This window comes from Methylobacterium brachiatum (assembly GCF_020523825.1).
GTDB classification, from domain to species: Bacteria; Pseudomonadota; Alphaproteobacteria; order Rhizobiales; family Beijerinckiaceae; genus Methylobacterium; species Methylobacterium brachiatum.
Genome location: NZ_JAJALK010000025.1, coordinates 1 through 57671, shown reverse-complemented (window position 1 = coordinate 57671; position 57671 = coordinate 1). Strand labels below are relative to the sequence as shown.

Here is a 57671-nt window from a genome sequence, read left to right as displayed (position 1 = left end):
GGCAGCGGCGGCAGGGCCTTGGCCTTCTCCAGATCGATACCGGCACCCTCGGCAACGCGGCGGCCGTAATCCTCGTCGGCGTGCCAGAAGTGCCAGACCATCCGCAGCTGGATCGGCTCCGGGCACTGCTTCATGTCGCCGACTAAGTTGGCGATCAGGTCCTCGCGCTCCCAATCCTCGAAGGACCGGTAACGCACGCCCGCCTGGGTGTAATCGTCCTCGGTGCGCGAGGTCTGATACCGGCCGAGATTGCCCTGGACCGGCTGATGGTAGTCCTTGGCGGGCTTGGGCGCCTCGCGCAGGCCCTCGGCCAGCGTCGACGGCTCGTAGTTGATGTGCTTGTTCGGACCGGTGCCGTCGACCCCGTAGGTCATCTGGCCGTCCCGTTGGTTGGAATAGACCTTCACGCCGGGCTGCGGCGCGTTGATCGGCAGCTGCAGGTAGTTGGCGCCGACGCGGTAGCGCTGCGTGTCCGAGTAGGACAGCGTCCGGCCCTGCAGCATCTTGTCGTCCGAGAAGTCGATGCCGTCGACAAGCACGCCGGTGCCGAAGGCCGACTGCTCGACCTCAGCGAAGAAGTTGTCCGGCACGCGGTCGAGGACCATCCGGCCGCAGGGCAGCAGCGGGAACTGGTCCACCGGCCACAGCTTCGTGTCGTCGAGCGGATCGAACGACAGGTGATCGTTCGGGCCGTCCGGCATGATTTGCACGGCAAATTCCCACTCGGGGAAATTGCCGGCCTTGATGTTGTCGTACAGATCGCGGGTCGCGTGGCCAACATCCTTGGCCTGGATCTCCGACGCCTGCTGCGAGGTCAGGTTCCGGACGCCCTGCTTGGGGATCCAGTGGAACTTGCAGAGCACCGCCTCGCCCTGGTCGTTGACCAGCTTGTAGGTGTTGACGCCCGAGCCTTCCATCTCGCGGTAATTGGCCGGGATGCCCCAGGGCGACTTGAGGTGCGTCACCATGTGGATGGCTTCGGGGTGCTGGGCCACGAAGTCGAAGAAGCGCCACGCCTCCTGACGGTTCGTCACCGGATCCGGCTTGAACGCGTGGATCATGTCGGGGAACTTGATCGCGTCGCGGATGAAGAAGACCTTGAGGTTGTTGCCCACGAGGTCCCAATTGCCGTCGACGGTCTTGAACTTGACCGCGAAGCCGCGCGGGTCGCGCTCCGTCTCCGGACTCTCCTTGGCGCCGGCGACGGTCGAGAAGCGCACGAACATCGGCGTCTTCACGCCGGTCTCGTTCAGCACGCGGGCGCGGGTGTACTTGGAGGCCGGCTCGTTGCCGATCTTGCCGTAGGCCTCGAAGTAGCCGTGGGCGCCGGCGCCGCGGGCGTGGACGACGCGCTCCGGGATCCGCTCGCGATCGAAATGCGTGATCTTCTCGATGAACTGGTAGTTCTCGAGCGTCGCCGGGCCCCGCTCGCCGACCGTGCGGGTGCTCTGGTTGTCGCGGACCGGATGGCCCTGGCGGGTGGTCAGATAAGGCTGGTCGGGCATAACCTGTGAACTCCAGATCCGGTCGATCGGCTTCAATTTCGCTGAGTAAGACCAGCCTGCATGCTGGCCTTTTTCGTCATCCTAGCGGAATCAAGTGCTTATCGCCTTGGTTATAAAAATTCTACAGTACAGTCAAAACATTAAGCCATCGCGAGTCAATGCAAGGAATGTAGCAAAATAGGACTTTGTAGACTCCGTGTTCACTGCAAATCCGGCAGCGTGCTCGTAAATGGCTTGCTTTCCGCAATGAAGCGCGCGGCGAGCACGAGCACGCCCATGGAAAATTCTTTCCCGTGGGCAGCGATCATGCGTTCGGAGAGCTCGGCGATCTCCCGGAAGAACGCGTCTTTGCTGTCGTTCTCAGGCTGGTTCGTCTGGGCTTGGGACATGATGGTCTCCTCTTGGCCGCTGCGCTTATTTGAACAGCTGCGGCGGGAAGGTGATGATGCTGGCCTCGCCCGCCGCTGTGCCGAGGACGAGCGACTGCCCATCGCGGGACCAGGTCACCGCCGTGACGGGATCGCCACCCGGCGTACGGACGACGAGTTCGTCCCGCTCCCCGATCGGCGCCACAACCACCATCCCGCTCTCGTAGGCGGCGGCGATGAGCGCGCGCTGCGGATGGACGGCGACGGCTTCGACCGTCGCCAGCCCGGATCGCCCGGTCGGCAGGCTTCGCGGTTCCGTCGCGTCGGTCTCGAACTGTTCGACGGGCCAGACGATGATGCGGTAGGCGCCGCTGGTTGCGAGCAGGCGTGACGTCGAATCCCAGCTGAGGGCATGGACCGGGGCGGGGTAGTTCGGGAGATCGATGGTTCGCAGGACACGACCGTTCTCGAAACGCAGCAGCGCGATCCCGCCGCCAGCGAGCGAAGCCGCGAGCCAGCGCCCGTCCGGACTCCAGGTCATACGCAGTGGGATGAGCGCGGTCAGGACGTCGACGCCACGGCGCGTGTCGGTAGCGTGGCGAAGCGTCAGGCCAGCGCCTCCATGTGCCAGCCAGTCTCCGTCGGGTGCGACCGCCACGGGCGGAGATACCTTATCGCTCTGCAGCAGGGGATGGATGCCCGCGTCCCCGGGAACGGCGGTCATCAGCGCCTGACTGAGTGCGACCAAGACCCTGCCATCGTTCATCTGCACGAGTGCCTGGAGCGGTTGCTCGATGCTCGCCAGACGCGTGGTGCTTCCATTCGGGGCGACGATGTCGAGCGCGCCCGCGACCCCTCCGGCGAGGAAGCCGGCCGCACCGAACGCGGCGATTTGGCGATAGCCCGCCTCCCCTGCCACAACGATGATCGGCGCCGTACCGCTGCGGCGGGGCGTGATCGTCGCTCGCCCGGTATCGCCCGCGACATGGTAGCGATCGGCAGCTGAATCAGGATCCGCGACAGGGGCGAGCGCGAGACGACCGTCGGCGAGAGCAAAAGCAGCCGTCGTCTCGGTCGCATCGAGGGCGATCGCAGTGACAGCCGACCCCAACGTCCAACGCCGTCCGAGCAGATCAATCAGGTTTGTACCGGTCATAGCGAGACTGGCTCTGTTCGCGCACCGTCGGTCAGGCCGTTCTCTCGGCGGCGATCTGCTGGTCGACGTCTGCGAGTTCGCGTTCCAGTTCGCCGATCTCGGCCTCCAGCGCGGCGATCATCGCCTGCATCGCTTCCTCGCGTTCGCGCGCCGTGGCGTCTTCGCCGGTCTGTGACGGGAAACGCCGCTCGGCGAGGGCTGCGATCTGGTTCCCGAACGTCAACTGTTGACAGGTCACCATCCGAGCCTGCGCAGCCGAGATCCGACCGCAGAGTTCGAAGCGGGTTCGCAGGAGATCCTTCAGCGTTGGGCGCGGTTCGGCCATCGCGTGTGATCCTCTCTTGGAACGTCGCCGGGACGGCGCCTGGGCATAAGCGGTCGGAGAGTGGCTGAGACGGGTGATAGCAAGTCTGATCCCGTCGCTCCGGCCGCGGAACTGTCACACAGGCCTCACGCATCGGCGTCGTCCTTCCGGCGGCTCTCCTGGAATGCCGTGACCTCAGCGAGGATGGCCGGCAGCCCCTGGGGCGAAGCGGCAAAATGCGCCTCGGCCTGCTCAATGAGCGAGCGCAGGTCGTCCCAGAGATCCACGCGCCGAAGATCGGGGGGCATAATGTTGGCCGCCTCGCAGTCGCGGAGCCCAAACCGGTGTCGAAGAGCGATCCCGTTGTGAACGAACTCGGCCAGTTCACGCGCATGCGTGTCCACGAACGGCCGAAGGAGAGGATGATCACCGTAGCCGATCCCGCACGCGTTCAAAGATTCCTCAATAAAGCTCTGAAAGTGCTCGACGAGAGTCTGTTGGCTCTCACCGACGACTCTGAGGATGAACGTCACGTCGCGATCCGCGACGGCGAGAATGCGCGTGGCGGTGTCCGCAGCTGAGGCGACCGGCGATTGAGGCGGCGTAGTCATGGACGGCGCCTGCCCTTGAGATGGTGAATTTGGCGATAGATCGTGCTGCGTGCGACGCCGAGCCGGCTGGCTGCGACAGAGACATTTCCGTTCGCGTCGGCGATGGCTTGCTCGATCGCGCGCCGTTTGGCGTCCTCAAGGCGATCGATCGGGAGCGCGGCGTCCGCATGCTGCGGCGGTCTTGGTGGGAGAAGATCACCCTCAGCTGGCGTGTCGGCGATCATCTCTTCGGGCAGATCCGCGAAGCCTACCGGTTCGCCGCTCGACAGAAGCACCAAACCCTCGATGAGGTTGCGCAACTCCCGCACGTTCCCCGGCCAGTCGTAGCGCTGAAGAAAGGCGAAGACATCTGGCTCGAAGCGGAGCGGCGGGCACGCGTGCCGGATCGAGAGCTCCCTGTTGTAGTGTTCGATCAGTGCCGCGATGTCACCCGTGCGCTGGCGCAGCGGCGGGATCGTGATCCGCACGACGCTGATCCGGTAAAAGAGATCCCGTCGAAAGCGGCCTTGCTCGACCTCCTGCTTGAGATTGCGGTTGGTCGAGGCCACGAGTCTTACGTCGACGGGGCGCGGCTTGCTCTCGCCAAGCCGGGTGACGGCGCGCTCTTCCAGAGCACGCAGGAGATAGGGTTGCAGGTCCAGCGGCATCTCGCCGATCTCGTCGAGGCTCAGCGTGCCACCGTGAGCCTGTTCGAACCGGCCGGCCCGCCCCTCGCGCGTCGCACCCGTGAACGCTCCGGGCGCATGGCCGAACAGTTCGCCGCCGAGCAGATCCTTTGAGACCGCACCGCAATTGAGGGCGACGAAAGGTTCGTTGCCCGTGGTCGAACCGACAGCGTGGGCGAGCTGGGCGAAGAGCTCTTTGCCGACGCCGGTCTCGCCTTCCAGGAGGATCGCGGTGCGTCCCCGAGCGGCGCGGACGACGCGATCAACAGCCTGCAGAAGCGGCTCGCTGCTGCCGATGATCCGTGCTTTGGCGGCGGTCAGGAGCGGCGTCTCCTGGATGCGCGCCGCAACGCTCGGCCGCGGCTTGCCGCCGAGGACCAACATCGCGCCTCGCACCGCGCCGCCGCGCACCAGCGGCTCCAAGCTGTGACCCGTCAACGGCTCCGCTAGCCGCAAGCCGAGTTCGCTCGCCGCGCCGGACTCGGATCTGGCGAGCCGCTCCCCGATTTTAAGGTTCGCGCCGGTGCCGAGGGTCGGCCAACGCCTGCGGGCCACGTCGTCGAAGTGCAGAACACGCCCGAACTGGTCGAGCAGAACCATGCCGTCCGACGATCCGATGTGCCGGACTCGGTCGAGGGACGCTTCCAGGAGAGAGATCCGTTCGACGTTCGCACGCTCGACCAGCATCTGCTGAATCTGCCCGGCCGAGAGCATCACCAACGCCAGGTTGTAGCGGTGAAACACCCCCTGTGGCCCGGACAGGTCGATGAGACCGATCACGCTCCCGTCGAGCGGGTCGCGGATCGGAACGCCGACGCAGGCCCAGGCCTTCACGCCCTCGCAAAAATGCTCCGCCGCGTGGACGTGGACCGGGCGGCCCGTCGACAAGGCCGTACCGATACCATTCGTGCCGGCGACCGACTCGGCCCAAGCGGCCCCAACTTCCAACCGGATGTCATGCGCACGCTCGATGGTGCGGCGATTTCCGCCCACGTCGAGAATGACGCCCTGTGCGTCGGTGACCACGGCCATGGCCCCGGTCTCGCCGATGATCTCCGTGATCCGGCGGAAGGCGGTGCGGGCCGAGACCAAGAGATCCTCGTTGTCGCGGCGAAGCCGCTCCAACGCGTCGTCAGAGGTCGACTGCGCACTACCGCGCCCGTGCGCGTTGACGCCCAGGGTGGCGCTGCGCTCCCAGGAATGCCGGATCGCGGGCCGGATCAGTCCGGGCTCGCCCTCGAGCCGACCCGAAACCACGAAGTGCTCCCAAGCCCGCATGATCCGCTTCTCATCGTAGTCGCGGTCGCGGAGCATCTCCGTGTCGGCAGCCCAAACACGCTCTGACGCCAGCTCCTGGCCGGCTGGTCGCTGCGCATCGGGACCGAGATCGGTCGAAGGTTTGAACGGAAGCTTGGTCATATGGACGTCGCTGTCACGCCAAGCAGCTGCAGCAGCTCGGAGGATGTCCGAGCCGGATGAGCGCCCATCTCGCCCAGGCTTGTGTGGCGTGCCGGGACCCAGACATCTTACCCCTCGATACCGAGCCTCGCGGCGATCTCTCGCTTGAGACGGTCTTCCGCGTCCCCTTCCGCGACGACGGTGCCGTCCAACGCAGCCAGTCGCTCGGAGATTGCCGTGTCGAGCGGTGCGAAATAGCCGTTCTCCTTCGTTGCGAGAACGAAGCGCGGGGCCTGCCGAGGGCCGCGTAGATCGCCTACATGGTGCAGTTGCCGCCCAGATTCGAAATCGGCGACAACCACGCGTCCATTCGGGCTTAGACGGATGTAGGGCGCGACGCTCTTCTCCGGCGCTGCCCGACGTGTCCCGTAGGTGCGGGTGACCTCCGGGGATGGAGCTTCGATGATGCGCGCTAAGGCGCCCCCGCCCGTGATGGCGTGCTTGATCTGATCGATCGTTCCGCGGTTCTCGCGAAGGATCCGCTTCATCATAGCGTCCTCCTTCCGCGGGCCATCCTGCTTGGAAAGAATATGTACCATAGTCTCCTCCCGACGCACCGACAGCACCGCCCTGATCCTCGGCCCGTTGTTCGTTTCGATTACAGAACATTGGTTGAATACGACAAGCCATCACATGTATTGGCCAGCTATACCGGACGATCGTTGTAACAGGCGTTCGCCCGGTATGTTCGACCGAGCGAGGTCACGCCCGGCCCAGGTTCTCCGCGCCACCTCCAAGAGCGGGGCCAGCAGTCGGGTCGACGTGTTCAGGGAGGTCGGCCACGAGCGTGTGGGTTGTCAGGACTAAGGTCGCGACGGAGGCCGCGTTGCGGAGCGCGGTGTAGGTGACGCGCACCGGATCGACGATGGCGGACTCGACCATGTCCGTGAACATACCGGTCGCGGCATCAAAGCCGGTACCACGCCGCGCCGTCGTGAGATTCGGGATGACGCGCCCGGGGTCGTGTCCGGCGTTGCGCGCGATGAACGCCGCCGGCCGCGTTAAGACCTCTTTGACCAAGCCGATGCCGCGCCCGACGTCACCGTCGACGTTGCCGAGCGCACGTTCCAGCACGGGCGCGCACTGCGCCAAAGCCGTACCGCCGCCGGGGACGATCCCTTCCTCGGCGGCCGCGCGGGTAGCGTTGACGGCGTCGTCGATCAACTGCATCGTCCGCTTTTGCTCGACCGGCGTCGCGCCGCCGACCATCAGCACAGCCGAGCCGCCGGAGAGCTTGGCCACCCGCTCCTTGAGCTTGTCTTGCTCGATGTTGGGCGGCGCCAGTTCGTACTGCTTGGTGACCTGAGCGAGCCGCGCGGCGATCGATGCCGGGTCGCCCCTACCGCGCACGATCGTGGTCTCACGAGCGCTCGACCGGACGCGGTCCGCCGAACCGAGATCGGATAGGCTCATCTCTTCCAGGCGACCGCCGAGATCGCGCGCCACGACCTTGCCGCCCGTCAGGATCGCGAGATCGTCCATCATGGCCTTGCGCCAGTGGCCGTAATCCGGCGGATGGACGACGAGGACCTTGCCACGATTTCCGTCTCCGAGGAGCGTGACTAAAACCTCCGGAGAGACTTCCTCAGCCACGATGACCAGCGGCCGTCCAGTGCCGGTCACTGCCTCGCGGATACCGGCGAGTTCCTCCGGGCTCCTGATCTTCAGATCGGTCAGCAGGATGAACGGGTCGTTGAGGACGACCTCCATCCGTTCGACGTCTGTCACCATGTGATGAGAGATATAGCCGCGGTCGAACGAGAGCCCCTCGGTCACCTCCAGCGTCGTCTCCGTGGTGAGACCGTACTCCGAGGTCACGATCCCCGTGCTGCCGACGCGCTCGATCGCCTCCGCCACGAGCCCGCCGAGTCTCGGATCAGTCGCGGCGATCGTCGCGACCGCCCGCAGCATCTTACCGTCTCGAGCCGGGACCGCGGACCGGCGCAATTCTTCGACAATCACTTCCACGGCACGGTGGATCCCCTTGCAGAGGTCGACCGCTCCGGCACCCCGCTCCAGCGCCCCGACGCCACCCTGGATCAGGCCATTCGCCAGGACCATCGCCGTCGTCGTTCCGTCGCCGGCGACCTCGTTGGTCTGCATCGAGACTTCCCGTACGACCTGAGCACCCATGTTCTCAAAACGGTCCGGCAACTCGATCTCCGACGCGATCGTGACGCCGTCGCGCGACACGATCGGCGTCCCGATCGGCCGGTCGATCATCGCGTTCATTCCCTTCGGGCCGAGCGTCGACTCGACGGCGACGGCGAGCTTCCCCACGCCGCGGGCCAGCGCCCGACGCGCCTCGATGTCGTGAAGGAGGACTTTGGGCATTTGTGTTTCTTCCCCGGTGGTGTCGTTGATTCAGAAGGGGGCGGCCGAACCGCGGTTCGAGATCCCCAACCGGTCCCGCGGGCGTCCGACGTTTCGGGCGGGAGGAGCCGACCGCCGGTGGGTGGCCGGCTGAGTTGTTGAGTGGAACCGCTTACTCGATGTACTGCAGAGCAGCTTCCATATCGCCGAACAACGTCACCGTATTGTCGTCAACGCGGATCATCCTGCCGTAGTGCGTCGAGGTATTGACCTCGAAGATCTCCGCGGTCATCTCCTTGCCGAGGATCTCGCTGATCTCGTCCATCTTGAAGACGAGTTCACCGTTTCCATCGATGCGGATCAGAGCGGGCTGGTGGGTGATGGTGACGCCCGGCTTCTGGCCCATAAATTCCGCGATCGCGCGCGCCTCGACGCTATCGTTCATGGTGACGCCGCATTGGTGGGAGATCGTCTGATCTAAGGAGAGATCTCCCATTTTCTGGAAAATGTTCTGATTGGACGCATTGCGTGCATTCACAGACATGCCAATTACTCCTGAGGAAGATCGAGGCCTAGCTCGCCGAGGATCTTGGTGACACGTTCGGTGGACGCCGCTTTCGCGTCTGCGAACTGGGCCGGCTTCGAGTGGGGCTGCGACCAGATTGGCTGGAGATCGGCCGCTGCCTTGCGAGCCAAAGCGACGTGCCGTTCGACCCAGCTCCGGAACAGGGTCCGGTTGTGCTCGGCATGTACGGCGTCGGTGGCGAGCACGTGGAACAGATCGATCGCGTTGGCCAGGTTGCGCTCGTAGTCCGCTTCGGCTGCGGAGATCACCGGCGGCGTGATGAAGTCGCCGTTTGAGGAGGCGACCTGCATCAAGAAGCCGCTGCGAAACAGTTCGCCCACCAGCGGCTCGAAGACGATGTTGGTCGCGAAATACTGCTCGAGGTAGTCGGTCGAGCCCATGATGGCTTCCACCGCCTCCCGGGTTCCCTGCCAGGTTCCGTCCTCGAGCCAGTGCCGCTTGCCCGCCGCGTCGTCGAACCCTGCGATGTCCATCCCGATCTCAGCGAGGTAGAGCGTGATGTCCTGGGCAAGGCGCAGCTTGTAGGACGAGTTCGTCAGGGTCGCGTTGTTGATCATCTGGGTGTAGCCGTAGCGCTGCGCCTGCATGAGCGCGGTGCCCAGCCCGAACTCCGCATGCTTCCATGCGCCGAGATGGTTCTGGAGGATTTTCACCCAGGCCTTGTCAAAGGCGGCCGGAGCGCCAGCCTTGCGACCGTTCGCGATCACGGATTGCACCATCGCCTCGATTTTCGACTGGCGCTGATAGTGCGTGCGTTCCCATTCCTGATCTGGCGCGCGGAAAGCGTGCCAATTGGAACTCAGCGCCGCCGTATTCTCTTTCGAGTATGCGCCCTTCCCGTCCGCGAACGAGATGATCCAGTTCTGGAGTAGGTACCGCTCGGGGTCCGGCTGTACGTCGACAGTCACGTCCTCATAATGGGTCGCGCGTTTGCCTTTAGGTTCGAAATACCGATATTTGCGGCTGTCCGAGTCCGCGAATATCGCCGAGCCGGCTGCGCCCGACTTCCTTGCAGCAGCTTCCAACGTCATCATAGTCCTCCCGGTAGTAATTTGCCGCTGATAGCGACTTCGTTCGGCCCGGTTACGCCCGTGCCGGTGTGAATTTGTCGAAGAAGATCCGGTCCGAAGACACGTCGTTCATCTGCAGCACTGGGGTGAGTGCCTCGATCATAGGTTCCGGACCGCAGGCATACACGTCGAGATCCTCGCCGTAAGCGAAACGGCGCAGATGGTCGTCGACGACTTCGTGAACGAATCCTCGTTCGCCCTGCCACGCGGCGTCGTCAGGAGCGTGGGAAAGAACCGGTATGAAGGTGAAGCGCGGATTGGACCGAGCTACCTCGGCGAACAGATCCAGATAGAACAGATCGGTTTGCGTGCGCGCGCCATAGAAGAAATGGACTGGACGTTCTTCTCCGCTTGCGATGTGGTCGTGGAGGATGGACCACAGCGGTGACATCCCCGAGCCACCCCCAACGAGGATTAGGGCTCCTCCTCTGTTTTCGCGGCGGAAACAGGTTCCGTAGGGTCCTTTGACGCCGACGGTGGATCCGACATCGAGCTCTCCGTCGAGGCGAGAGGAGAATCGTCCGCCGGGATACTTTTTGATGATGAATGAGAGTTTTTGCGTTTCGCTCGGCGGATTTGCCATGGAAAACGAGCGCGTAATCTCCTCTGCTCCCGGAAGCGTGATGTCGACATACTGCCCAGCCCAGAACTTCAGAGGTTGATCAAGTTCGATTTCCAGCAAACGGATGTCAGGTGTCAGGCTCGACACGCGGCTGACACGCGCTTGGAAGTTTCGGACGGGAATCGATTTCGAGAGGAGCTCCTCGTCGTAATTGAGGAGGTCGACCTCGATGTCGCTTGAGACAATGCTTCGACAGAGAAGAACATGGTTTTGGTCACGCTCCATTTCGTTGAGCGCGAAGGTCGAATAGGACAGCATCTCGACTTCGCCGTCGGTAACGATGCACTTGCAAGCTGCGCAACGCCCCTCTTTACAGCCGTGCGGAAGCGCGATGCCCTGTCGGAAGGCCGCGTCGAGGACGGTCTCGTCTTCCTCGACCTCGAACTCGACACCTACCGGGTTGAGTTTGACGGTGTATACCTCGCTCATGGGAGCCAGTTCCTCCTGTGTCGGTATGTTCTTTTCTGACCGGCTGGCCGGGATGTCCCGGCCAGCCGTCCGACATCAGTTGCAGGGATTGATCGTGAAGCCGGCGCGATACTCGGCGAGATGCGCCTCGCGCGCCTCCGGCGACATCTCGCGCAAGGTGATCAGCGGGCTCTTCAGCGTGTGTCCACGCACGTCGTCGAGCGTCCACATATCCTTGTTGTCGAAGCGAAGATGCGGCTGAGGAACGAGAGTCTTGCCGTCCGTGCGGACGAAGCCGAGATCCTTAATGGCATCCGCCAGATCCCAGTTGTGATACACACTTTCCCATTCACGACGGCCGCTGAACCGACCCATTGCCGGTGTAGGACGTCCCTCGTATTCGTTGGCGAATGCTTCGACCGCGGTCCAACGATCGATCTCGTGCGCAAAGGTGTGCAGCTGGCCATCGATCTCGCCGGTGACGAGATCCTCGCGCACGACGCACGGCACCAGCGAACTCCAGCAGCGGTGCGGATATACGTAACCGACATCCTCGTTGAAGGTGACGATCTTCTGGCCGGGCCTGCTCAGCTTTCCGTACCACTTCCAGTACTCGCCGAACTGGGCGTACCAACCCGGATATTTGTGCTCAAACCACTCAAAATCTTTCTCGGTTTGAGCCTCGATCCGCCAGAAATTCACCGGCCAGCCGACGGAGAAGAATTGCGCGATCTTGTGAACGTAATGTTTCTCAGTGATGCGCTTCCAGGCCGTCTGAACGTCGTCGTGGTGGATCTTGATACCGTACTTCTCCAGCGGGAGCATGTAGGTGCGATAGTAGTCCTCGAAGATCCAGCGGTGCCACATCTCCGCGTAGGACTCCTTGTCCTTGTCACGGTTCGTGGTGCCATACTCGATGAACGTGCCAATCGCGGCATCGACGATGGCGTGGTTCTGCCAGAAGGCGTAGCGCAGGTCGCGCTCGAGCAGGAGATGGTTTTCCGGCTCCTTCAGGATCGACATCAGCATCGAGTGACCGTTGCCGACATGCCGGCTTTCGTCGGACTGTACCGATAGGAATACGGTCGGCAGCGCATAGTCGCCGTTGCGGGCGGCCTCGGACGGCATGGCCACGAACAGCGTGTTGGTGAACGCGGTTTCGGCGACCACGGTCAGGTAGATGTTGGCCGAGGTGATCGCGTCCCCGGTGATGAAGCCCTCGCCGAACTGACGACCGATTGTCGTCGCGTAGCACTTGCCGAACGCCTCTTCGGTGATGTCAAACCCGGCCGGGTCGATATAGTTCTCCATATACCATTTCTTGAGGTTCATCTGGATAGTCGAGTGGCGGAACTCGTCGACCATCTGCATGGTGAAACCGGTACGCAGCTCCTCGCCGGGCGCCAGCCGACCGACCATTGCCATCGAGCGAGCGGCCGATATCTCGGGAAACGGAATGATGGCCAGGAAGAGCTTCATCCACTCGACCCACCGCGGCTCGACGTTCCGAAACATGTCGCCGCGCAACGCCGCATCGAGCGCCCCGTAGACCCGATTGTCCTTCTCCTCCTGCATCGGGAAATAGGACCGCAGAACCTGCTTCATCGGGTCTTTGGGAGCCTTGGTGATCTTGTAGTCTGTCGGGAAGGTCATAGCCTCCTGAACGTAAGAGGGGTTCCAGCCGAGATCGGCGATCTTCTTGGCCGCCTCTCCGACAGAAATCCCTTTCTGAGCCGTTATTTTGTTGAGTGTCAGGGTTCCAGACATCGCTGCATCCTTGGTTTGGCGATAGTCGACATGGAAGACCAGGCAGCTCCCGGCATGCCGGGCCGCCAGACGCGGAGATGCGTCGAGCGCGTACGCGCCCGGTCTCAGCTATCGGCAAAGGTCTCGGATGACTGCTGGAGCGTTTTGCGTGCCCCCGATCCCGACCGCACAAGACCGAAGTCTTGCATCAGGCCGCTGAGCGTGGCGTCCAGATCAGTATCCTCCCTCGTTCTTGTCGTGACGGCCACCTCGGGCTTGTCATCATTGTTCTAGATCGAACTTACGCATGGGCTGTGCCAGGTCAACCGGAAAAGAGATTTCAGCAAGAAAATGCAGGTTTTTTGCGGGTGCTTCACAAGCATCTAGAGCTACGGCGCCCGAATTTGCTGCACTTCAACTGTTGCAAAATGCGCCACTGTCGCATCGTGCAACAGTATGGGGAATATTCTTTTCTCCAGGACGGATCGCAGACGGACGTAGATGTGAGTGGTTGGCCAAATGATTCGTATGATCCCCTTGCGTCGTAGCGAAAGGACATGCGGTCGCCATCGCGATAATAGCCGATTCTTTGCCGATCACCGCTTTAAAGTATGACGGCCAAGAGATACGCAGAACGCCATGACGACACTGTATCAGCCCGGCACCGAGGCGGAGGCCGGGGAGATCGTGCGGGCGGCGGCCGGACGCGGCGAGCGCCTGCGGCTGGCCGGTGGCGGCACCGCCGCGGGTCTCGGCCGGCCCGCGCAGGACAGCGCGTCGCTCTCGGCGAAGGCGCTCACCGGCGTCACGCTCTACGAGCCCGCCGAGATGGTGGTGGCCGCCCGGGCCGGGACGCCGCTCGCCGAGGTCGAGGCCTTGCTCGCCTCCCGGGGCCAGATGCTGCCCTTCGAGCCGATGGACCTGCGCAGCCTCTACGGCACCACCGGCGAACCGACCTTCGGGGCCGTGGCGGCGATCAACAATGCCGGCCCGCGGCGGATCAATGCCGGGGCGGCCCGCGACAGCCTGATCGGCGTGCGCTTCGTCAACGGGCGGGGCGAGGCGATCAAGTCGGGCGGCCGGGTGATGAAGAACGTCACCGGCCTCGACCTGGTGAAGCTGATGGCCGGCGCCCACGGCACGCTCGGGCTCCTCACCGAGGTGACCTTCAAGGTGCTGCCGTCCTGCGAGCGCGTCGCCACGCTGATCTTCCCGGGTCTCGACGACGCGCGCGGGATCGCGGCCCTGTCGGAGGCCCTGGGCTCGCCGTTCGAGCTGACCGGCGCGGCCCACCTGCCGGCGGGGATCGGCGCCCCGCAGGCGCGGACCCTGATGCGCCTCGAAGGCTTTTCGGACTCGATCGACTACCGGACGGGCGAGTTGCGCCGCCTGCTCAAGCGCTACGGGTCGGCGGAGATCCTGGACGGCGAGGCCGGCGCCGCCCTCTGGCGGTCGGTGCGCGATGCCGCGCCGCTGGCCGAGCCGCGCGAGGCCGCGCTCTGGCGGATCTCCACCGCGCCGACCCACGGGCCGGCCCTGGCGGCGGCGGTCGCGGCGGAGCGCGACGCCCGCTGGTTCTTCGACTGGGGCGGCGGCCTGATCTGGCTCGCCACCGGCTCCGAAGGCGATGCCGGCGCCGCGACGGTGCGCCGGGCCGTGCAGGCCCAGGGCGGCCACGCCACGCTGGTCCGCGCCCCCGACGCCGTGCGCGCCGCCGTCCCGGTGTTCCAGCCGCTGGCTGAGCCGCTGATGCGGCTCACCGCCGGCATCAAGGCGGCGCACGATCCCGCCGGATTGCTCAACCCCGGCCGGATGTACGCCGGACTGTAAGCTTCAGATTCCGCCCCTCCCCGGTCGCGGGGAGGCGAGGCGCCGAGGATGTGACCCGTGCAGACCAACTTCGCCCCCGCCCAGCTCGCCGACCCCGCCATGGCGGCCTCGGAGAAAATCCTGAGAACCTGCGTGCATTGCGGCTTCTGCACGGCGACCTGCCCGACCTACCTGCTGCTCGGCGACGAGCTCGATTCCCCGCGCGGGCGGATCTACCTGATCAAAGACATGCTGGAGGGCGGCAAGCCGGCCTCGCAGGAGGTGGTCAAGCATGTCGACCGCTGCCTCTCCTGCCTGTCCTGCATGACCACCTGCCCGTCGGGGGTGCATTACATGCACCTCGTCGACCATGCGCGGGCGCATATCGAGAAGACCTACGCGCGGCCAACGGGCGACCGCTTCCTCCGCGCCCTGCTCGCCCAGGTCCTGCCCTACCCGAACCGCTTCCGCCTCGCGCTGGTCGCCGCCAAGCTCGGCGCGCCGTTCCGCGGGCTGGTCGGCCGCCTGCCGCGCGTGGGCAACCGCCTCGCCGCGATGCTCGACCTCGCCCCGGCCGGGATGCCGCCCCGTGAGCCGACGAACCGGCCGGGCCGGTTCGCGCCGGCGAACGGACAGGCCGCCAAGCGCGTCGCGCTGCTGCGCGGCTGCGCCCAGAGCGTGCTGCGGCCAGACTTCAACGCGGCGGCGATCCGGCTGCTCAACCGCCACGGGATCGAGGTGGTGCACGCCAACGAGGGCTGCTGCGGGGCGCTCACCCACCACATGGGCAAGGAGCACTCGGCCCACGCCCACGCCAAGCAGACGATCGACGCCTGGGATGCCGAGATCGCCAAAGGCCTCGACGCGATCCTGGTGACGGCGTCCGGCTGCGGCACGACGATCAAGGATTACGGCTTCATGTTCCGCGACGACCCGGCCTATGCCGAGAAGGCGCAGCGGGTCTCAGCCTTGGCCAAGGACGTGACCGAGTACGTGGCGCAGCTCGACCTGAAGACGACCACGGACGCGAGCGACCTCGTGGTGGCGTACCACTCGGCCTGCTCGATGCAGCACGGCCAGGGCATCCGGACGGAGCCGAAGGCCCTGCTCAAGCGGGTCGGCTTCACCGTGAAGGACGTGCCCGAGGGCCATATCTGCTGCGGCTCGGCGGGGACCTACAACATCCTCCAGCCCGAGCTGGCCCTGAAGCTGCGCGCCCGGAAGGTCGCCAATATCGAGCGCGTGCGCCCCGACGTGATCGCCACCGGCAACATCGGCTGCGCGACGCAGATCGGGAAGGGCACGGGCATCCCGATCGTCCACACGGTCGAGCTGCTCGATTGGGCGACCGGCGGCCCGAAGCCGGGAGTTCTGGCGCGTGGCGATCTTTGAGGAAACCGTTCTTCTGTGCCCCCGGCGTTCCGGGGCGCACAGGAGAGGCGACTGCACAGCGCCTGCGCTACCCGGGGATGCACCTTCACGCGCGTCCAAGCCTCCTCAGGCTGCTTTGACGGAACGCAGAAATTCCGAGATCGATGTGCCCAGTTGGTTAGAGCGCTCCAGCACGTCTCGGGAGGCGTTCAGGACGTCCTCCGCCGCCCGTTCCGTCTCATTGGCTCCGTGTCGCACATCGAAGATATTCTGCGACACCGTCTTCGAGCCGTCGGCCGCCTCGCAGACACTGCGCGCGATCTCGCCTGTCGCCGCTCCCTGTTCCTGCATCGCGCGCCTGATGCTCAAGGCCATATCGCTGAGGGTCGTGATCGACTCCCCAATCTCGGCGATCCCACCTACGGTCGAATGGGTCGCTTGGCGGATCTCATCGACTTGTATCGCGATCTCCTCGGTAGCCCGCGTGGTCTGAGCCGCGAGGCCCTTCACCTCTGCAGCCACGATCGCAAAGCCCCGGCCGGCTTCCCCGGCGCGTGCCGCCTCGATGGTAGCATTCAGGGCCAGGAGATTGGTTTGGGCCGCCAGAGCGTTGATCATCCCGACCACGGCCCCGATCTTGTCCGCGGCCTTCGAGAGCGTTTGGACCCGAGCATCGGTTTGCGTGGCCTTCTCCGATGCCTCGCGCGCCAGTTCCTCGGATCGCGCGGCCCGGGCAGACAATTCCGCCACGCTCGCGCTCAGCTCCTCCGTCGCGGCAGCGACGGTCTCGACGTTGCCGGAGGTTTGCTCGGCTGCACCGGCGACCTCGATGGCCCGGCGGTTCGTCCGGTCGGCGACCACCGCCATAGCTCGCGCGATAGCATCCATTGTTGTCGCTGCAGCGGACAGGCCGGCGAGGACGCCTGAGGCGTCTCGGTCGAACGCGGCAAGCAATTGATCGATGTGTTGCGCTCGGGACCGGCTCGACGCGGCGGCTTCGATGGCGACGTGGATATCGACCAGAGACCCGCACGCGCGGACGGCCTTGCCGGATGCGTCGTGCACGACACCGCCGGTGGCGCGGAACCAGCGGTAATCGCCGCTGCATAGCTTCAGCCGGTAGTTGATGTCGTACGCGCCTTTGTCCTCGATGTTGGTCAGCGCCGCGCCGAACGCCGCAAAAACTCTTGCCGTGTCGTCCGGGTGCAACCGATCGGACCATGAATGAACAACGTCGGGAAAATCAGTTTTCGCGGTAAATCCGACGAGACGACGGAATTCTTCAGACCAAGTCCAGCGGCTCTTGGGATGCATAGGATCGCCGTCGTGAAGAACGGCATCCCAAAGGCCTATGCCCGCGTGGCGGCCAAGCACTTCCAACAACTCATCACTGGTCGAGCGTCTTCTAAACATGTTAATTTCCTCAGGAAGTATCGCCTAATAGTTGGCCAAATTGCTTAATAAACATACACGCCGTTTGCGAGGCGTCGGAAATACGTCGCTTTGATCTGTTTTTTAAGCCCCACGTTCCCGTCATAGAAGCTAGATCTAAGAAGCGAGCAGTGTGGGACATCTTTGTCGTCATGCCGCGGTGCAGAACCCCGAGGCTGCTTCTGCCGCAAATGGCGTGTGGCTCTGAATGAAGTTCCACGCCGAGGCCGCTGAAAGTGGCTGACCGTACAGAAAGCCCTGGACCTCGGTGCAGCCTTCCTGCCGCACGCGGACGAGTTGTTCCTCGGTCTCCACGCCTTCGGCCGTGATGGAGATGCCCAACTGCCCTCCGATGCTCACGATTGCCCGAACGATCGTCGCGGTGTCTGGGTCAGCGATCTCCTTGATGAAGGAGCGGTCGATCTTGATTTTATCGAATGGGAATCGACGCAGATAGCTCAGGGACGAGTAGCCGGTTCCGAAATCGTCCAGGGCTATCTGGACACCGAGTGCTCGCAGACGATGAAGGCGGACCACCGCGACCTCGACATCTTGCATCAGTACGCTTTCTGTGATTTCCAGCTCCAGCCGCTGTGCAGCGAGGCCGGACACCGTGAGGGCTTCGACGACGGCTTCCTCGAGCCCCGGACGCTGAAACTGTACGGCCGATACGTTCACAGCGACGCGTAACCCGTTCGGCCATCCAGCCGCTCGGCGGCAGGCTTCCTGAAGCGCCCAGGCGCCCAGGTCGACGATCAAGCCCGTCTCCTCGGCGACAGGGATGAATTCGGCCGGAGAGATCGTGCCGCGCGTCGGGTGTTACCAGCGTAACAGCGCCTCGAAGCCGCCGACCTCGCCACTCGCGAGATTCAGGATCGGTTGGTAATGCAGCACGAACTCGCCGCCGCGAGCGGCGTCGCGCAGGTCGCGTTCCAGCTGAATACGCGTGGCCACAACCGCGTCCATTCCGGGCTCGTAGAAGCTGTACGAGTTTCGCCCGGCGGCCTTCGCACGGTAGAGTGCGATATCAGCGTTCTTGAACAGGGTGTCGGCGTCCGAGCCGTCCTGTGGACCTATGGCGAGGCCGATGCTCACGCCAACGCTCGCGACCGTCCCGTCAAGATCGACCGGCTGTCCGACAGCCTCGATAACGCGCTGGGCTGCGAGACTGGCCGCCTGCGGGTCGGTTGAACGCCCGAGGATGATCGCGAACTCGTCACCTCCGAGCCGTGCGACGGTTTCGCCGTCGCGTACGATCGCGCGTAAGCGATCCGCGATCGTACGGAGCAGCGCGTCACCGGCTGGATGTCCCAACGTGTCATTGACAGCCTTGAAGCGGTCGAGATCGCACGCGAGCACGGCAAAGCTGCCGCCGTGACGCTTCGCGTTGGCGAGTTCGCAACGCAACCGATCGCGGAACAGCGCACGGTTGGGCAAATTTGTGAGCGCGTCGTGCGCGGCGATGTGTGCGACCTGCTGCTCGATTTCTTTGCGGCGCGTGATATCGATATGCGTGCCGACCATCCGCAGGGGGCGCCCGTTACCATCGTGCTCGACGACCTTTCCGCGCGCCAGCGTCCAGAGGTAGCCGCGCGCCTTGGTTCTCAAGCGGTACTCGCACTCGAAATGCGGCGTCTGTCCCTCCATATGTCGCGTGAGACAGCGCAGGGCGCCTTTGGTATCTTCGGGGTGGATCAATCGTTCCCAGGTGCGGATATGGGATTCGAACTCGCCTTCGGCGTAGCCAAGCATGCCAAACCAGTTCTGGGAAAAGGTGACACGCCCACTACGGACACACCAATCCCAAAGGCCATCATTGCCGCTGTCGAGCGCGAGCGCGAGCCTTTGCTCGCTGAGGCGTAGCGCCTCCTCCGTCGCTCGTCTGCTGCTGACGTCTCGCAATACGGCAACCCAGCCGCTTGCACGGCCACCGTTGTCGCGCACGACGTTGAACGAGACTTCCATCCACATCCACGCTCCGTCAAATCGCCGGTATCGCCAGCAGGTCACACACTGTTCGACCCGGAGATTTCTGAGATCATCCAGCACCCTCTCGTAGGAGACGGCATCCTCCGGATGGATGCGCACGAGCGGATGTTCACCGACCAGTTCTTCGGGTTCGCACCCGAACATCGCTCGCGTTGCTGGAGATACGTAGCGGCGCGCTCCCGCGAGGTCGCCGAGAATGAGGACATCGGTCGTGTTCTCGGCAAGCAAACGGTACCGCTGTTCGCTCTCCTGATTCGCCAACACGGCCAGCCACTGCTCCGTGACGTCGGTGAACGTTTTCACTGCGCCGCCGTCGGCGAGCGGCACTGAGCGAACCTCGAGAAAGACTTGGTCCGGCTCTGCCGCGTGGCGCTGAAGCGGGCGCCATTCCGAGTCACGCCGCACAATCCGACGCCGCGGTAGGGCGATCGGCGGGCCAGAGGCGCGCGGTTGAAATTGCAGCCAGCGAAGCTCGTCAAACGGCTGCCCGTCCCGTAGCTCGTCCGGGGAAAGACCCAGCAGCTCGCGGGCGCGGCGGTTCTGTAAAAGTACCCGATTGTTCGGGCACAGCATCAGTATGCCGTGGTCCACGTTCTCCAGAGCCGCATGCACGAATGCGGTACTCCCGTGGACCGGCGGCCGGTCCATCGGCGCGGGACCGGCTATGTCACTGCCTTCTCCGAGAGGCGCGAGAGTTCTTCCTGAAGCTTCGCGCTCACACAGCTCGGCCCTGAACCGGCCATATGGCGTCCTCGATGCCGGGTGCGCGTTGACAGACCCTAACTCCGACCCGGCGTCTTGAGTGAGGAGTGCACCGCCGCTGCAATCCGGAAGTTTGTGACCCGCGGCCGACCGGCGGCGTCGCAATATGACTTCAGGGCCGTGGGCGATCACCGCGGAGCCGAAGCGACCGCCACCAATCAGCCGCATGCCCAGGACCAGCGCATGGACGAGTTCAGCCGCGAAGTGGTGGAGGTAAGTGAAACGCGCGCCGGATCCACCGGCATCCCGTTCGTGGGGGATCGCGCTACGACAGACTACGTCCTTGCCAAGGCAAGCCACTGCGGCTTTCTCCCGTGTGCGTATCATAACGCATCGCGTAGCCCTTCTCGAACGTAGGGCTCCTCAGTCCTCTGACGGCTTCACGCTTACACGAGAAGATTACAAAATCATTATGTTTCTGCCGGTGCTCGGCGTCTTTATCGAGGATCGTCAGCCTTCATCGCGGCATAAGTGGTTTCAAACAAGACATTGATGGCCGCGGAAGCCGTCACTTACAGTGGTGAGAGCGCAGGCTTCCGAGATAGATCTTCACCCGAGGTCGCAGAACGGCGCTCAACGACGGGTTGAACGAGGTGCTCAACCATTCTTCTACACGACGGATCTGTGAAGCTGCACAATGCCGGCTCACCGGCGCGGCGCCTTTGATCATTCGCGTCGTGCGCAAGATCAAAAACCCCGAGGGATCGCTCAGCGCGCGCTTGCGACCTAGTCTCTCACCGCGCTAGGCTATGGCACGGGTCGAGCGGAGGTGTCTTTCAGATTCTCGGCACCATTTTCCAGAAGTAGACTCTTTCGACGCCACCTCGCAGGGGTGGCGCTTCGGACCACCGGTCTGCCTAGGACGATTGCGGACCGGCGCCGGTACAGGCGTCACAATTCTGCTACATGCGCCGCCTCAACCTGATCAGCGAGCCTTGAATAGATCCCAATCCGGAAAGAACCGCCAAAAATTGAAAGCCGAGATCACGGGGTCCGTGTAGAACCTGAGCCATACGTCGGTGGCGTAGGTGCCGACGTTCGCGACCTGTCCATCAAGCGACAGGCGGATCCTAGAGCGGAACGCCGCACGTGAGACATCTCGATTCTCGTTGTAGCCGGTACGCCCAGTGCGGCTCGCTCGCGATCCCGCGGCCTGGAGCCGGCGCGTCAGGAACAGCACTGCCGGCGTTGCATCACCTTATGCAGGACGGAGCGGCCTCATGGTCAGGCCATCGTGCTCCTCAGGCTCCTCCATAATACGCAGCCATTCGGCTTGCGAACACGAACGGTGATGGGATCGGCAGCGCGCCGGCCGCATCAGCTCCGCGTTACATGCGCCCGTCGACGGGCAACCCCCCAAACCGCTTTTGAGCCACGCATATCAAAGGTTGCAGGCTCCCGCGCCACCTCGCTTACTCCCTTGTAACCTCTGATTGTGTACGCCCTCCAGCCGACGCCGTCTGCCGTGCCGGCGAAGGACGCTCTCAACCCCAACGGACAACGCTCATGGCGCGGACCGTCCCTAAACTCCCTGCCTACGCCGCGCGGCTGGACGGCCGATCGTGCGCCGCGCCACTGCGCATATCGAGACCGCCGACCCGGCGCCATCCAGCCCAGCCCTTCGAGCACTTCGCAACGAGGGCGGTCGGTTGTGGCATTTAGGGTCGCCGCGCGGACGATACTCGAACTCGGCGCCGAGCTGATCAGCTCGGACGCGACAGCGCTCTATGAACTCATCAAGAACGCGTACGACGCCCGCTCAAAGCGCGCGACGATCGCGATCACGACGGTGTTCAAATACAGCCATCTGCGCGACACGCTGAGGCGGATCGAGCAAGCACAAAAGACGGTGGCAAGGCAGGGTGCCGACGCCGCCGTCCTCGCGGATCGCATCTTGCAGGACGTCCTCTCGAAGATCGACGAGAGCGCACCTGAGCACGTCCGGCAGGAATTCATTGCGCGGGTCAGCCAACAATCCGGGCTTCTCTCGCTCGCCGAGGCGCTCAAAGCGGCGTTCGACGACCTCAATACCATCGCGGTCATCGACACCGGTCGCGGCATGACGCTGAAACTGCTCGACGAGGTCTTTCTGACCATCGGTACGCGCTCACGCCTAGACCCGTCCGACGACGGCCGTGCCTTCGTCGGCGGGAAAGGTCTCGGGCGTCTCTCAACGATGCGTCTCGGCGATCACCTGACGGTGGAGACGAGCACGCGCGGCGAGCGGCACTGGAACGTGTTGCAGATCGATTGGCGTGCCTTCACACACGAGTCGGCGGTGTCGCTCGACAAAGTCACGGTTCAGCCAAGACAGGGCGATTTGAAGACCGACGCAACGGTCTCGGGTACGACACTGTGCATCAACGCGCTCAAAGCGGACTGGGACTGGGATCGCGTCAAGCGGCTGACCGACAATTACTTCGACCGCCTGTTCGATCCGTTCCACGGTTACGTGAGATACCCGCTGGTCATCGAGGTCAATGGCCGCCGGATACCGATTCCGACCTTCGCACGCGAGGTTTTCGCCGCCGCATTCGCGCGCGGGTCGATCCGGTACGACATCGACCCCGTCGAAGGCCCTGGCCTGACGTTCGACATCGAATATCTAAGTTACGACAGAAGAAAGACTGAATTCTGGAGTCGAGAAGACATCCTCGGTGTGACGTCAAAGGATGATGTCTCGGTCGCAGCCATGGAGAGTCTCGGTCCGTTCAAAGCCGATTTTCACTGGTTCAATCGCCAAAAAATCAAGGGCATCGACGGCGTCGGCGATCGAAACAAAATCAGGGACACCGTCAATCAGTGGGCGAACGGCCTAATGATGTACCGCGACGGGTTCCGCGTGAATCCTTACGGTAACCCGGATGATGATTGGTTAGGAATCGATTCCAGGGCGCTAAGCTCGAGCGGATACAAAGTCAATCGCAAGCAGCTCATCGGGGCGGTCTACATCTCCGCAACCGAAAATCCTCATCTCATCGATCAGACCAATCGCGAGGGTTTGCGAACGAATGAAGAGAAAACGCTGCTTGTTCTCCTGCTCAGGAAAGCCTTGACCGAGAATTTCAAGGATTTCCTGAATTCCGTGGAGGCGGAAGCCAGGAAAAAAGCGCACGTTGATGTTCAAGAAGTATCGAATTTCTTGCATTCCACGGCGAAGAAAGTCAGCGATGATTTGTCGACTCTGAGAGCGGTGGTTCCGGCTGAGAAGCGCGGGGATGTAGATTACCTTCAAGGGGCGTTCCAGGATATGGAGACCCGCCTCAAGAACTCACGGGACGCGCTGGTCTCAGCGGAGCGGCAGCACAGGGATCTCGTCGATTTGGCGGGGGTCGGTCTGCAGGTTGAGATCATCGCGCACGAACTGGGTCGCGTGACGCGGCAGACACTCGATACGATCGCTGGCGTGGACCGGGCGCACATCCCCAAATCCGTGGCCGCGGCTTTCGACGCGGTCGAGAGCCAAATGCGCATCATGCGCAAGCGCCTCGAAGCGCTGGATCCCCTCGGCCCAAACAGTCGCAATCGGGCCGAGAAGTTCGATGTTCGCGGGCTCGCGAGAGATATCTTCGCTTCCCATAGCGATCGCTTCGCCCGCCTCGGGATCGAGCCGGAGCTCGACCTCGGCGATGCCGGCTCCCAAGCCTACGAGGTCCGAGCCGTGCGGGGTATGATCGTACAGGTATTGGAGAATTTGATCGACAACTCGATCTTCTGGCTCCGGCAGCAGAAGAGGCTCGATCCGACCTTCGTGCCAAAGATCAGCTTGCAGATCGATGCCGCGGCATCGGAGCTTCGCCTGACCGACAATGGGCCCGGGATCCCTCGAGAACGCGCAGAAGAGGTCTTCAGGCCATTCGTGACGTTCAAGCCGCCCAATGAGGGTAAGGGGCTTGGGCTCTACATCTCCCGGGAAATCGCCAAGCGCCACGCCGGGGATCTCTACCTCCTCGACAATCCCGATGCACGCGGTCGCTTGCATACTTTCGTCTTGAGCATCAGCGGACAGTAAGATGGATCTCGCAGACGCCAAAGCGATCTTCCAGAACCGGAAGGTTACGAAGGCATTGTTGATCGACGACGCCTTCGATCCACAGCCAGATTACGATGAGGGCGATCTCGAAGGAGCCTTCCTGCTCATCGAGGCGGATGATCAGCTCGAGGCCGCGTTCACGGAGGCGGGCGGCACTTGGCCGGTCGACCGGGCGGCATTCTCCGATCAGATCCGCACAGATAGTGCATTGCAGGAGCGCCTCCGGCAGAGTTTCAGTTCCGGAGAGGCGTCTCCTATCGCGAAGATCGCCAAGACGATCCTCGGAACCGTCCAGCTTGAATACGCCATCAAACGCGCGCCTCTCGACGCCCTCCGCGCCTTGCTTTCGCAGCTCGGGGTCGAGACCAAGGAAATCGGCAGGGACGACAACTCGAAGCTCGAGAAATTCCCGCTTATTTTTCTCGATTATTATTTAGGAGATAATTCTGCTCCCTCGATCGATCGGTCGATCGGAAAGATCAAGGACGTGCTCAGTCATTACCGCGACGACGAAATGCCGATCGTCGTGCTGATGTCATCCGAGCTCAGAGATCAGAATCTTGCCGAAAGCTTCCGCGAAAAGGCGGAGCTGCTCGGCTCTCAGTTCAAGTTCGTGACGAAAAATCAGTTCCACGACGCGGTGTTCGAATTTGTCTCGAGCCTGGCCGATCGCGTGCAGAGCCTCGGCCAAAGCCAGATCGTCGGTGAGTTCGTCCGGACCTGGCGCACGGCGCTGGTCGACGCGATCGAGGAATTCACGCGCGAGATCAAGTCGCTCGACAATCCGGATTTCTATTTCATCTGGAAAAGTGCCGGCGAGGGCAGGAACGGACGCTTCGGTGAGCACGTCTCAAGCCTGTTTGAGGGCTATCTTCGCAAGCAGATGGAGGACCACAAGGGCCTGAACACCGCGACGGCAAAGCTCGGCCGGTTGCACTTCGACGCACAGCCGTCGCAGGCCTTGATCCCGAGCCCGGCCGTGGCAAAGCTCGCCCACGCAACGGCCTTCCGGACGATGGAGCCGTTCCCGGCTCAGTACGCTGGGCCAGGGCTTGGGATCGATCTCGGCGAGCTTTTCATCAGCGAGCACGTCCAAGGTCGCGGCAGAGATCGCCAGCGGGTGATGAACGCCTCCATGGTCATCTCACAAGCCTGCGACCTCGAGCACGGCAAGGTGGGCACCGTGTTGCTGATCGACGGGGATGTTCATAAGCGTTCGGCTCAGATGCGGTCCGGAAGCAGCTCGAATTACGAGCGTGTCCTGCGTATCGACATCTTCCAATATGAGAATGACGAGGGGCAGACCGAGGATCTGATCATCGAGTGGGACGCGCAGCGCTTGCGCGCGATTCCCGTCGAGAGCTTCCACCGGGAGATGAGGGACGCCAAATTTCAGCGCGTTGCTCGGCTCCGCCCCGTGCATGCGTTGGCGATGCAACAGAAATTTGCGGCCAATCTCACCCGCGTCGGAATGCCCGACAAGCTGCCGTCGTACCGCTATACGGCGCTCGAGGTCGTCGTGAAGAAACGCGACGGCGTGTTCACCCGGCTCTTCGATCCGATCCGACGCGAGGCGAATCTGGCCTGTGTTGTCGGAGATGAAGACCGAACCGCCGTAATCATGGACCCGATCTTCGTTCAGATCCGCACCGCCCTCGCGGCTGCCGACCCCGCCCAGTACGAGAGCGGCGTGCTCGCGCAACTGCGCGGAGAGTTCGACGACTTGGGAAAAATTCGCCGCCTGCGTCGCGCGGATCTGGACAAAAATCGCCGGCAGTATGGCCCTGTCATGCTTCAGGACGGTGAGGGGCCGATCTCCGGACGGGAAGAGTTCGTCAAAAAGGTTCAGATGGTCGTCAACCTCTTTCCGGAGCGCTGATCGTCATCACCGGACGCTGCTTCGTGGCCGGGCGCTAAACCCGGGTCCTCGAAGCGGCGCTGTGACATCACGCGAGGGGCGCGAGCCGCGGTTCGCAGGATGCTCGATTGACCCATCACTCTGTCGACGCTGCACCGGCCGGTAAACCGGGCCATGAACAGTTCGGCCGTGGAGGGCGCGTGCGCGCTGTTGACGTCCCGATCGGAGGGGCGTTGCCGGCCGCCGGACCGGACACGCGCGTGCATTCGGGCTATCCCACCGGTCAAACGGGGACCGCCCGCCTTGGCGTCACAGCCATTTCCAGCCGTCCCAACAGCTCAGAGGCGAGGTCGCGATGAAGGGACTAGGTGAGCGCTGGGTGCGGTTTCTGCGCCTGTACGGTCCGACGCCGCACAACGAGAACATGTACGACGAGCACATCAATCGTTCGGCCAAGCGGCTCGATGTCCGACCGATCTCGTTTCACCACCCCGTACAGACGAAGCTTCTCGCATTGCTTCAAGCCGATGCGAACCGGGCTCGATGCGTCGTCCTCACGGGAACGGCGGGCGATGGAAAGAGCCGCTTGTGCGGGCGTGCGTGGTCGGCGCTCGGCGGGGACGGCGCCGTCTGGGCGACCGACCAGCTGTATTACGAGACCGCCGCGACGATCGCAGGCCGAGCGCGGACGGTCGGCGTCATTCGCGATCTGACAAAACTTCCAGGCTTCGGACCGGTCGGCCCCTACGCGGACCGGCGCGAACTGCTCTGCGCGGTCAGCGCGGCGATGCTGGATCCCGATCCGGATCGCATCTTCATCGTTGCCGCCAACGACGGACAGCTGATGGAGGCGTGGCGGAGACTCGGCGATGCTCAACATGCTCCGCGTGTCAGAGCTCTGCTCGAAAACCTTCTCGTCCGGGATCGCGACCCGGCATCGGACGGCGTGGCGTTCTTCAATCTGAGCCAGATCCCGTGTGTGGACATCCTCGACTTGAGCCTCTCGGCCTTGCTGGAGCACGAAGGCTGGCAGGCTGCCTACGACGAGGCGACTGAGGCGGGCTTCTTCGGTCCGGAATGCCCGATCCGCAGGAACTTCGAGACGCTCCGACAGCCGCTCTTCCAAGCGCGGCTACGAGCGCTGTTCGTACTGCTCGACCACAGCGGGTTGCACACGCCGGTCCGGCGCGTTCTCCTGTTCCTCGCCAACGTGATCCTCGGGCATCCGGCCGTGAAGGACCGCCTGATGCAACCGTCGGATATCGCCAGCCTTCAGGCCGCCGGCGCCCTGCACCGCTCCGACATCTACGACAACGTCTTCGGCGAGAACCTGACACCGGCGCGGCGCGAGAGCTTGGAAATCATCGAGTTCCTCTCACGTTTCGGCATAGGCCATGAGACGACCAATCGCATAGACAACATTCTGATCTTCGGCTCGGACGATGAAGTGTTACGACAGCACTTCATCACGCTGGTTGAGCAGGGCACGCCGCCGCGTCGGCTCGCGGAACTGCGCACCGCCCGCACAAGCTATCTCGAGAGTCCAGAGACCGAACTCGACGGCGGCCATCCGTTCCTGAGTTCACTCGTGGCGCAGCGACGCGCGATGTTCTTCCGGATCCCCAAGGACCAAGCCGAGGAGCTGCGCCTGTGGGATCTCAGCGTATTCTCGCGCGCTGGAGAGTATCTCGACGAGGTCGTCCGGCCTCTGTCTCAGGACGGCCGCGTCGGCCGACGTATCCTGGGGCGCCTGGTCAACGGTCTGAATCGTGTCTTCACGGGCATGCTGGTGTCAACCGATCGGGAACTTCTGCTCGCAACCAACCTGTCCTACTCTGGGTCCGGTCTGAGCCAGCTCCTCGAAGAGCGCATCTCCGTCGCGCCGAAACGTCATGAGCGCGTCGAACTTGTTCAGGTCGATACTGTGCCAACGCTCGTCGTCCACCTTGATGCCGACGTCCGCTGCCCCCTCACGCTCAACTTGATCCGCTACGAGTTCCTGATGCGGGTCGCGTCAGGGGCGCTGCCCGGAAGCTTCTCGCGCGAATGCCATGAGGACATTCTGGCCTTCAAGAGCACCATCCTCGCAGCATTGGAGCGTGTGCGTCCGCCGGACGCGTACGGAGATCTCGTGTTCAAACTGCTCACCTTGAACGCGGCCGGGGATCCGGCCGACGAGGTTATCGAGGTTGCCGATGCTTGAGACGCTTCCGCCGCCTCCCGTCGGGCACCATCCACGCAACGACATGTGGGTGGATGAGCAAATCTGGGGACACCGGCTCTGGGACTCGACGACACCCTGGTTGATCTTCCTGGAGTTCCTCGGTGTCGCGGAGGCGTGCGAGCGAGCCGGCAAGCTGCTCGATGACGGCGGCACGCCATACCCGCTGAGCTACAAGCCGGCACGGCGGATGTATGCCCGCAACATCCTCTACAACGGCGAGTCCGTGAGCCGGATTGCCGCGCGCGGCGGCAGTGACGTGGCATCGTGGGAGGAATGGATCGGGCTCATGAACGAGCGCGCGCAGGGAATCCCAGTCCGGGATTTCTCATACCTGCGCAAGCGCTTCGGGTCGTTTCGGGATTTTGCAAGCCTCGTGACGATGCTGCGGTCGTCGACGATCGAGAGCGGCGCCAACAAGCGTTGGAGCTCGCGGTTCGTGTTTCCGTTCGGTCGACATGCCCTGTATGAGGACCTGAACCTCGTTAACGGCAATCCGTCGCGCGAGTACATCAACTTCGGTCTTCCAGGCGAGCTGATCTACCAGATGCTCTGCCGCTCCTCCGTGGCAGCCGCGCTGCGACCGCACTTTCTCAAAGCGTTCGATGGCGATCCCTGCGACCGGCTCTTGAAGCTGATCGAGCCGATCTACGACGAGGACCGACAATCGCGCGGCAACAGCTATCTCCCGTACGCGCAGCACTCCTGCTTCGACGACCTCGGCCGAGATTGGCTGGCTGTGTTCGAGCTCGGCCTGCCACGCTTCGATGCTTACCCGCATCTCGCGACGCTCGGAGCCTTTCACCTGCTCCGCTACCAGCTCGTCGTCGCCGCCGAACTCTGCCAGCGACCCGCCCCATCCTTTGTCTGCGAGGTCGTCGTCCCCAAAAAAACACTCGTGCGCGAGTTGGCAGTCACGAGCTACCAGCGCAACAACGCGCTTCCTGAGCGCGCGATCGAAGCCTATGTCGCGGGGATCGCGCGGAGCCCGGAATGGCTGCAGGCATTGGCGGGCGAGACGCCGTTCACCGATTGCCGCCGGATCCTGATCGATCGGGTCCGCTGGCCGGCCGGCGACGACTACGACGGCGCGCACGACCCGGAAATGCTGCTCGCCGAGTTTCGTCGTGCGGCGGTCAACCGCCACCGCAACCACGTCGCCAACGTGCATCGCTCCTATGGCATCGGAGCCGGGCTGGTCTCGCGCCGGGGTACGACGCGGCTGCGGTACGCGCCCACCGACGCGCTGCTCAAGGCTCTGATCCTCGCAAACGTGGCGACGCGCATGGACTACAGCGCGTTCCTGACCCTCCTCTATGACCGCTACGGGCTCGTCATCGGGGAGAAGGAGGCTGAGCGCGCTCTGGACCAAGAGGAATTCGACAAGAAGGCGTTTCAGGCGAATTCCGGCCGTTTGGAGCGGCGCCTTCGCACGCTCGGCATGCTTCGCCGTTTGTCCGACGCCTGCGCCTACATCGAGAACCCGCTCGCGAGGATCACGCAGTGACCCGAAACGACCTCATCGGCCGCGTGGCCGCGGCTCAACTGCGCGCCGAGCTGGGCGACGCGGAGGCCGGTACCGGTATCGCGCGCGTCCTCATCGATGGCCTCAACGTCGCGCAGACGGCTGCCATTGCCTCGGCCGTGCTTGCAGACCCGATTTTGGACGCGCGTGTGGCCGTCAAGCTGCCCGCGAGCCTGTTCGGCGCGAGCGGGTTGCCGGCGGAGGCTCTCACGACGCTGCCGGCGACCTTCTACCGGGACGCCGCGTGCGAGAAGGGGGCTTACCTCGTCACCACCCTCGGCGGCGACGAGGAGCAGTCGCTCCAAGACATGAGCCGCCTCGGCGTGCCCGAACTTCTCGAGCGGCTGCCGCTCTGGGTCGCGGCCGTCGAGGCAGACCTCGGCCTCACTGACGATCTGCGCGTCGTCTTCGAGCGCGCGCTCGCCGGACTGAGCCAGCTGCGCACGACCTCCCTCGACCGCTTCGCGGGCTACGTCCTGCGCGTGAGCGCCGCGTGCCGGGACGAAGGGCATCCGCTCATCAACGCCCTCGGGGCTGCCCTCCCGGCCCTGCAACTGCCCAAGGATCCGACCGCCTTCACGAGCATCAAGGAGCGTTCGCGCCGTCACACCTCGGCCTGGCAGCGGGAATTCGCAGGCCTGAACCGGCGCCGGAAGGGCCTCCTCCTGAAGGAGACGCAAGCGCAGCTTCTGCTGAACGAGGATGATCTGCGTGCCGCGTTCGCCAAGACACGGGTCGGGATCTCCGAATGCTATCATCCGGTCATCGAAGCGTTCATCAGCGCACATCCCGGCTGGAACGCGGAAGCCGCGGCACTGGCAGAATGTGAGTGGGAGCAGATCAAGCCCCTGTTCGAAGGGCTGACGCGCGAGAAGTTTAATCTCGGCAACGAGACCCGTCGGTTTTTTGCGGAAGGCGAGGACGGCCTGCTCTCCGCAGAGGACGAGGAATATCTCCGGCTTCTGTCCGAGCGCACCCCATCCGATCCGCGCCCAGAGGACGTTGAGTTCTACGACGCCCACCGCGACGAGCTGCGGATTGATCGCAAGCTCAAGTCTGCCTGGGACAAGTTGATCTACGGGCGCCCTCGCGAAACGTCCGACTTCCTAGCCGGTCTGGCCGCCGCGATGGAGACGTTCCTCGCCCAAGGCGGTACCAAGCGCACGCTCAGGATCCGCTGCGACCGCGCAACGAAGCGCGACCTCCGCTCGCTCAACGCGGATGCGGGCGCCTACTTCGCCCTGCGCTACGCCGGATTGCAGCGCCTGCTCGGGCCGGATGTCGTTCTCGATCTCGGACCGTTGCTCGACTTCCACACGCTGCTTGCCGAGTGGCGCCAAGCCAAAACCAAGGGCGTCCCGAACCGCTCGACTGCGAAAGCCGCGCTGCAGCTGAAGTTCCAGCTCGACATGGAGAGCGAGACCGCGACGGGATCCGTTCAGGTCTCCTCCACGCAACTGATCTGGCGCTACGAGCCGAACGTCATCGCGTCGCAATTCGTCGACGATTGGGCCCGCCTGGAGGCGCATCCGTTCACGACCGGTCGGACCGCGCGTGAGCCGGCCGTGGCCGGCCGCCGCGCAGGGACCATCGATCTGCGCGACCTGCGCACCCTCGTGCCGGCCTACGACCGGGACCGTGGCTCGCTTCTGGCCGTGTACCGCAAGGAGAACGATCTGGCGCTGTTCTGGCCCGTGCGGCTGCAGAACCATGTGGCGGAAGGCCTGATCACGCCCGAGGCCGCCAGCACGCTCGCGGCCGCGTTCGATGCGTTCCGAACCGCCTTCGCCGACGCCGTTCGCGGCTTCCGAACACACGGGGCCGGTGCGGAGGGGCTGCGGCTTCAGGCGGGAGCCTACGCCACGCTGCTCGAGCAGCTGATGCGCTTGGCGCCCGGCGACCGGAACCGGGAGGCGCTTCTGCGGCCGCTCCTAGAGTCGGGAACCACCGCCGTCGACGACGGCGAACCGGCTGCGATCGTGGCGCCCTGGCACCCCCTGCGATTGGCAGCGCTGTGGCGCAAGGCGCAACTCGTCACGCGGATCGTCCGGCTCGCGATCGCCGGCGGAGACGGACAAGGCGGCGATACCCGGCTGTTCTTCCGCGATCTCGCGGCGGATCTCGAACACCCCTTCTACCCGGAGGTGGTGGTATCTTGGACGGGCCGGAAGGCCGACCTGCTCGCGCTGGTCGACACCAAGGGCGACTACACGCTGCACGAAGCGCCGGTGCTGGACCGGGACGGCTCCGCGGACGTCAACGACGACCCGAGCGCGGGGGCAGCCTGTGTTCTCGACCTCGTTCGGCGCTACATCGCACTGCATCCGCACGAGCGCGCGAACCTGTCTGTCGTGCTGTTTGATTGTGACTCGCCACGGCTCCCGCAATCGGTCGTGCAGGGCCTGGGTGGCATTCACGACGACGCCGAAGACGTGCGCTGTCAGGTGATGCTCCGGCATACCGATCCCCCGCGCCTGCGCGAGCTCTACCGCTCGATACTGTCGGCTGAGGAGGACGCCGACAGCTACTCAGCCTCAGAGGCCACACAAGACTTCATGGCGCGTTTGCGCATCAGCGTGATCGCCGATGAAGCGCCCCCACCGGATCCGCGCGACGGACGGCCCTACGATATCGTCTTCAGCCAAGATGTCATCTCGCGGCACGCAACACTGGAATGGTACGCGGAGTCGGCCCGGCCCGCCGATCTCGAGGCGTTGCTGCCAGCTCGCTGGTCGCGCCGGCGGCCGGCTTGTGCCGATGACTTGAAATCGGCCGTCTACCTCTGCTGTCCCGTCCAGAGCCGAGAGGGCTGGGCCTTCCTGTCAGCGGCCACGACCTTCCTGAAAGGGGACTTTCGTGAGGATGGCGACCGGCGGCTGCTCCCGACCCGGCAGCTCGACTTCCACGACCCTAGAACGGCCCGCATCTTCGCGGAGACGCACGACCTGGGTGCTTGGGTGGTGAACCACGACGAGCTGCTCGATCGCCGGCAGCTTCAGAACCAGAAGGTTCGTGTCATCCGGTACAAGCAGTCGGCCACCCAGGGGCGCAATGTCGTCATCTCCTCGTTAGCACCCCTCGGGCTCCTTCGGGCCATGGTGCGGACCCGACTGAACGGGTTGCACCTCGGCCTGGACGAGGCAGCCGTTCAGGCGTTGGCGGACAAGCTCATCACCGCGGCAAACGACGTGTCGGGCGATATCGTCCTGCGTGCGGCCAAGCGCGGCGAGGCTGCCAGCGAACTCATCGGGGTCGTGCTCAGCCGATATCTCGCGCGGCGCGAATTCGACCCGACCGCACTCGTCGGTTGGTACTTCCTCGACGACTACGCGGCCTGGCTCGGCGCCCGAGAGGAGACGCAGGCCGACATCTTGGCCCTCGCGCCTCAAGAGCGGCCAGACGGACGCCTCGAGCTTACGATCGTGGTGACCGAAGCCAAGTACGTCGGCGCCACGCTGCTCCCGGTCAAACGCAAGGAGTCGGCAAAGCAGCTGCGTGACACCGTCAAACGCGTTCGCGAGGCTCTGCTCGGTGAGGGCACACGCCTGGATCGCGAGTCTTGGCTCTCGCGACTGGGAGACTTGCTGCTCGATGGCATCCAGGTTCCCGCCGCGAGCCCGATGAACCTCTCCGAGTGGCGGCGGGCGGTGCGAGAAGGCCGGTGTGACCTCCGCGTGCGCGGATACAGTCATATCTTCGTTCCGACCGCGAGCGATGAGCCGAGCCCGACAGAGGTGGCGCCTGTCACAGGCTTGAGCGACTGCCAGCAGGAGATCTACGGGCGCGCCGAGCTGAAGGCGCTGCTCCTCGCCTTCGCGCAGGATCTCGACCCAGCGCCGATCCGCACCGCGGCCGGCGCCGTTCTCCCAGCCCAGGTCACTGGCCGCGACACCTCCGCGATTCCGGCGGTGCCGCCCCCGTCAGTGACCGAGCCTGATCCGATCGGACCAGAGGCGCTTTCGCCCGCTTCCGTATCGCCCGACGCGGAAGTCGGCGACGCGGGATCCACCGGTGTTCCGGTCCCACCGAAGGGCGACGATGTCATCGACGCGCTGATCCAAGCGCACGTCCAATCAGATGAGGACGATCAGACCTGGCTCGGGACTGTTGCGACCGCGACCCGCAGCGCATTGCAGCAGCTCGGGCTACAGGCCAAATCGGTGTCTCAGTTGCTGACGCCCAACACCGCCCTCCTCCGCTTCGCTGGCAGCGCGAACATGACAGCGGAGCTCGTCACTAAGTACCGCTCGCAGCTGCTGAGCACCTTCAGCCTGACCGTCGTCTCGGCGCGCCCTGAGCCGGGGGCCGTCGCCATCGCGATCGCGCGACCGAAGCGACGGGTTGTCACGATCGAGCAGGTCTGGGAGCGCTGGAGGCCACAGCCGTCCGGGAACGGCAACCAAGACCTCGTGATCGGACTCAAGGAAGAGGACAACTCACTTCTGACCTTCTCACCGGGAGGCTTGCACGCGCCCCACACGCTGATCGCCGGAAGCACGGGGTCGGGAAAGTCCGTGCTCATGCAGGCCATCCTGCTCGGTCTCGCCATCACGAATACACCCCGGCAAGCGCAAATCATCCTGATCGATCCGAAGCAGGGCGTCGACTACTTCGCCTTCGATGCCCTCCCCCACCTGGACGGCGGCTTGATCGACAACCAGGCCGCCGCGATACAGCGGCTCGAGGCGCTCGTCGCGGAGATGGAGCGACGCTACAAGCTCTTCCGCACGGTCCGCGTCGCCAATATCGCGGCTTACAACGCGAAGGTCGCACCGTCCGAGCAGCTCCCGGCTTACTGGGTCATCCACGATGAATTCGCCGAGTGGATGCTCTCGGAGGAGTATCGCACCGCCGTCACGGCGACGGTGGGCCGCCTGGGCGTAATGGCGCGCGCTGCGGGCATTTACCTGATCTTCGCGGCGCAACGGCCGGAAGCGAGCGTGATGCCGATGCAGCTCCGCTCACAGCTCGGCAATCGCCTGATCCTGCGCGTCGACTCCGAGGGCACCTCCGAGATCGCGCTTGGCCAGACCGGGGCTGAGCGGCTGCTCGGTCGCGGGCATCTTCTCGCGAGGCTGGAAGGCGAGCAGGACCTCATCTACGCACAGGTGCCACTGGCCTCCTCACTGTTCATCGAGGCCGTGGTCGATCACCTCGCACAACAGTTTCCCGTATCGGAGATCCACGAGCCGGTCTGACCCCTCCCCGTTTCGACATTGAGCGGGGCCACCCTCGCTCAATCTCAGCGTGTCAACGGCGCGGCGCATGTCGAGCACGGCGAAGGACACCCGTTTCGGCGAGGTCCATTCCTCCGGATCACCAAGGGCGAAGGCGGTGGCAACGGCGAGACTGGCCGTGAGATCTAGAAATTCTGTCGGCAAGCCGTAGTGCTGTGCGAATCCAGCGGCCTGCATACGTCCCAACCCGAGCCATGCCACGAGCTCGTCGGTGGCGCGCAGGGAGATCGCTTTCAGGGCGCGCGCGAAGGGGACACGAACATCCTCCGGCAGAGAGGCGAACACGCCGCGCTCGAGGGATTCAATTCGTTCCATGCTGGACGTCGGCCGCGGCCAGCTTCCAGCCTCACTGCGGTGGAGCCACCGGGGCACATCAACCTCGAACATCTTCCCCGTGTCTGGGTCGATTCCTGTATGTTGGCACGTGGCCTCGGGGTAACAACCACCAAGGTTGACCAGCGCCGAGCCCAAGCTATCGAAGCGGTCCTGCGGCGGAATGTATGGAAGCTGGAAAGGGAGAATTTTAACCTCCTACTGCCCCGGTCGCGGTATGACTCGCAAATGGCTGTTGCTACAATCGGCAATGCTGTTCGATGCGAAGCGGTAAACTGAAAAATTATAACTTGATTTCAGACATCTATCAGAATATCGTCATTTTATAGAAACTTACGAATTTTGTGATTAGTATGTGCAGGGTTGGAACAGAAAAACGACAGTCACATTCAGCGGCGGCGACGCGCTTTCGTCAGGAATGCTTCAACGCCGCGCTTGTACTCCTCGCTATCCGCGAAGCTGTAAACTTCCATCCGCTCGGCGCGCGTGACGGCGGTGGCATCCTGCATCAGACGTCGGATCTGCTGCTTATGCGAGCGGGCAGCCCGAATGCCGCTCGCACAGATGTTCTCCACCGTCTCGATCGTGGCACGCTCGAAAGCCTCCGTCTGGACGACCCGGGACACCAAGCCTTTCTCGTGGGCTGTTTGGGCATCGAAGAGACGACCTTCGATCAGCAGTTCCGCGGTGACCGCCGGCCCGACAAGCTTGAATAGGCCTTCGGTCTCGCCGAGCGCCATCGGAAAGCCCATGCGTCCGACTGGAGCACCGAAGCGGGCGTCAGCGGCAGCGATCCGGATATCGCATGCGACGGCGATCTCGAGACCGCCGCCGAAGCAGGAGCCACGGATCGCCGCGACGATGGGCACGGGACAGGTGGCGATCGCCTCCAGGCAACCGCCGACATACTCCTCATGGAATCGAACCACCTGCGCGTGGGTCGCGCGCGTGGCGTGGAATTCGGAAATGTCTGCGCCCGCGGAAAACGCTTCCGGGGTCGCGCCGCGAATGACGATGCAGCGCATGCCATCGTCTCGGGAGAGGGCCCGCACGCGTTTCGCAAGATCCTGCCACATCAGGACCGTCAGCGCGTTGCGCCGCGCCGGTTGACTGATCGTTAGCGTGGCGCAGGAGCCAGACGTCTCCTCGAGTATCTGTCCGGTCATGTCGATCCGTTCTTCGTGACGTGCGGCTCAGGCTTGGATGTCCTGAGACAGCTTCAGCAGCTCGGCCGCTTCGGCACTCCGTCCCGCGTAATCCTTCCAGGTCGACGTGCGGGCGAGCGCCAGCCATTTCTCGAACGCGGTCTTATCGATCTCCTGCGCCTGAACCCCGGCCTTCCGAAAGACCTCGACGACCTTGTCCTCATCCGCCTTCGAGCCCGCCGTGCCGAACGGCTCCAGTTCGGCCCCCGCTGCCATGATCAGGTCACGCTCGCCAGACGTGAGAGAATCGAAGATCGCCTTCGACATCAGCAGAGGCTCGAAGGTGAAGAGGAAGGTGCGGTCGCGCGCTGTCGTCAGGTGCTTTCCGGTCTCCTCCAGGCGGAAGGAGATCATGCTCGTCGACGAGGTGACGACAGCGTCCACCACCCCTGTCTGCATCGCCGCATAGATCTCGTTCGACGGCAACGGTAGCGTTGCGGCCCCGGCGGCGAGGAGCAAGATGTCCATCTCGCGGGACCCGCCCCGAGTCTTGAGACCCCGCACGTCTTCGGGCACGACGATCGGGTTGGCGCGGGACACGACGCCGTTCGCCTGCCAGACCCAAGCCACGATAACGATGCCCTTCTCGGCCAGGAACGCGGCGAGCTTGCGCCCGACCGGCGCGGTCTTCCAAGCCGCACCCTGGGCGTAGGAGCCAACGACGCAGGCCATCAGCCCGATATTGAGCTCCGGGAGCTGGCCGCCGGCATAGGCGAGTGGGAAGAGGCTCAGGTCGAGCGCGCCCTTGCGAAGGGCTGCGAACTGCGCGTTGGTCTTCATGAGCGACGCGTTCGGATAGACCGTCGCCGTGAGGGCCCCCTCGGATCGCTGTCGCAACGCCGCGGCGAACTTCCGGCAGAGCCGGTCCCGAAAGTCGCCCTCCTCCTCCGAGCCACCTGGGAACTGGTGCGAGATTTTCAGGTCGCGGCCGGCCGCCACTTGCCGCCCAAGCCGGACGAGGGCCGGCGCCGCGAGGGCGGTGGAGAGCAGGGCGCGGCGCGTCTGCATGGTGTGATCCTTCACGAAGCGCGGGTCGATGTCGAACGGTGCGGTGAGGGTTCCATCAGGCCGGCCGCGGGTCGAAGGCCGCCTCCATCTCGCGGCGCAAGGCCACGACGGGATCGTCCGGCGCGAAGGCGACGTCGCCCCAGCGCACCCCGGTACCCATCGGCACGTCGCGGATCAGCCGCACCTGATGGGCCAGCCCGAGGGGCAGGTAACCTTCATCGAGGGAGTCTTTGGCTGGAATTTGCCGACCCCAAACGCAGTAGCCGCCTTCACCGTCGAGCGTTTCGCCGGCCTTCAGGTCGCGCTTGGCGATGGCCGCCACGTCGGCGCTGAAGCTAGTCGGGGCGCCGGTCGGCTGCCTGAGCAGGGCGGCCCAGGCCGCCGAGATGCCGAGTTCCAGGCCGCTGAAGTGGATCGGCCGGTACAGGGCCGCGTAGCGTCCGGTCGCGTCAGGCAGCATGTGGTACTCGCGAAAACATTCCCGGGTGTAGGCGCTGTCCTCCGCCGCCTCGACCACCACGAAGGTTCCGTGGGCGAGGTTGTGCGGAACGCTCGACCCGTCCCGGGTGAGGGAGGAGACGCATTCCGTTACCCCGGTAAATTCCAGGCTGCCGCCCTCCTCCTTCGGGCGCAGCACGTCGGCGAGTTCGAAGCGGCTCGCCGGCGGGAAGGCGAGGCCCTGCGACTGGGCCCAGAGGCCGGTCGCGTTGGCGATCGCGGTCGTTTCGATCGCTGACTTGGTCCCGTCCACGAAGCTATTGAACATCTTCGGGTTGATCGAAGACCGGTCCTCAATCTCGATCAGCCCCGGCAGGTTACCGAACACTGTGTCGGGCGTCGATTGGTGGAACCGCGGCAGGTAGCGGGTGCCCTTGCCGGCCGCGACCACCCGGAAGCCGCAGACGCGGGCCCAGTCGACATGCTCGCAGACGATCGCCGGTTGATCACCGTAGGCGAGCGAGTAGACGACGCCCGCCTGAGTGGCCTTCCGCGCGAGCAGCGGGCCCGCTACCACGTCGGCCTCGACGTTGACCATCACCACGTGCTTGCCGGCCGCGATGGCGGCGAGCGCGATGCGGATGCCGGTGCGCGGATCGCCCGTGGCCTCGATGATCACCTCAATGCCACCGGCCCGGATCACCGCGTCGGCGTCGTCCGTCAGGCAGGTCCGGCCGGTTCGGATCGCGTCTTCGCAGGAGTGGGCCGCGACCTGTTCCGCCGGCCAGTAACAGGCGGCGAGCTGACGGGCGGCCCGCCCCAGGTCGAGATCGACGACCGCGACGATCTGCATCCCCGGCGTCGTGCGGGCCTGGGCCAGGAACATCGTTCCGTATTTCCCGGCACCGATCAGGCCGACCGTCACCGGCTTTCCGGCGTCCTGCCGATCACGCAGTAATCGGTAGAGGTTCATCTCAGGCGTCTCCCCGCCGTTATCGGGCCGCCCGAAGCGGCGGAATCGCCAGGTTGACGTTCACGCTCTTCGTCTCGGTGAAGCTGTCGAGCATACCTTCGAGCGACATCTCGCGCCCGATACCGCTCTCCTTGATGCCACCGTAGGATTGGCCCAGCGCCTGCCCGCCGCCTTGGTTGACCTGGACCCACCCGGCCTCGACGGCGTGTGCGGCCCGCAGAGCGCGGCCGATATCGCGCGACCAGATGTAGGCGGCGAGGCCGTAATGGCTGTCGTTGGCCATGCGGATCGCCTCGTCCTCGTCCCGCCAGGGGATCGCCACGAGGACGGGCCCGAAGATCTCCTCCCGGGCGAGGCGCCAGTCGTTCGAGGTGTCGGCGAAGATCGTCGGCACCGCAAAGTAGCCGCGTGTCAGCGGCCCCTCCTTGGGCGGCAGGCCGCCGGTGACGAGCCGCGCCTCCGGACGGTTCAGCCCGTCTGCGACGTAGCCGCAGACCTTGGTGAACTGGCGCTCGTTGATGATCGCGCCGATGTCGGTCGTCTCGTCGAGGGGGTCGCCGATCCTGAGGGCCGCGGTGCGGGTCACGAGGCGATCGAGAAACGACTCGTAGATGTCGGCGTGCAGGAATAGGCGTGACCCAGCGGTGCAGGACTGGCTCTGCCGGGTGAAGCGCATGGAGGCGACGATCCCGTCGAGCACCCAGTCCTCGTCGGCGTCGGGATAGACGATGGACGGGCTCTTGCCGCCGAGTTCGAGCGGGACCGGGGCGACGCGCTCCGCGGCCGCCCGCATAATCGCCTTGCCGACGGCAGTCGAGCCGGTGAAACTGACCTTGCGCACGCGGGGATGGGACGCCAGGGGGGCACCGCATTCCTCGCCGTAGCCGGTCACGACGTTGATGACACCCGGCGGCAGGTGATCGTGGCAGATCCCGGCGATCATCAGCACCGCCAGCGGCGCGTCCTCGGCGGCTTTCAGCACGATGGTGTTGCCGGCGCAGACGGCCGGTGCGATCTTGAGGGCCGCGAGCTGAGCCGGAGCGTTCCAAGGCACGATGGCACCGACCACGCCGAGGGGCTCGCGCCGCGAATAGCTAAGTTGCCCCTCGCCGAGGGGAATCGTGACGCCCTTCAGCTCGCCCGCGAGGCCGCCGAAGTAGCGGAAGGCGTCGGCGACCATGCGCGCCTCGCCCCGCGCTTGCGTGCGCAGGGCGTTGCCGGTCTCGCTGGCGATCAGGCGCGCCAGCTCCTCCTGGCGCGCTTCGAGGGCCTCGCCGATGGCGAGCAGCCTCCGGCCGCGGTCGCGAGCCGCGACCCGGGCCCAAGCCGGGAACGCCGCCGCTGCGGCGTCGACGGCGCGGTCGATATCCACCTTCTCGCCCCGCGGTACCTCGCCGAGCGGCTCCCGCCGCCCTGGATTCTTGACCACGATGGTCCGGCCGGATACCGCCGGCTGCCAGGCGCCGCCGATCAGCATCTGCTTTGAAAGGATGGCCGGCTTGGGACCAGGCGCGGGACCGGACGCGGGCTGCGAATCGGACATGGTGTCTCCTTGAACCGTCGAGCGGTCAGGCGCGGGCGGCAGGCGATGTTGCGCCCTCGATCATGCGGATTACGGCGGAGTAATCGAGATCTCCGGAGCCGCCGCCGCAGAACAAGCCGTAGAGGGCCGTCGCCAGGGTTCCGAGGGGCAGGCTCGATCGCGTCTCGAGCGCCGCCTGCTCGGCGAGCCGCAGATCCTTGAGCATGCGGTCGGCCGCGAAGCCGTTGCGGTACTCGCGGCTCGAGGGGACGTTGGGCACCAGGCCGGGGACCGGCGGGTAGTTCACCAGCGCGTGGCAGCTTCCCGTCGAAGTCGAGACGATGTCCCGCATCGTCGCGGGGTCGAGCCCGAGGCGTTGGCCCAGGGTGTAGGCCTCCGAGACGGCGATCATCGAGATGCCCGCCAGGAGGTTGTTGCAGACCTTGGCGGCCTGACCGTTGCCAGCGATGCCGGCGTGGAAGACGTTGCGGCCCATCGCCTGCAGGACCGGTCGAGCCCGGTCGAGATCCGCCCCCTCCCCGCCGACCATGAACGTCAGCGTGCCGGCCTGGGCCCCCATGACGCCGCCCGAGACGGGCGCGTCGAGGACCGCAATCCCGCGCGCGCCCAGTTGCATGCAGCGCCCGCGCCTCCGCCACCGCGATGGTGGAGCAGTCGATCAGGAGGGCGCCATCCCGCAGCCGGGCGAGGGTTCCGTCCGGCCCGGTATGGATCTCCAGCACGTGGCGGCCGGTCGGGACCATCGAGATCAGGTATTCCGCCTCCCCGGCGACCTCTTGGCCGGCCGCGACGATCGCCGCTCCAGCCTCTCGCGCCTCCACTCGCGCCGCCTCGGCGATGTCGAAGGCGCGCACCGCATGGCCGGCCGCCACGAGGTTGCGGAGCATGGGCAGCCCCATGCGTCCGAGGCCGATGAAGCCGATCTGGGCCATGCTCTCTCCTCAAGGTGCACCACTGGGACTTCGCAACGAGCTGGCAGCCGCCCTCGGCCATCGGCCGGAAGGCGACCTCGGCGGGGATCGTCGCCTTGTAGGCGTAGTAATCTCACGGATACCTCGACTCGGCCGGCGCCTTGACGGTGAACAGGCGCATCGGGTGCATCTTGCGGCCGTCCGCGCGGATGTAGCCCTTGCCGAACAGAGTATCGTCGGTCGGCATCGTCTTCATGGTTGCGACGACCTTCGCGCCGTTGTTCGCATCGCCGAGCGCCTCAACGGCCTCGAGGTAGTGGAGGATCGACGCGTAGACGCCTGCCTGCACCATCGAGGGCTTGGCCCCCGAGCGCTGCGCCGCGAACCGGGCCGAGAAGGCCCGGGTGCCGTCGTTCATGTCCCAGTAAAACGGTGAGACCAGTGACAAGCCTTGAGCCAGCTGCAACCCGATCGCGTGGACGTCGGTGACGTAGATCAGGAGGCCGGCGAGCCGCTGCCTAGAGCCGCCGACGCCGAACTCTGCCGCCTGCTTGATGCTATTGACGGTGTCGCCGCCGGAATTGGCGAGCCCGATCACCTGCGCCCCAGAGGCCTGCGCCTGAAGAAGACAGAACGAGAAATCCGACGTGTTGTTGGGCGCCCGGACGCGGCCGAGGACTGTACCGCCGCTCGCCTGCACCATCCGCTCCGTATCGCGCTCGAGGGCGTGGCCTAAGGCGAAATCGGCGGTGAGGAAAAACCAGGTCTTGCCGCCGGTCTCGACCACGGCCTTCCCAATGCCGTTGGCGAAGGCCCAGGTGTCGTGGGTCCAGTGCACCGTATTCGGCGTGCAGGCCTTGCCGGTCAGGTCCGAGACGGCAGGACCTGAGGCGAGCATGACTTTGTTTTTGTCGCGGACGATCCGGCTTACCGCCAGCGCGGCGGCCGAGTTGGTAACGTCGGCGACCGCGTCGACACCTTGAGTGTCGAACCATTGCCGGGTGATCGTGGAGGCGCCATCGGCCTTGTTGCCGTGGTCGGCCACGAGGATCTCGACCGTCCACCCCCGCTCGCGCAGCCCGGAATCCGCGGCCGCGATGTGGGCGGCGACCACGGATCCAGGGCCGCCCATGTTGGCGTAGATCGACGATTGATCGTTGAGGACGCCGATCCTGACACTCTTCTCCGCCGCGGCGGAGCCGATGCCGATCAGGAACGCGGCGGCCGCACGGCATAAGGCCCGTGCCATCGCACAATCCTCCCTGGTCGCGGTCTGACGCCGCGCCATCAGTCCTGCGCCCGCTTCCGAGCGGTGGCGCGGGACTGATGGCGAAAAAAGCGCACACGCTTCCGACGGTCTATGTCAATTTCCGCACAACGCGTGCTCACGGATTCACAGATGGGAACGACGCACCGGTGGGATGATCTCCAGGCCTTCCTGGCCGTGGCCCGCGCCGGCCGGCTTACGGAGGCCGCCCGGGCCATAGGGGTCGAGCACACGACGCTCAGCCGCCGTATCACGCGGCTGGAGACGGCCCTCGGGGCCAAGCTGTTCGACCGGCGGCCGACCGGCTACGGCTTGTCGGCAGAGGGGGAGCGCCTGCTGCCCCGGGCCGAGGAAATCGAGCGGGAGGCCTTGAGCATCTGGCTCGACCGGGTCGATCCCGCAGTCGGCCTGACCGGCTCCGTCCGGATCGGCGCACCGGAGGCCTTCGGGACCTTCTGCCTCGCGGAGCGGATCGGCGACCTGTCGGCGCTGCATCCGGGCCTGTCGATCGAGCTTGTGGCGACACCGCGCGCGTTCAGCCTGTCGAAACGTGAGGCCGATCTGGCCATCGGCCTCACGCGACCGGCCACGGGGCGCCTGCGCGCGCGCAAGCTCGGCTACTACGAGCTGGGTCTCTACGGCGCTCCGGCCTACATCGAGCACCACGGCCGACCAGAAGGTCAGGCCGACCTGCAGCGACACCGCTTCATCGGCTACATCGACGAGCTCGTCTTCTCGCCGGAGCTCGACTATTTCACGGCCGCACTGCCCGGCCTGCAGCCGACCATCCGGATCTCGAACGTGATCACCCAGATGACGGCGACCCGGTCCGGAGCCGGCCTATGCATTCTTCCCTGCTTCATGGCGGACAAGCACTAAGACCTTGTCCGTCTCCTGCCGGGGAGCGTCCGCATCACCCGCACCTACTGGCTGCTCACGCACGCAGACATCGCTGATTTGAAGCGGATCACAACCGCCTCGGACTTCATCGCTACGGTCGTCCGTGCGGCCCGCTCGGCATTCCTGCCTTCGAGCGTTTGTCGTCTCGAATGAAGTTCTAACTGACAATTCATCGATAAACAGTCCACATTTTCTAATCAGATTGTCGATCTTCACTCTTCGCGACGTGGTAAGTCGACGTATAGTTTTGCAGAAATCAGCCAACTGTTCACAACTTCAAACGCCTATCCTTCTATTTGAGAAATTGTAGTGCAGGAACTCAATAAACAAACGTATTCTCTGGCTGAGATGCCGGCGGCTGCTATAGACAGCATAAATAGAGTCTTCGTTGCCAGTGTGGTATTCTGGGAGTACTTCGACCAAATGACCTCGACGCAACTCCTCAATGATTTGATATTCAGCTAATCGTACGATGCCACCTCCGGCGATGGCGAGCGACAACAGCATTTGTCCGGTGTTAGCTGAGATACCGGTCAATGGCTTCAGCCGCTTCTGCGCTCCATCGGCTTTTCGGACGTTCCAGATACTCCAAGAAACCGTCGAAGGAAAATTTAGGCACTCGTGTTTCACAAGGTCGGCCGGAGTACTGAGCTTGCCGCGCTCAGCAAGATAGGCCGGTGCGGCGCAGATGATCCACCGCGTGCTTGCAAACCGATTAACGACGAGAGACGAGTCTGCGAGCTCGCCGACGTGGATCGCGATATCGACACCTCCGTCGAGCAAACTGCTCGCATCCATGTTGAGAACGAAATCCAATCGCAGGGCCGGATGGAGTCGGCGAAACGCGGGCATCAGCGGTGCGAGCTGATGGGTCGCGAAGCTCGGCATTGAACGAATACGCAATGTCCCGCGCGCGGCCTTACCGCCAAGCACAGATGTCTCGGCCTCTTCGACAGCCTCGATAGCGCGAAGTGCGGAAGCATAAAAAATCTTCCCCTCCTCGGTAAGTGCCGGGGTGCGCGAAGACCTATTGAAAAGAATCACATCAAGACGCTGCTCGAGCCGTGTGATGAGCTTGCTCACCGCTGATGGCGTCATCGCCAGACTGCGGCCAGCAGCAGAGAACCCGCCATCCTCGACAGCGCGGACGAAAACGACCATTTCCCCAAGGCGATCCATAAATTCACCTGTGAAAATGTTTCACATCAGCTTCGCACTATGGGAAATGAAGTTGGGCTAGGCAAGGGGCTAACGTATGACATAGATTGATGTGGCGATCGGTTGATCAGACGTCAAAAGATCTGATATTTTTGCCGAACGGCTAACGAATTTTTTTCTTCTAAAATGAAACCCGGCTATACCGCCGGCGAATTATTTGCGAATACGTCGGTCTGCGACGAGGTCTTCGGAGTAGACTACTGAACGAGATAGGTTTTAATCTCGACGCGAGGCGATGTTGGTCTAGTCAAAAGCTGGCCAACTTTGGGTGCATGACGCAACGCAACGGTGGACTCGCCGTCATGGTGACACGCGGAGGAGCGCTGGACGGGTGCGACGTCGAGGCGGGAAGCCTAGCTCTCAAACGTCAGCCGTCCGTCCTGTACGGCGCTGATATCCGAAACGATTTGGGGCGTGTTATTCGCCAAAGTGGCTGGACGCGAGTTCTGCCCGTAGTGACCTCGTCATTGGTAGGATCAGGCTATGTAGCCGGCGCAATCGGGGCAATAAGCCCAAGCGTTCTACAGCCTTTCACTCGCCTGAGAGCGCACACCCCATTTGATGTGGTCTTGGATCTCAGCGCTGAGATACGTGACAAACACGCCGATGCGGTCGTCGTGATCGGCGGCGGCAGTGCGATCGACGCCGTCAAGATAGCGACTTTGGCCGCCAGCGTTGGCGTAAAGGATCAATCCGGCCTTCTTGCAATGAGGGCAATACCGGACGCAACCGGTGTACAGCAACCATCCCCCGGCGAACGCGCCGGTATCGCGATTATCGCAGTACCAACTACGCTTTCAGGCGCCGAATTCGGTCTGATCGGAGGTGCGACCCAGACCAATGTCGGCATCAAGCACCTCTATCGTTCGGATACTTTGGCGCCTGATATCGTAATATTCGATCCCGTGTTATCGATTGAAACACCCATTGATCTCTGGCTGACGACAGGTATTCGATCAATTGATCATGCTGTTGAGACTATCCTCTCTCGCGATGCAAACCCCTTTACGAACGCTCTTGCATTTGACGCGCTCGCGCTATTGCGACAGGGATTGTGTGCAACAAAGCAGAATCCCGCAAATGTGCCAGCACGCCACAAAGGTCAACTCGGCAACTGGTTAGCTGCTGCTGGGATCGGGCGTGTCCGGTACGGTGCCAGTCATGGAATCGGTCATCAGCTCGGAGCTGTTGCCGGCGTACCCCATGGCGTCACGTCGTGCGTCCTACTCCCCGCGGTCCTCGCCTACAACGCGGCCGTCACTCCTGGACGGCAGAAGGCAATCGCTTCCGCCTTTGGGCGAACGGACGTGTCAGCTGCAGAGGCCGTTCGGGATTTCATCAGCTCACTCGGCTTGCCTGTGCGGATATCCGAGCTCCAAGTCGACCGCCGAGATCTTATCAGAATAGCCGAGACTTCAATCGATAACGCCTTCGTTCGTGCGAATTTGAGGCCTATAACTACGGTAGAGGACGTACAGGAGATTTTGGAAACAGCTTGGTGAAATCGCGCTCATTGACGTAGACTTGTATAATAAAAATCCCAAGTCTGCTATCGAAGAAACCAAATGGGAGGTCATTCGTGAAGTCTTCAGTCGCTGTATTCGTCCTGGCTACTCATCTCGCGCTTACAGTTCCTACTGCGGCGCAGGTCTCAGGAGGCGTGGTCCGGATAGGCGTGCTGAACGACCAGTCCGGCATCTTCGCCGACCTGGGCGGCCAAGGCTCTGTGATTGCCGCGCGCATGGCGGTTGAGGAGGCCGGCGGTACCGTGCTTGGCAAGCCGGTCGAGATCATCGTCGGCGACCACCAGAACAAGCCTGACACCGGCTCGGCGATCGCGCGCGGCTGGATCGACACGCAGGGCGTCGACGCCATCTTCGACGTCCCCGCTTCGGCGACCGCGATTGCCGTCCAGGACGTCACCCGCGACAAGAACAAGATGCTGTTCCTGTCGGGACCCGGCTCCTCCGACTTCACTGGTAAGCGGTGCTCCCCGACCACGGTCCATTGGACTTACGACAGCTACGCCGACGCCAACGGCACTGCCCGGGCCCTTGTAAAGCAGGGCGGGGACACATGGTTCTTCCTCACCGCCGACAACGCCGGCAGCCACGCGCAGGAGCAGGACGCGACGGGCTTCGTCAAGCGGGCTGGCGGCACGGTGGTGGGAGCGGTGCGCCACCCGTTCGCAACGCACGATTTTTCGTCCTTCCTGCTGAGGGCTCAATCCTCCGGCGCCAAGGTGATCGGGCTGGCCAACGCGGGCACAGACACGATCACATCGGTCAAGCAGGCCAGGGAGTTCGGGATCACCTCGGGCGGACAGAAGCTCGCCAGCCTGCTCATGTTCATCACCGACATCCATGCCATCGGTCTGGAGGACGCGCAGGGCCTGGTGTTCACAGACTCGTTCTACTGGGACATGGACGACCAAACACGTGCGTGGTCGCGGCGGTTCATGGAGCGCCATGGCGGGCGGGCGCCCACCTCCGTGCAGGCGGGCGTCTACGGCGCCGTGCGCCATTACCTCAAGGCGGTCGCTGCGGCCGGGACCGACGAGACGACGGCGGTCGCCCGCAAGGTGAAGGAACTGCCAGTCGAGGACTTCTGGAGTGCGGGCTTCAAGATCCGGCAGGATGGTCGCCTCGTGCGCGACATGTACCTGTTTCAGGCGAAGGCCCCGTCCGAGAGCAAGGCAGCCTGGGACTACTACAAGGTCCTGGCCAAGATCCCGGGCGACGAGGCTTTCCGGCCGGTGTCCGAGGGGAGCTGCCCCCTCGTGAATCAGAACTGAGCGGTGATGCGGATGGCATTGCCTGTTCCGATCAGGGTTGCCTCGGCCGGAGGTGAAGCGTGACCCTGCATCCCGCTCTCGCCGACCTGCTCCGAGCGGTCCGCGATGGGGGCCGCCCGCCCTTCTCGGCCTGCGCGCCAGGGCAGGCCCGCACAGTCTTCGCCGCGGCCTGCGCAGCGTTGGGTACAGGGCCGGAGGTCGGCTCTGTTGACGATTTCGACATTCCGACCCGGGCCGGGGCGGTGCGGGGTCGTCTCATTCAGCCGCCCAAATCGCCCGACACCCCACCAGTCGGCCTGATCGTCTACGTGCACGGCGGCGGCTGGGTGGTTGGGACCCTGGATGATTACGGCGCGATCGCGCGCGCCCTGGTCGTGCGGACCGGGTGCGCACTGTTGATGGTCGACTATCGGCTCGCCCCCGAGCACCCGTTCCCGGCTGGTCTGGAGGACGTCCAGGACGCGATCGCGTGGGCTGTTGCCCACCGCAGCGACTTCCTCGAGCCTGGGCGCCCCCTCATCGTGGCCGGTGACAGTGCCGGTGCCAATCTCGCCACCGTTGCCCTGGCCGACGGTCGGGCTGGCGGATGGACGCGGGACGTGGCGCTGCAGGTGCTGTTCTACCCCGTCACGGATTGCGACCCGAACACGCCCAGCTATGGCCTGCCCGCGGAGGCGTTGTTCCTGACGCGCGCGGACATGCTCTGGTTCTTCCGGCACTACGCCCCGCCTGACCTTTGGCCAGACCCGCGGGTCTCGCCGCTGCGTGCGCCGGAGCTCGCCGGCCTCCCCTCAGCCTGGATCGCCACGGCCGAGTACGACGTGCTGCGCGATGAGGGCGAGGCTTATGCCCGCCGCCTCGAGGCAAGTGGGGTCGCCGTCAGGCTGCGCCGGTTCGACGGCATGGGCCACGGCTTCGTGCGGATGATGAACCACGTCGCGGAGGCGCACGCCGCCTTCGACGACGTCGCATGTGCCATCGCAGAGTGCGCGGTGGGCCGATCGGGAGGATTGGTATGACCGAACCAAACGCGAAGATTGAGTTGGACGCCGTCGTGGTCGGCGCGGGTTTTGCCGGGTTGTACACCTTGCACAAGCTGCGCGGGCTGGGTCTGCGCGTCAAAGTTCTGGAAGCGGGCAAGGGAGTGGGCGGCACTTGGTTCTGGAACCGCTACCCAGGCGCGCGCTGCGATGTGGAGAGCCTAGAATACTCCTACTCTTTCTCCGAGGCGTTGCAGCAGGAGTGGAATTGGCCAGAGCGCTTCTCAGCTCAACCCGACATCCTCCGGTACGCCAATCATGTGGCCGACCGGCTTGACCTGCGCCGCGACATCCTCACCGAAAGACGGGTCGCCTCCGCCACGTTCGACGACAGAACGCATTGCTGGACGGTCAGGACAGCCGGCGGCGAGGTATTCGAGGCGCCGTTCTGCATCATGGCGACGGGAAATCTCTCGCTGCCGCGGGTGCCGGACTTCCCAGGCCTTAAAACCTTCAAGGGCGAATGGTACCACAGTGGTCTGTGGCCGGAGGAAGGCGTCGACTTCACCGGCCGGCGCGTGGGCGTCATCGGAACCGGCTCGTCCGGTGTTCAGATGATCCCGATGATCGCCGAGCAGGCCGCGCACCTGTTCGTCTTTCAGCGCACGGCCAACTTCAGCGTGCCAGGTGTCAATCGCCCTATGACGCCCGACGTCGAGCATGGCCACAAGGCCCGCTACGCGTACTGGCGCGACGAGGCTAAGCGCACGCCCTTCGGCATCGCCGGGCACCCGCCTCCGTCCAAGACCGCACTAGAGGACACGCCGGAGGCACGCGCCGAAGTCTACGAGCGCAAGTGGGGCACCGGGGGCAACATCAGCTTCCTCTATGCCTACAAGGACCTGCTGACGGACAAGGCGGCCAACGACACCGCCTGCGAGTTCGTGCGCGAGAAGATCCGCAGCACCGTGCGCGACCCCGATGTGGCCCGTCTCCTCATGCCGAACGATCATCCGATCGGAACGAAGCGGCTGTGCCTCGACAACGGCTATTTCGAGACGTTCAACCGCGACAACGTCACACTCGTCGATGTCCGCTCCGATCCGATCGTCGAGATCACGGAGCGGGGGCTACGAACCAAGACGTGCGAGTATGAGCTTGACGCTGTCGCATTCGCCACCGGCTTCGACGCGATGACCGGGGCGCTGCTGGACATCGACATCCGGGGCGCGGGCGGGCTGCGACTCGCCGACAAGTGGGCGCACGGGCCGCGCACCTACCTCGGGCTGATGACGGCGGGTCTGCCAAATCTGTTCATGATCACTGGGCCAGGCAGTCCGTCGGTGAAGACGAACATGATCGCCTCCATCGAGCAGCACGTTGATTGGATCGCGAACTGCGTCGCGCACCTGCGGCGGGAAGGGATCAGGCTCATCGAGGCCGACGTGGCGGCCGAGGACGCGTGGGTGGAACATGTCAACCAAGTCGCGGACTCGACGCTCTACCCGCTCGCGAACTCCTGGTACGTCGGCGCCAACATCCCCGGCAAGCCACGGGTGTTCATGCCTTATGTCGCCGGGCTCGATAAATATCGGATGATCTGTGATGCGGTTGCCACAGAGAGCTATCGTGGTTTTAAGCTGGCTGAAGCCTAAGGCGGGTACGACGGCCTGCTGCTCCAGGCCGTCAGCACCTATTCGACGTGGATACGATCACTTTGCTCGGTGTTCACCTTGTCCGACAGCAGCTCCGACTACATCCAGAGGGAGCGTCACCGACCACGCGCGTGGCCTCCGCCCGATCAGGCGCAGGAAGATCCGGCTCCGCTGGCTGTGGCGCAAGCCGTCCTCGTGCGAATGGCTGAGCACAGCCCGGAGCATCGGCTTTTGGAACGGCGCCACGGCCAGCTGAATGGCCGGCTTGGGTGCAATGTAGGCGGCCCGAGTTGGCCGAAGGCAGTGATTCCGCTTTCAGCACTGAATGTACACATTCGGCCGTCCGGCGCTGTGCGTGAAGAGCAGCGTGATGGCAGAGCATCACCAGCACCACAGCAGCCAGACTGTCCGCACCAGCATCGCGCTCTGGAGCTACTCATGCGACCAGCGGTGGGGGGCTGGTCTCGCGACCGACCCCCGCGCACTCACGCGAACATGTCGGGCTGGGTCTCTGCGATGTGGTTGTACAGCGTCTGGAAGTGCAGCCAGCCGATATAGTCGCTGCCCACGTGCTCGCGGCTGTAGCGGGCGGTCTTCTCCGAGAGGAGCTGCGGCTTGATCCCGGAGGCTTCGACCAGGAGCTGCTGCTGGCAGGCCCGCTCAAGGGCGATGAACCAGAAGGCCGCGTCGTCGATGCTGTGCTGCGAGCAGGTCAGCAGGCCGTGGTTCTGATGCAGCACGCCGCGGTTGCGGCCGATCTGCTGCGCCACCGAGAGGCCGCTCTCCTTCTCCACCGCCACGGCGCCCGCCGAGGCGCCGATCACCGCGTGGCTGTTGTAAAAGGCAGCCGCGTCCTGGCTGATCATGTCCAGCGGCCGACCGGTGGCGCACCACGCGGTTCCGTAGGTGGTGTGCGCGTGGCACATCGCCATGACTTCCGGATACTCGTCGTGCACGGCGGCGTGCAGCACGAAGCCCGCGCGGTTGATGGCGTGGCGCCCCTCGACGACCCGGCCCGTGTGGTCGGCCAGGATCAGGTTCGACATCCGAACCTGCGAGAAGTGCACGCACATCGGGTTGGTCCAGTACAGCTCCGGCCGCTCGGGATCACGGATCGTCAGGTGCCCGGCAAAGCCGTAGTCGAAGCCGTGCATCGCGAAGGCGCGGCAGGCAGCCACGAGGTGCTTCTTGCGGTACTCGCGCTCCTCGGCGTGGTTGGCGAATTCGAGGATCTCGGGGAAGATCAGGCCGGCCTGCTCGGGCTGGTAGATCGAGGTCCGCTTGCGGCCGGCATCGTCGTTGGGCAGGTCGAGGGCGGCGACCGCGTCGTGGGAATGATCGTCCAGCATGGCGTATCCTTTCGTCTGGTTGTGGAGGGTTGGGGACGTCAACGGTTGACGAGGCGCTTGGGCAGCGTGAGGGCCAAGAAGCTGCCCAGGGCGAGGCACGCGGCGAGGGTGTAGACGCCGAGGCTCGTGGACTTGGTGGCGTCGATGATCCAGCCGATCAGGTAGGGGCTTACGAACCCCGCGAGGTTGCCGACCGAGTTGATCACCGCGATGCCGGTAGCGGCGGCCGCCCCCGCCAGGATGGCGGTCGGCAGGCACCAGAACTGGGCGAGCGTTACCAGCACGCCGATGGTCGCCACGGTGAGCGCCGCCTCGGCAATGACGAGGTCCGTGCTGAACCGAATGCTGGCCAGCCAGCCCGCCACCCCGAGGAGTCCCGGCACCACGATGTGCCAGCGCCGCTCCCGGGCCGCGTCGGACAGGCGCCCGACCGTGACCATGGCCACCGCGGCGGCGCCGTAGGGCAACATGGTCAGAAGGCCGATTTTCATCGGGTCGGCGACGCCCGCGCCCTTGATCAGGGTCGGCAGCCAGAAGCCGACGCCGTAAAGTCCCATAATGAAGAAGAAATAGATCCCGCAGAGCAGCCAGACCCAGCTGCTGGTGAAGCCGTCGCGGAAGCGGTGCGCGGTCACCCCGGCGGCGTCGGCCGCGATGTTGCGGGCGAGCAGCGCCTTCTCGTCGGCGCTCAGCCACTTGGCCTTCTGGATGCCATCGTCGAGATAGGCCAGCACGCAGAAACCCAGCACGAGGGAGGGCAGCGCCTCGATTAGGAACAGCCACTGCCAGCCGGCGAGGCCGCCCGTCCCGGAAAAGGCGTTCATGATCCAGCCGGAGAGCGGGCCGCCAACGAGGCCGGCGATCGGGATGCCGGTCATGAACAGCGCGATGATGCCGCCGCGGCGCTCGGACGGGTACCAGTAGGTCAGGTACAGGATCACGCCCGGGAACAGCCCGGCCTCGGCGAGGCCGAGGAGGAAGCGCAAGACGTAGAACCACGTCGGCGAGGTCACGAACATCATGGCCGCCGAGATCACCGCCCAGCTCAGCATGACCCGGGCGATCCAGATCCGGGCGCCGACCTTGTGGAGGATCATGTTGCTCGGCACCTCAAACAGGAAGTAGCCGATGAAGAAAATTCCGGCGCCGAGGCCGTAGACCGTCTCGCTGAATTGCAGATCGCTTAGCATCTGCAGCTTGGCGAAGCCGACATTGACGCGGTCGAGGTAGGCTGCGACGTAGCAGGCGAACAGGAACGGCACGAGGCGCCACGTGACCTTGCGATAGACCCGCGTCGTCTCGTCGATACTGGGATCGACGAGGGTCATGACCCCCTGTGCCATCGTGACGCCTCCCTAGACTTATCGTTTCGCAGCCCGTCTTCGCGGTGCGCCCGGCACTATCGTTCCTCATCGATTCGTTGACAAACGACGATTTTTCACGCTTTTGGTGAATCCAATTCACTGATCATCGCATGCGTCGGATCCCAAGCTTTCACGCCCTGCGGGCCTTTGAGGCGGCGGCTCGGCTCGGCAGTTTCGCACGGGCGAGCGAGGAACTGCACCTGACGCCATCGGCGGTGAGCCATCAGATCCGGGCGCTGGAACGCTGGTTCGGACGCGGCCTGTTTCGGAGGGCGAACCGCCAAGCGACGCTTACCTCCGACGGCCAGCGCTTGCTGGCGGGGCTGTCGAATGCTTTCGACACAATCGAGGCGGTCTGCGCGGAACTCAGCCCGCCGCCGCCCTCCTCGCTCGCCGTCCACTGTACGCCGAGCTTCGCGGCGAAGTGGCTCGGGCCCCGGTTGCCCGCTTTCGTAGAGACGCATCCTGGCATCGCCATCCGCCTCTCCACCAGCGCCGACCCGGTGGATCTCGGACGGCACGAGGAGATCGACATCCTGATTGCCTACGGCCGCCCACCGCGAGGGCCGGGCTTGACCGTCGTGTCCCTCGGGCCAGAGGAGATCGCCGCGCTCTGCACGCCGAGGGTCGCTCGCGCGGCCGGCTCGGTCCGGCGCGGGACTTTGGAGCAATTCACCCGGCTGGACTCGTCATTCAGCCCGGTGCGCTGGCCGGACTGGTTCGCCCATAATGGGCTGCCCGCCCCAGTCGGGACTGCCGGGGCGGCTTTCGACCGGGGCTCACTCGTGATCTCGGCGGCAGTCCAGGGGCTCGGGGTGGCCTTGGAAACCCTGCGGTTCGCGCACGACGAGGTTGAAGCCGGTCAGCTCGTGCGCCTAGGAGGCGACCGGCTCCGGAGCCTGCACCGGGACCTTCATTTCATCTGCTACCGCGAGCGCGACGGGACCCTGGAGAAAATTCAGGCCTTCCGCCGCTGGCTTCTGGACGTGGAGGAGGCGAGCCGGGCGGATCGGCCTGCGGCATCGGCCTGATGTCGGGTGTGCCGGGCCTCAGGGTCCCTTTAGCCAGAAGGCATCGCCGGCCGCCTCGGCCTGCCGGGTCAGGAAGTCTGAGACCAAGCGGACACGCGGTAGGTCGCGGGTATCCGCGTGAGCGACCAGCCAGTAGGCCCGGACAATGCGCACCGCCTCGGGCAGGACAGCCACGAGGTCCGGGCAGGTGCGGGCCAGGAAGTGCGGCAGGACAGCGAGGCCGGCGCCGCCGCGCACCGCCTCCAGTTGGGTAATGACGTTCGAGATCCGCGCCTGTGGGTGGATCGCCGGCGAGACCTGCGGGAGGTAGTTGAGTTCGCTCGTCCAGAGCAAATCCTCGACGTAGCCGACCCAGCGATGACCCGGCAGGTCGTCGGTCGATCGGATCGCATCGGCTAACTCGGTGTAACCCCGCGCCGCGTAAAGGCCGAGGGCGTAGTCTACGAGCTTGCGGGCGAAAAGCCGACCGGTTTCGGGCCGGGTCATTCCGATTGCGAGGTCGGCCTCCCGCTTCGACAGGCTGAAGCTGCGCGGGTTGGCCACCAGCTCGATCTCAAGCCCCGGCTGGGCCGCACAGAGTTCGGCGAGGCGCGGGGCCAGGAAGTAGGTCCCGAACGCCTCAGGCGTGCCGACCCGCACGGTGCCGCCGACCTGATGCACATCCGCGTCCAGGCGCGCACGCAGTGTGATCGCCATGCTCTCCATCCGCTCCGCATCCACGAGCAGCCGCTCCCCGTCATTGGTGAGGGCGAATCCGGACGGGCGGCGGTCGAACAGGCGCGTGCCGAGGGCGCCCTCCAGGGCCGATAGGCGGCGGCTCAGGGTCGAGTGGTCGATACCCATGCGCTGGGCCGCGATCGTCAGCCGCCCCACTCGGGCGACGGCGAGGAAGGCGCGCAGGTCGTTCCAGTCGAAGTCTGGCATCGGAGGCCGCAGAGCCCTGCATGGGAATTCACGCACGGCGCCCTTGCAATCCTTCGCATGGGCGTGCGCAGATCCGAATGATAATTCCGATCTCGCGACAAAGTGCAAATGCGGCGGGCAATAAGCCTACGTCAGACCGCTGATCGCCGAGGGAGATCGCGACATGTCCTTGTTTTCCAAGCTACAGCTGCGCGCCAGCGAGGGCCGGCCCGTCCGGGTCGGCCTGATCGGGGCCGGCAAGTTCGGCTCCATGTACCTGTCGCAGGCGCCGCGCACCCCGGGTATCCACCTGATCGCGGTGGCCGACCTGTCGCCGGACCGGGCCCGCCAGTCCCTGCGGCGAGTGGGCTGGGACGAGGCCCGCTTCGCGGCACGCGGGATGGAGGAGGCCGCACAGGCCGGCACCACCTTCGTCACCGAGGATGCCGACGCGATGATCGCCAGCCCCTTCCTGGACATCGTCATCGACGCCACCGGCAGCCCGGCCGCCGGTATTCATCACGCGCTGTGGGCCTTCGCGCACGGCAAGCATATCGTGATGGTCAACGTCGAGGCCGACGTGCTCGCCGGGCCGCTGCTCGCCCGTCGGGCCGCCGAGGCCGGGGTAATCTACTCCATGGCCTCGGGCGACCAGCCGGCGCTGATCGCCGAGCTTGTCGACTGGGCGCGCACCATCGGGCTTGAGGTGATCTGCGCGGGCAAGGGCACCAAGTATCTCCCGGCCTATCACGCCTCCACACCCGACACGGTCTGGGGCCATTACGGTTTCAGCGCCGAGCAGATCGCGGGGGGCGACTTCAACCCGCAGATGTTCAACTCCTTCCTCGACGGCACCAAATCGGCGCTGGAGATGGCCGCGGTGGCCAATGCCTGCGGGCTCAACCCTCCGCGCGACGGCCTCGCCTTCCCGCCCTGCGGGGTCGACGACCTGCCGAGCGTCCTGCGCCCCGTGGCCGACAAGGGAATCCTGGCCGAGCGTGGCACCGTCGAGGTGGTCTCCTCTCTGGAACGGGACGGCCGGCCGGTGTTCCGGGACCTGCGCTGGGGCGTCTACGCGGTGTTCGAGGCCCCGAGCCCCTACGTGCGCGACTGTTTTGCCCAGTACGGCCTCAGGACCGACGACACCGGCCGCTTCGCCGCCACCTACAAGCCCTACCATCTGATCGGGCTGGAACTCGGGATCTCCGTGGCCTCCATCGCGGTCCGCGGAGAGGCCACGGGCGCCACGGGCGATTGGCGCGGCGACGTTGCGGCCACCGCCAAGCGGGCCCTGCGCGCGGGTGAGCGCTTGGACGGCGAAGGCGGGTTCACCGTCTACGGCAAGCTGATGCCTACGGCTGACGCTCTGGCGCAGGACGCCCTGCCGATCGGGCTCGCCCACAACATGGTGCTCAAGAACGACGTGCCCGCCGGCCGGGCCGTGCGCTGGAGCGACGTCGCGTTCGACGCCGGCCAGGAGGCGATCTGCGTCAGGCGCGAGATGGAGACCCTGTTCCGGCGGGAACTGGGCGTCGCTGACGCTGCGCGGAAGGTCGCTTGAGCGCCTACCGCGCGCCCTGATCGGGAACCCGTCCCGCACGCCCGGCGGGGCGGGCCGCAGTCACGCATTACCGCGACAGAGCCCGTCGAACGGGCCGATCGGAGGAAATCATGGACCGTGTAGCCAGCCTTGGCCTGAATGCGCGCGTGGCGGAGACGAACGTCTACCGCAAGATCACGTGGCGGATCATGCCGTTCATAGTCGTCTGCTACCTGTGCGCGTATCTCGACCGGGTGAACGTCGGCTTCGCCAAGCTCCAGATGATGTCGGATCTCGGCTTCAGCGATGCCGTCTACGGCTTCGGGGCCGGGATATTCTTCATCGGCTACTTCCTGTTCGAGGTGCCGAGCAATCTCGCCCTGCACCGCCTAGGCGCCCGGGTCTGGATCGCCCGGATCATGATCACTTGGGCGATCATCTCGGCCCTGACGCTCCTCGTGGCGACCCCGCTCCAGTTCTATGTGGCGCGGTTTTTCTTGGGGCTCGCCGAGGCCGGGTTCTCGCCCGGCATCATGCTCTATCTGACCTACTGGTTTCCGGCGAAGAAGCGTGGCTTCGCGCTGGGCTTCTACTACATCGCGATCCCACTGGCGGGCGTTGTCGGTGGACCGGTCTCGGGGTTGATCCTGGAGCACTTCGCAGGCTCGACCGTGATGAAGGCGTGGCAGTGGCTGTTCCTACTGGAGGCAGCCCCCTCGCTGCTGGCTGGGATCGCGGTGCTCTTCTTGATGGTCGATAAGCCCGAGCAGGCGTCGTGGCTGACCGAGGCCGAGAAGGCGGAGGTGAATGCCGAACTGCGCCGAGAGGATGGCGAGAAGATCGTGCACGGCTCCTCGGCGGCCTTCCTAAGAGTCCGTCCGAGAAGTCAGGGTGATCGGGCGAGGCGTCTGACGAGGATCATGACGGCTGCGGCGTAGAGGAAGGCTCTGGCGGAGGCGAGGGTCGCTTCCGCATCTTTCCAGAGGCGCCGGTTGCGGCTGATCCAGCCGAAGAACCGTTCAACGACCCACCGGCGTGGATGGACAGCGAAGCCGACCTGATCCGGAGGCTTGCGCACGATCTCGATGGCAATGATCGTCGCGCTCGCTGGCTTGTCGCCAGCATAGCCGGCGTCGGCGAAGGCCTTGGTGATGAACGGGAAGCTTCGGCGTGACAGGCGCAGGACCGGAATGGCTCCGTCCCGGTCTTGC

40 protein-coding genes and 3 pseudogenes (1 of these 43 running past the window's edge) are annotated in these 57671 nt (G+C 64.5%); 15 read left to right on the top strand and 28 right to left on the bottom strand.

The features are described from left to right. The 12 genes from LGR69_RS29610 to LGR69_RS29555 all read right to left on the bottom strand — a co-directional run. Window positions 1-1505 carry the 5' portion of a catalase gene (locus LGR69_RS29610; RefSeq protein ID WP_230368320.1) on the bottom strand. It extends 82 nt beyond the left edge of the window, so the window shows 1505 of its 1587 coding nt (coding positions 1-1505); the start codon lies at window positions 1503-1505; its stop codon lies beyond the left edge, outside the window. Window positions 1506-1705: 200 nt separating this feature from the next. After that, window positions 1706-1894, bottom strand: coding sequence for a hypothetical protein (locus LGR69_RS29605; protein WP_230368319.1), 189 nt, complete (start codon window positions 1892-1894; stop codon window positions 1706-1708). A 25-nt stretch (window positions 1895-1919) separates the two neighbouring features. After that, window positions 1920-3029: a WD40 repeat domain-containing protein gene (locus LGR69_RS29600; RefSeq protein ID WP_230368318.1), complete on the bottom strand. Its 1110-nt coding sequence runs from the start codon at window positions 3027-3029 to the stop codon at window positions 1920-1922. Window positions 3030-3060: 31 nt separating this feature from the next. Next, window positions 3061-3354, bottom strand: coding sequence for a hypothetical protein (locus LGR69_RS29595; RefSeq protein ID WP_230368317.1), 294 nt, complete (start codon window positions 3352-3354; stop codon window positions 3061-3063). Window positions 3355-3479: 125 nt separating this feature from the next. Further along, complete coding sequence (locus LGR69_RS29590; RefSeq protein WP_230368316.1) at window positions 3480-3944, bottom strand: hypothetical protein; 465 nt, start codon at window positions 3942-3944, stop codon at window positions 3480-3482. Then, complete coding sequence (locus tag LGR69_RS29585; RefSeq protein WP_230368315.1) at window positions 3941-6028, bottom strand: sigma-54-dependent Fis family transcriptional regulator; 2088 nt, start codon at window positions 6026-6028, stop codon at window positions 3941-3943. The genes LGR69_RS29590 and LGR69_RS29585 overlap by 4 nt, the downstream gene beginning before the upstream one ends. Before the next feature lie 107 nt (window positions 6029-6135). Continuing rightward, window positions 6136-6558 carry a hypothetical protein gene (locus tag LGR69_RS29580; protein ID WP_230368314.1) on the bottom strand — a complete coding sequence of 141 codons (423 nt, stop codon included), beginning with the start codon at window positions 6556-6558 and terminating at the stop codon, window positions 6136-6138. A 211-nt stretch (window positions 6559-6769) separates the two neighbouring features. Beyond that, on the bottom strand, window positions 6770-8401 hold the full coding sequence (gene groEL / locus LGR69_RS29575; RefSeq protein ID WP_230368312.1) for a molecular chaperone GroEL: 1632 nt from the start codon (window positions 8399-8401) through the stop codon (window positions 6770-6772). 151 nt (window positions 8402-8552) lie between these two features. Next, window positions 8553-8924: an MmoB/DmpM family protein gene (locus tag LGR69_RS29570; RefSeq protein ID WP_230368311.1), complete on the bottom strand. Its 372-nt coding sequence runs from the start codon at window positions 8922-8924 to the stop codon at window positions 8553-8555. Between the two features lie 5 nt (window positions 8925-8929). After that, window positions 8930-9997 (bottom strand): aromatic/alkene monooxygenase hydroxylase subunit beta, encoded by a 1068-nt coding sequence (locus tag LGR69_RS29565; RefSeq protein WP_230368310.1) that lies wholly within the window; start codon window positions 9995-9997, stop codon window positions 8930-8932. 52 nt (window positions 9998-10049) lie between these two features. Beyond that, window positions 10050-11087 carry an NADH:ubiquinone reductase (Na(+)-transporting) subunit F gene (locus tag LGR69_RS29560; RefSeq protein ID WP_230368309.1) on the bottom strand — a complete coding sequence of 346 codons (1038 nt, stop codon included), beginning with the start codon at window positions 11085-11087 and terminating at the stop codon, window positions 10050-10052. A 75-nt stretch (window positions 11088-11162) separates the two neighbouring features. Continuing rightward, window positions 11163-12833: an aromatic/alkene/methane monooxygenase hydroxylase/oxygenase subunit alpha gene (locus tag LGR69_RS29555; RefSeq protein WP_230368308.1), complete on the bottom strand. Its 1671-nt coding sequence runs from the start codon at window positions 12831-12833 to the stop codon at window positions 11163-11165. Between the two features lie 618 nt (window positions 12834-13451). Here LGR69_RS29555 and LGR69_RS29550 point away from each other — a divergent pair. Both LGR69_RS29550 and glcF read left to right on the top strand, forming a co-directional pair. Next, complete coding sequence (locus LGR69_RS29550; RefSeq protein ID WP_230368307.1) at window positions 13452-14642, top strand: FAD-binding protein; 1191 nt, start codon at window positions 13452-13454, stop codon at window positions 14640-14642. A 57-nt stretch (window positions 14643-14699) separates the two neighbouring features. Further along, entirely contained in the window at window positions 14700-16013 is a 1314-nt protein-coding gene (gene glcF / locus LGR69_RS29545) for a glycolate oxidase subunit GlcF (protein WP_230368306.1), read from the top strand. Window positions 16014-16118: 105 nt separating this feature from the next. Here the strand turns inward: glcF and LGR69_RS29540 are convergent, their stop codons facing one another. The 3 genes and pseudogenes from LGR69_RS29540 to LGR69_RS29530 all read right to left on the bottom strand — a co-directional run bounded on the left by LGR69_RS29540 (window position 16119) and on the right by LGR69_RS29530 (window position 20024). Next, complete coding sequence (locus tag LGR69_RS29540; protein WP_230368305.1) at window positions 16119-17405, bottom strand: methyl-accepting chemotaxis protein; 1287 nt, start codon at window positions 17403-17405, stop codon at window positions 16119-16121. A gap of 168 nt (window positions 17406-17573) precedes the next feature. Then, a pseudogene (locus LGR69_RS29535) lies at window positions 17574-18230 on the bottom strand (putative bifunctional diguanylate cyclase/phosphodiesterase); the annotation flags it as partial. 12 nt (window positions 18231-18242) lie between these two features. Next, window positions 18243-20024, bottom strand: coding sequence for a diguanylate cyclase domain-containing protein (locus LGR69_RS29530; RefSeq protein ID WP_230368303.1), 1782 nt, complete (start codon window positions 20022-20024; stop codon window positions 18243-18245). A 1801-nt stretch (window positions 20025-21825) separates the two neighbouring features. Here LGR69_RS29530 and LGR69_RS29525 point away from each other — a divergent pair. From LGR69_RS29525 to LGR69_RS32130, 5 genes are all read left to right on the top strand, one after another. Continuing rightward, complete coding sequence (locus tag LGR69_RS29525; protein ID WP_230368301.1) at window positions 21826-24186, top strand: sensor histidine kinase; 2361 nt, start codon at window positions 21826-21828, stop codon at window positions 24184-24186. Between the two features lies 1 nt (window position 24187). Then, the gene (locus tag LGR69_RS29520) at window positions 24188-26086 is read left to right on the top strand and encodes a hypothetical protein (protein WP_230368299.1); all 1899 of its coding nucleotides are present in this window, start codon (window positions 24188-24190) and stop codon (window positions 26084-26086) included. A gap of 358 nt (window positions 26087-26444) precedes the next feature. Continuing rightward, a complete protein-coding gene (locus LGR69_RS29515; RefSeq protein ID WP_230368298.1) occupies window positions 26445-28268 on the top strand; it encodes a hypothetical protein in 1824 nt (607 codons plus the stop codon). Next, entirely contained in the window at window positions 28261-29793 is a 1533-nt protein-coding gene (locus tag LGR69_RS29510; RefSeq protein WP_230368296.1) for a hypothetical protein, read from the top strand. The genes LGR69_RS29515 and LGR69_RS29510 overlap by 8 nt, the downstream gene beginning before the upstream one ends. After that, window positions 29790-35009: an FtsK/SpoIIIE domain-containing protein gene (locus LGR69_RS32130; RefSeq protein WP_230368295.1), complete on the top strand. Its 5220-nt coding sequence runs from the start codon at window positions 29790-29792 to the stop codon at window positions 35007-35009. The genes LGR69_RS29510 and LGR69_RS32130 overlap by 4 nt, the downstream gene beginning before the upstream one ends. Here LGR69_RS32130 and LGR69_RS29500 read toward each other — a convergent pair. The 8 genes and pseudogenes from LGR69_RS29500 to LGR69_RS29470 all read right to left on the bottom strand — a co-directional run. Next, window positions 34935-35363, bottom strand: coding sequence for an FRG domain-containing protein (locus LGR69_RS29500; RefSeq protein ID WP_230368293.1), 429 nt, complete (start codon window positions 35361-35363; stop codon window positions 34935-34937). The two genes, LGR69_RS32130 and LGR69_RS29500, sit on opposite strands and share 75 nt — an antisense overlap. A gap of 407 nt (window positions 35364-35770) precedes the next feature. Then, a complete protein-coding gene (locus LGR69_RS29495; RefSeq protein ID WP_230368292.1) occupies window positions 35771-36547 on the bottom strand; it encodes an enoyl-CoA hydratase/isomerase family protein in 777 nt (258 codons plus the stop codon). 27 nt (window positions 36548-36574) lie between these two features. Beyond that, window positions 36575-37594 (bottom strand): TRAP transporter substrate-binding protein DctP, encoded by a 1020-nt coding sequence (gene dctP / locus LGR69_RS29490; RefSeq protein ID WP_230368291.1) that lies wholly within the window; start codon window positions 37592-37594, stop codon window positions 36575-36577. Window positions 37595-37649: 55 nt separating this feature from the next. Beyond that, window positions 37650-39005 carry an NAD(P)H-dependent oxidoreductase gene (locus tag LGR69_RS29485; RefSeq protein WP_230368289.1) on the bottom strand — a complete coding sequence of 452 codons (1356 nt, stop codon included), beginning with the start codon at window positions 39003-39005 and terminating at the stop codon, window positions 37650-37652. 19 nt (window positions 39006-39024) lie between these two features. Beyond that, window positions 39025-40548, bottom strand: a complete 1524-nt coding sequence (locus LGR69_RS29480) for an aldehyde dehydrogenase family protein (protein ID WP_230368287.1) — start codon at window positions 40546-40548, stop codon at window positions 39025-39027. A gap of 25 nt (window positions 40549-40573) precedes the next feature. Beyond that, window positions 40574-40939 (bottom strand): NAD-binding protein, encoded by a 366-nt coding sequence (locus LGR69_RS32125; protein WP_307355854.1) that lies wholly within the window; start codon window positions 40937-40939, stop codon window positions 40574-40576. A gap of 117 nt (window positions 40940-41056) precedes the next feature. Further along, window positions 41057-41435, bottom strand: a pseudogene (locus tag LGR69_RS32120) (NAD(P)-binding domain-containing protein); the annotation flags it as partial. 73 nt (window positions 41436-41508) lie between these two features. Beyond that, window positions 41509-42708 (bottom strand): annotated as a pseudogene (locus tag LGR69_RS29470) (ABC transporter substrate-binding protein); the annotation flags it as partial. Window positions 42709-42858: 150 nt separating this feature from the next. On the opposite strand from LGR69_RS29470, the gene LGR69_RS29465 reads away from it, so the two are divergent. Further along, entirely contained in the window at window positions 42859-43605 is a 747-nt protein-coding gene (locus LGR69_RS29465; RefSeq protein WP_230368286.1) for a LysR family transcriptional regulator, read from the top strand. Between the two features lie 297 nt (window positions 43606-43902). Here LGR69_RS29465 and LGR69_RS29460 read toward each other — a convergent pair whose 3' ends face one another. After that, a complete protein-coding gene (locus LGR69_RS29460) occupies window positions 43903-44805 on the bottom strand; it encodes a LysR family transcriptional regulator (protein ID WP_230368285.1) in 903 nt (300 codons plus the stop codon). Between the two features lie 311 nt (window positions 44806-45116). Here LGR69_RS29460 and LGR69_RS29455 point away from each other — a divergent pair, with 311 nt between their 5' ends. From LGR69_RS29455 to LGR69_RS29440, 4 genes are all read left to right on the top strand, one after another. After that, window positions 45117-46346 carry an iron-containing alcohol dehydrogenase gene (locus LGR69_RS29455; RefSeq protein WP_307355823.1) on the top strand — a complete coding sequence of 410 codons (1230 nt, stop codon included), beginning with the start codon at window positions 45117-45119 and terminating at the stop codon, window positions 46344-46346. A gap of 173 nt (window positions 46347-46519) precedes the next feature. Beyond that, entirely contained in the window at window positions 46520-47638 is a 1119-nt protein-coding gene (locus LGR69_RS29450) for an ABC transporter substrate-binding protein (protein WP_307355820.1), read from the top strand. A gap of 59 nt (window positions 47639-47697) precedes the next feature. Continuing rightward, the gene (locus tag LGR69_RS29445) at window positions 47698-48657 is read left to right on the top strand and encodes an alpha/beta hydrolase (RefSeq protein ID WP_230368284.1); all 960 of its coding nucleotides are present in this window, start codon (window positions 47698-47700) and stop codon (window positions 48655-48657) included. After that, the gene (locus LGR69_RS29440) at window positions 48654-50273 is read left to right on the top strand and encodes a flavin-containing monooxygenase (protein ID WP_230368283.1); all 1620 of its coding nucleotides are present in this window, start codon (window positions 48654-48656) and stop codon (window positions 50271-50273) included. The genes LGR69_RS29445 and LGR69_RS29440 overlap by 4 nt, the downstream gene beginning before the upstream one ends. Before the next feature lie 485 nt (window positions 50274-50758). Here LGR69_RS29440 and LGR69_RS29435 read toward each other — a convergent pair whose 3' ends face one another. Together LGR69_RS29435 and LGR69_RS29430 are read right to left on the bottom strand one after the other, a co-directional pair. Then, entirely contained in the window at window positions 50759-51622 is an 864-nt protein-coding gene (locus tag LGR69_RS29435; protein ID WP_230368282.1) for a class II aldolase/adducin family protein, read from the bottom strand. 38 nt (window positions 51623-51660) lie between these two features. Then, a complete protein-coding gene (locus LGR69_RS29430) occupies window positions 51661-52965 on the bottom strand; it encodes an MFS transporter (protein ID WP_230368281.1) in 1305 nt (434 codons plus the stop codon). Between the two features lie 131 nt (window positions 52966-53096). Between LGR69_RS29430 and LGR69_RS29425 the strand changes: the two genes are divergently transcribed. After that, complete coding sequence (locus tag LGR69_RS29425; protein WP_230368280.1) at window positions 53097-54017, top strand: LysR substrate-binding domain-containing protein; 921 nt, start codon at window positions 53097-53099, stop codon at window positions 54015-54017. Between the two features lie 18 nt (window positions 54018-54035). Here the strand turns inward: LGR69_RS29425 and LGR69_RS29420 are convergent, their stop codons facing one another. Beyond that, the gene (locus tag LGR69_RS29420) at window positions 54036-54941 is read right to left on the bottom strand and encodes a LysR family transcriptional regulator (RefSeq protein WP_230368279.1); all 906 of its coding nucleotides are present in this window, start codon (window positions 54939-54941) and stop codon (window positions 54036-54038) included. Between the two features lie 163 nt (window positions 54942-55104). On the opposite strand from LGR69_RS29420, the gene LGR69_RS29415 reads away from it, so the two are divergent. After that, a complete protein-coding gene (locus LGR69_RS29415; protein WP_230368278.1) occupies window positions 55105-56481 on the top strand; it encodes an NAD(P)H-dependent oxidoreductase in 1377 nt (458 codons plus the stop codon). Window positions 56482-56591: 110 nt separating this feature from the next. Beyond that, window positions 56592-57398, top strand: coding sequence for an MFS transporter (locus tag LGR69_RS29410; RefSeq protein WP_230368277.1), 807 nt, complete (start codon window positions 56592-56594; stop codon window positions 57396-57398). Here LGR69_RS29410 and LGR69_RS29405 read toward each other — a convergent pair. Beyond that, the coding region (locus LGR69_RS29405) for a transposase (RefSeq protein ID WP_230368276.1) at window positions 57347-57671 on the bottom strand (325 nt) is incomplete at its 5' end. The genes LGR69_RS29410 and LGR69_RS29405 overlap by 52 nt on opposite strands.

Coding starts and splice junctions, on each gene's coding strand:
- LGR69_RS29605 (WP_230368319.1), bottom strand. CDS start 1,894: ATGTCCCAAGCCCAGACGAACCAGCCTGAGAACGACAGCAAAGACGCG.
- LGR69_RS29600 (WP_230368318.1), bottom strand. CDS start 3,029: ATGACCGGTACAAACCTGATTGATCTGCTCGGACGGCGTTGGACGTTG.
- LGR69_RS29595 (WP_230368317.1), bottom strand. CDS start 3,354: ATGGCCGAACCGCGCCCAACGCTGAAGGATCTCCTGCGAACCCGCTTC.
- LGR69_RS29590 (WP_230368316.1), bottom strand. CDS start 3,944: ATGACTACGCCGCCTCAATCGCCGGTCGCCTCAGCTGCGGACACCGCC.
- LGR69_RS29585 (WP_230368315.1), bottom strand. CDS start 6,028: ATGACCAAGCTTCCGTTCAAACCTTCGACCGATCTCGGTCCCGATGCG.
- LGR69_RS29580 (WP_230368314.1), bottom strand. CDS start 6,558: ATGATGAAGCGGATCCTTCGCGAGAACCGCGGAACGATCGATCAGATC.
- groEL (WP_230368312.1), bottom strand. CDS start 8,401: ATGCCCAAAGTCCTCCTTCACGACATCGAGGCGCGTCGGGCGCTGGCC.
- LGR69_RS29570 (WP_230368311.1), bottom strand. CDS start 8,924: ATGTCTGTGAATGCACGCAATGCGTCCAATCAGAACATTTTCCAGAAA.
- LGR69_RS29565 (WP_230368310.1), bottom strand. CDS start 9,997: ATGACGTTGGAAGCTGCTGCAAGGAAGTCGGGCGCAGCCGGCTCGGCG.
- LGR69_RS29560 (WP_230368309.1), bottom strand. CDS start 11,087: ATGAGCGAGGTATACACCGTCAAACTCAACCCGGTAGGTGTCGAGTTC.
- LGR69_RS29555 (WP_230368308.1), bottom strand. CDS start 12,833: ATGTCTGGAACCCTGACACTCAACAAAATAACGGCTCAGAAAGGGATT.
- LGR69_RS29550 (WP_230368307.1), top strand. CDS start 13,452: ATGACGACACTGTATCAGCCCGGCACCGAGGCGGAGGCCGGGGAGATC.
- LGR69_RS29540 (WP_230368305.1), bottom strand. CDS start 17,405: ATGTTTAGAAGACGCTCGACCAGTGATGAGTTGTTGGAAGTGCTTGGC.
- LGR69_RS29520 (WP_230368299.1), top strand. CDS start 24,188: ATGGATCTCGCAGACGCCAAAGCGATCTTCCAGAACCGGAAGGTTACG.
- LGR69_RS29510 (WP_230368296.1), top strand. CDS start 28,261: ATGCTTGAGACGCTTCCGCCGCCTCCCGTCGGGCACCATCCACGCAAC.
- LGR69_RS29500 (WP_230368293.1), bottom strand. CDS start 35,363: ATGGAACGAATTGAATCCCTCGAGCGCGGCGTGTTCGCCTCTCTGCCG.
- LGR69_RS29495 (WP_230368292.1), bottom strand. CDS start 36,547: ATGACCGGACAGATACTCGAGGAGACGTCTGGCTCCTGCGCCACGCTA.
- dctP (WP_230368291.1), bottom strand. CDS start 37,594: ATGCAGACGCGCCGCGCCCTGCTCTCCACCGCCCTCGCGGCGCCGGCC.
- LGR69_RS29485 (WP_230368289.1), bottom strand. CDS start 39,005: ATGAACCTCTACCGATTACTGCGTGATCGGCAGGACGCCGGAAAGCCG.
- LGR69_RS29480 (WP_230368287.1), bottom strand. CDS start 40,548: ATGTCCGATTCGCAGCCCGCGTCCGGTCCCGCGCCTGGTCCCAAGCCG.
- LGR69_RS32125 (WP_307355854.1), bottom strand. CDS start 40,939: ATGATCGCCGTCTCGGAGGCCTACACCCTGGGCCAACGCCTCGGGCTC.
- LGR69_RS29465 (WP_230368286.1), top strand. CDS start 42,859: ATGGGAACGACGCACCGGTGGGATGATCTCCAGGCCTTCCTGGCCGTG.
- LGR69_RS29460 (WP_230368285.1), bottom strand. CDS start 44,805: ATGGATCGCCTTGGGGAAATGGTCGTTTTCGTCCGCGCTGTCGAGGAT.
- LGR69_RS29455 (WP_307355823.1), top strand. CDS start 45,117: ATGACGCAACGCAACGGTGGACTCGCCGTCATGGTGACACGCGGAGGA.
- LGR69_RS29440 (WP_230368283.1), top strand. CDS start 48,654: ATGACCGAACCAAACGCGAAGATTGAGTTGGACGCCGTCGTGGTCGGC.
- LGR69_RS29435 (WP_230368282.1), bottom strand. CDS start 51,622: ATGCTGGACGATCATTCCCACGACGCGGTCGCCGCCCTCGACCTGCCC.
- LGR69_RS29430 (WP_230368281.1), bottom strand. CDS start 52,965: ATGGCACAGGGGGTCATGACCCTCGTCGATCCCAGTATCGACGAGACG.
- LGR69_RS29425 (WP_230368280.1), top strand. CDS start 53,097: ATGCGTCGGATCCCAAGCTTTCACGCCCTGCGGGCCTTTGAGGCGGCG.
- LGR69_RS29420 (WP_230368279.1), bottom strand. CDS start 54,941: ATGCCAGACTTCGACTGGAACGACCTGCGCGCCTTCCTCGCCGTCGCC.
- LGR69_RS29415 (WP_230368278.1), top strand. CDS start 55,105: ATGTCCTTGTTTTCCAAGCTACAGCTGCGCGCCAGCGAGGGCCGGCCC.
- LGR69_RS29410 (WP_230368277.1), top strand. CDS start 56,592: ATGGACCGTGTAGCCAGCCTTGGCCTGAATGCGCGCGTGGCGGAGACG.